We start from the raw sequence: 57,509 nt of genomic DNA on the forward strand, positions 1-57,509 counted from the left end.
CGGTCAATTGCGCGGCCATTCCCGAAAACCTATTGGAAAGTGAATTATTCGGTTATGAAAAAGGGGCATTCACCGGCGCCGTCAAACAAACCAAAGGCAAAATAGAATATGCCGACGGAGGCACTTTTTTTCTCGACGAAATAGGCGATCTCCCATTCAATCTACAATCGAAATTATTACGCTTCATTCAGGAGCGAACCATTGAGCGCTTGGGCGGGCGCGGCGAGATACCGGTCGATGTTCGCATTATCTGCGCAACCCACCAAAATATTCAAAACCTGATTCAACAAAATGCATTTCGAGAAGACTTGTATTATCGTATCAGTGAAATGACCATCAATATTCCTCCGCTCAGAGAACGCGAAGGAGATGCTCTCATCATCGCAACCGCCTTATTGAGAAAATTTAACGACCAACATAAAAAATCGATTAAGGGATTTACCAAAGAAGCCGCTCAAGCCATCGAAACTTATGAATGGCCGGGAAATATTCGCCAATTGGAAAATAAAATTAAACGCGCGGTCATCATGGCGGAGGAATCGCTGATAACGTTAAACGACCTCGAAATGGACGGCGAAAACCATGACGCACTGCCGCTTAACTTAAAAGAAGTTCGGGAAGCTGCCGAAACGCTTGCGATAAAAAGAGCACTGAATTTCTCGAACCATAACGTTTCTAATGCGGCAAAACTATTAGGCATTACACGCCCTACGCTTTATTCCCTGCTCGGTAAATACAACATCGTTTTGGGCGATTAATGGCATTGAAAAACGATACGCCGCCGGTAGTGGAGCGTTTGCGTTCTTGCACGTTCTTCCTTATGCTTACCGATAATATTTACAACATAAACAATTAAATCATGAGTGCAAAAATCATCGATGGTAAAGCGGTCGCATTAGAGGTCCGCAAAAAATGGAAACAACGCGTAGCTCAACTCAAAGAAAAAGGCGTGCTCCCGGGCCTAGCCGTCATCATTGTCGGTGACAATCCTGCCTCGCAAGTCTATGTGCGCAATAAAATCAAAGCCTGTCACGAAGTCGGCATTTATTCCGAATTGATCGACCTACCCGAAGATATCAGCGAAGCCTTATTGCTATCGGCTATCGAACGCCTTAATGACAACTCTTCGATCCACGGCATACTTGTACAATTGCCGCTACCCGATCATATCGACGTCAACAAAGTTCTCGAAACCATCAACGCCGATAAGGACGTGGACGGCTTTCATTTGTATAACCTAGGCGCATTGATGGCCGGCAATACGATATTTCCACCCTGCACACCCTATGGAGTGCAATGCCTGCTTGAATATTGCGACATCCCGATCGAAGGCCAAAATGCCGTTATCGTCGGGCGCAGCAACATCGTCGGCAAACCGATGGCGCTGATGTTGCTGCAAAAAAATGCGACGGTCAGTATTTGTACCTCGAAAACTCGTGATCTGAAGCAATTCACCTCGTTAGCCGACATTCTGGTCGTCGCAACCGGCAAACCTAATTTGATTACCGCCGACATGGTCAAACCCGGCGCGGCTGTCATCGATGTCGGCATCAACAGGCTCGAGGACGGTAAATTGGTCGGCGATGTGGATTTCGAAAGCGTTAAGGAAGTCGCCGGTTACATCACGCCGGTGCCGGGCGGCGTCGGTCCGATGACGATCACGATGCTGGTCGCCAATACCGTCATTGCCGCCGAACAGGCGCATAGCTAACTCTTTTGATCTCGCACGGAGACGCTCTGGAGCGCAGAGATGATATACCCATCGTAGATACCATCTTAGCTAATGTGACCTCGATACCGTTTGTTGTCACCTAACGCTCCCGGTTTCGAAATCGCGATCAGGGGATCGCTCCCACAAAAGGTTACAAGCGCTGTGGGAGCGACGCCTACGTCGCGACTATCGAAGCCGCTCCACTCAAACACCAATAGCCTTTCCGGACGACACTGCAATCTATACCCATCGTAGATCAAAATTCGGCGCCGGGGTGCACTTCAAAGGACGCCGTAAATACGTCCCTGTAGGCTCTATGCCAGCTCCATGCTGGCAAAGCCTTTGCCGAGCACCCCGGCGCCTCCTCAGGCACTGCCGAAATTTGAAGTGCGAAAGGTATAGCGCCGTAGGGTACGCTATGCGTACTATTGCAACCCCACCAATGCTAAAACTTAGCCCTTATTGTTTGATCTGGGCAGGAATTCGGGGCTCAACGGCATGGAGGTACGCGGAGCGTACCCTACCATTTATGTATAACGATGAGCGGTTCTGCGTGGGAACGATGAAAAACGAATAAACTCCTCGCACCCCTGCGCCTCCGCGCGATAATAAACTTACTCGACTACAAAACCGTCGACTTTTTGAAAGCCGCGCGGTAAATGTAATCCTCGCTTCGCTCGGGCTCCTCTGTAATGCTCGATATCGGCTGCTTTTAGCGTCAGCGTGCGTTTTCCGGAAATGAGCTTCAATTCGCTTTGCTCGGAAATCACAGCCAATGCCATAACAGCATCACTGCCGTCGGCCAAATCGCTCGTCGGAATTTGAATTAGTTTATTGCCTTTACCCCGCGTCAAATCCGGCAACTCATTGACCGGAAAAATCAACAACCTACCCTGAAGTGTCGCAATCGCTAGCAAGTCGCTATCGCAATGCACTCTAACCGGCAACAAAGCCTTCGCGCCCACCGGTAAGGTAACAACCGTTTTACCGGCTTTATTCTTGCTGAACAAATCCTTCAATTGCACCCTGAAGCCGTAACCGGTAGATCCGGCCAGCACATACCAATCATCCGGATCTCCGGCTAGTAAACCAATAAATAAGGAACCTGCAGGCGGATTGAATCGACCGGTCAGCGGTTCGCCCTGACTGCGCGCCGAAGGCAAGTCATGGCTCGCGGTTACATAAACGCGCCCAGTCGAATCCAATACATAAACCGGCTGAGTCGTGCGGGTCTTGACCGCATGTAGGAAACCGTCTCCGGAACGGTAACTCAAGCCTTCAACATCGATATCATGACCTTTCGCGGCACGAATCCAGCCTTTTTCAGACAATATCACCGTAACCGGCTCATTCGCGATCAGTTCCGTGCTGTTTAGCGCCTTTGCCGATCCTCTCTCAATAATCGGCGAACGCCGCTCGTCACCAAACTTTTCGGCATCGACTTGAATTTCTTTTTTGATCAAACGATTAAGCAAAGCTTTCGAACCCAAGGTTTTTTCCAAAGCTTGCCGCTCTTTTTCGAGCTCTGCTTGCTCGCCTTTAATTTTCATTTCCTCCAATTTAGCCAAATGCCGCAGTTTCAATTCCAAGATCGCTTCGGCCTGAAGATCGCTGATACCGAAGCGCTCCATCAGCACCGGTTTCGGTTTATCCTCGTACCGAATAATCGCAATGACTTCGTCGATATTGAGATAAGCGATCAATAATCCCTCAAGGATATGCAAACGAGCCAAGACCTTGTCTAACCGGTATTGCAACCTGCGCCTAACCGTTTCGGTTCGGAAGATCAGCCATTCAGTCAATATCGTTCTAAGATTTTTGACTTGAGGCCTACCGTCTAGGCCGATCATATTTAAATTTACGCGAAAATTTTTCTCCAAATCGGTCGTCGCGAACAAATGCGACATCACCGCCTCGACATCGATGCGTTTGGATTTCGGCATCACGACCAAGCGCGTCGGATTTTCATGATCGGATTCGTCTCGCAAATCATCGATCATCGGCAATTTTTTCGCATTCATTTGCGCTGCGATTTGTTCGAGCAATTTGGCCCCTGACACTTGATGCGGCAGGGCGGTAATAACGATATTACCGTCTTCCAGTTCATAACGGGCACGCATTTTGACCGAACCGTTGCCGGATGCATACATCTTTCGTAGCTCTTCGACGGGTGTAATGATCTCGGCGTGAGTGGGATAATCAGGACCCTTGATATGGTCGAACAATCTTTCCAACGGCGTATCGGGATCGTCCAGCAATTGCACGCATGCCGCCGCCACTTCTCTAAGATTATGCGGCGGAATATCGGTCGCCATGCCTACCGCGATACCCATTGTGCCGTTCAACAATACATTCGGTAAACGCGCCGGTAACAATACCGGTTCCTTCATCGTACCGTCAAAGTTGTCGGTCCAATCGACGGTCCCCTGCCCCAGTTCGCTTAGCAAGGTTTGTGCGTAAGGCGTCAAACGCGATTCGGTATAGCGCATCGCGGCAAACGATTTCGGATCGTCCGGCGAACCCCAGTTCCCCTGACCATCGATCAACGGATAACGATAGGAAAAATCCTGAGCCATCAACACCATCGCTTCATAACAGGCCGAGTCGCCATGCGGATGGTATTTACCGAGCACGTCACCGACCGTTCGTGCCGATTTTTTATATTTTGCCGCCGCAGTCAGCCCCAACTCCGACATTGCATAAACGATGCGTCGCTGCACCGGCTTGAGGCCATCGCCAATATGCGGCAAGGCGCGATCCAAAATCACATACATCGAATAATCGAGATATGCCTTTTCGGTAAATTCCTTTAACGGAAGTTGTTCGAAGTTTTCCTGAATACCCATAAATTAAAGATCGTCCTTTGGTAAGTCGACATGTAGTGCCATATGTTTTTCCATGATTTCCTGGCGCATTTTTTTGCGCATCAACGCAGCATCGTATAGTTTCTGCTCCAATTCGCTTTCTATGGTCAATGGCGGAACAGGCACCGGTTTGCCATTCTCATCGACCGCCACCATCGTAAAATAAGAAGAATTGGTATGTCTTTTTTCTTGCGTGCGTAAATTCTCGGCAACCACTTTGATGCCGATTTCCATTGAAGACCGCCCGACATAATTGACATGTGCAGATAAAGTCACCAACTCGCCGACCTGAATTTTTTCCTTAAAAAAAACTTGATCTAACGATGCCGTTACAACGTAGTTTTTACTATAACGTGCCGCACAAGCATAAGCGGCCTGATCGAGCAATTTTAATAACGAACCGCCATGCACGACGCCGGAAAAATTGGCCATGTCCGGCGTCATCAAAACAGCCATCTGCAATGTTTTCTCTTGTTGTTTTTTCGATTGATTCACAGGTTTTCCGGAGTGGTTTTATAACGCCCTTTCGACTTAACAAATCTTTTCGATTCGTATTCCAGTTCGAATGAACGGCTAATAAACGGCCTATTTTAACCGGTTTCAAGAATGATTGCGCCACGAGACGGATGAAAGACCGCAGATTCAAGTAAAATTCATGGAAGGAAGTGAGACCGGCAGTTTATAACTTTCGCACTGCAAATTCCGGCGATGCCTAAGGAGGCGCAGGGGGGCTCGGCAAAGATTGCCGAATCCTCAACAAAACAAAGCTGATAGTTCTAGGATGTTATTTATTGCGAAATCCTAAATTGCATGAAAATTTTCATGAAGCATCTATTTGTTGGGAATGTTCACCTGGAATAGGATGTGTTCTATTAGGATATTTCTTAAGTATCGTTTTAACGTAATTTTGCGTTTCTCGATAAGGAGGTACACCTTTATAGCGTTCGACAGCACCCTCGCCGGCATTGTAAGCCGCCAAAACCCACTCCACATTGCCGTTAAAATGCCGCATCAGCCAATGCAGATAAGCCGTACCGCCCTTGATGTTCTCAATAGGATTGAAAGTATCTTTGACACCGAATCTTTCAGCGGTTGCCGGAATCAATTGCATCAAGCCTTGAGCATTTTTGTTCGACAATGCGCCGGGATTAAAGGCCGATTCGGCCTGAATAACCGCCATTACCAGCTCAGGATCGATACCGTAATTCGGAGCAATTTTTTCGACCCACGATTTAACGATTTGGCGGTTGGGGTTTGCATGCTGCTCGGTAGTTATCGTTAACTCGGGTTCAGGGCGACGACAACCGGAATCTTTCGTCGGCTTGATATCTTTAAATTTGATCACCATGCGCCTGGCATAAGGATCCCCCCCTTTTGCCGCCAACCTGAACCAATAAAGCGCTACCGATAAATTTCTCGACACTCCTCGGCCATTGAAATAAATAAAACCCAAATGGTAAGCCGATTCGACATCCGACATTAATGCCGCCTTACAATACAGTTCGTAAGCTTTCCGATAATTTTTTTTCACGCCGCGGCCGTGCTCGTAAACCATCGCCATTTTACGAATTCCGCTAGGATGATCGTCCGCAACTTCGGCTGCAAATAACGGCGAGGAAAAAAATAGAATTACGGCAAGTAGCCTTAATAGCCAACTCATGTCAATCTCTCGTCTTTGATAAAATCATGAAAAGCAATTTTAAAGCCATAAAATAATATCCGTTATTTTTCTATTACCTATAATCGTCATGCAACTTGTTTAGCTGAATAACTGTAAAAAATCCCGACATAACTCTTAGTGCCAATGCCGAAAATTGAGTTGAAACAAATATAACACCGGGAACACTCCAAAAACTTAGAACCGCTTCATGAACAACTCGAAAGTTGACCGAATTATAAATTTGCAGCTAGACTTCAAAAGTAATCAGTGTATAGCGCCTACCTAGGCTTGAATCGTCAATACAAAACCATGAATAAAAACAATCGAATTGATCTCTCACGCCTAAAAACGCAATGGCGGACTCTATTATTAAGCGCATTGCTACTCAACACTGCGGCATGCTCTACCAAGGAGGAAGTGATTGCACCGACACCGGACCCTACAATACTCGAGCTAAAACTACAAGCAGGCAAACTTCTAAATCCCGATATTGAAGGCCGCGCATCGCCCTTGGTTGTTAGAATATACCAATTCGAGGCAATCGATAAATTCAATACCAGCGACTTTTTCGCTATTTACGACAATGACACAGCCCTGCTGGGCCAAGACATTATCTTTCGGAAGGAACTGGAACTTCAACCTGATACAATCCGGAATTTAAGTTTGGAAAGCAAACCTGAAGCTCGTTATTTGGCTATCTTCGCGGCATTTCGCAACCTCGATACCGCACAATGGAAAGCATCGATGAAGATCGCCCCCAATCAGACTAATAAGGTCAGTATTAATTTCGATCAATATACTGTGACACTGAATACAAAAAATGCCGATTAAAAGAGAAATTGATAGAACCCTTCATCACCTTGTTTAACAGAGGCGAAAAACATGTCAGGCAACAAGCCAAAACCACCGACACAGTATAAACAGCTCAGCACAAAAAAAACTCTGTTTGTTGCGACATTGACATCATTGACATTATCCCTCGGCTGCCAAACAACCGACCCAACCAGCCCAGAAGGCCTAAAAGCCCTAAAAGGCTTTAATCCTCAAGACACAGACAAGCTATTCATCGTCGATTGCCTGCTACCCGGACAAGTCAGAAAGCTAGGCACGCAAATGACCTACTTAACAGCCAGGCGCGCAATTAAAACGACCGCGGGCGAATGCGAAATTCGCGGAGGCGAATATGTCGCTTATGACCGAGCCAATTTAGCCAGCGCTTTAAAAATATGGCTACCGCTTGCACAACAAGGCGATCCCGAAGCGCAAATCAACGTCGGCGAAATCTACGAAAAAGGACTAGGCGCAGAGGCAGATCCTCGCTTAGCCGCCGAATGGTACCGAAAAGCCGCCGAAACGGGTCATTCGAGAGCGCAAATTAATCTCGGTTATTTATATGAAAAAGGACTCGGCGTTGAAAAAGACCTGACTACCGCATTAAATTGGTATCGTAAGGCATCAGGCTTAGAAAATACCGACTTGCAATTTGCTTCGGTTGTCGAGGCACAATTTTCCAGCGCTCATGAACAAGAATTGGAAGCTTTACGGCAAGATGCCGCTCGACGTAAATTCGAGGCGGATCAATTACGAAGCCAACTAGCCGACACACAACGTCAACTCAGACAACAGCAAGATGATCTACGCTCGATACAAAGAAACTTAGACCAAAAAAAACAACAGCTCGAACAGGAAAAAAACAAATCCACCCGGAACGAATCACTACTAAAAGCGCTGGATCAGGAATTAAAAGCCGGTCAAACCGAATTCGAAGCGCGACAAAATCAAATTTCAAAATTAGAACGCTCCCTGGAAACCAAAGAGAAATCCATCAAACATAGAACTCAAGCCGCCCTAGCCCAGGAACAAAAAATCGTCGCTAGCGCCCCACAACAACCTATCATCGACGCCCAAGCAGGCAAAACACTGGCCAACGCCCGTAGCGAACTGCAAAAAAACGAAACCTTACTTCAAGAAAAAGAAAGTCATTACATAAAGATCTCCAATGAAATCAAACGATCTTTAGAAGCGGTAGGTTCATCGGCCGAACAAAGCGGTTCGCCGAGAGAACAACTAAGAGCGAAGGAAATTAGGGCTAATTTGGACTTACAAAAACAATCGTTGCAAACGGTTGCACAGGAAGTCAAAACCTTAAAAACCCGAATTAACGAACAACGCAAAGCCGTAACAAAATTGGAAAGCGGTCAATTGATACAATTAGCCTCTGCCGCACCAACAATAGAAATTATCGATCCGCCGATGGTATTGACTCGAGGCGTTCCAAGCTTATTGTTAAGATCGATAGCCCCATCAAGAACCATAACCGGCAAAGTCGAAGCGCCGGCCGGACTTAAATCATTAGTGGTCAATGATAAACCTGAAAATATCGATACGCAGGGCTTCTTTAAGATAAATATCACTGCCACAGAAGCCACGACACCAATCAAAATCGTCGCCGTCGATAAAAAAGACAAAAGAACCAGTCTGAATTTCAACATCGTAACCCAAGAGGAAAGCGCCACTTCAAGCATCGACAGCCGACCGACGACACCCAGCAAACCAGGCCGATTTTATGATGTCGACTTCGGGCGTTATCATGCGCTCATCATCGGCAATAACGATTATACGGAACTACCGACACTGAAAACCGCGATCAACGATGCCAAAGCGGTCGAGTCGATTCTGCGCCAACGCTATGGATTCAAAACCACATTGCTGCAAAATGCCAATCGCCACCAAATCATGACGGCGCTGAATACTATTCGCAATTCTTTGAAAGAAAACGATAACTTATTGATTTACTATGCGGGTCACGGAGAACGAGATAAAACCAGCCTGGCGGCTTACTGGCTACCTACCGATGCCGAAATCGACAATACCGCAAACTGGATTTCCAGCGACGATATCACCCGTTATCTGAATATCATCGCCGCACGGCACATCCTGGTTGTGGCGGATTCTTGCTACTCGGGCGCGATGACCGGAACGGCGATCGCTAGACTGCCGGACGGTATGCCCGAAGATAAACGCGAAAAATGGCTGAAATTCATGGCAACACGGAAAGCACGAACCGTCTTGACATCAGGAGGCGTGGCTCCGGTTCTCGACGAAGGGGACGGCCAGCATTCAATATTTGCCCGAGCCTTTATCGATGCACTACAAAGCAATCGGGGTTTAATCGAAGATTATGATATTTTTCGTTCGGTATCGAAACAAGTCCGAACTTCGGCATCCCGTGTGGGCTTTACTCAAGCGCCGCAATACGCGCCGCTTCAACATGCCGGTCACGAGGGTAGCCCGTTCTTTTTCCTGCCCGGTGCTTAACGACAACACCGTTAAGCTGTAAGAATGGGTTTACTTCGCTTCTCGACAAACAGCCCAGACGCCCTAAAAACGACAACAATACTCAAGCCGGGGATTGCCGGCTTAATCTTGTTGCTCTTACAGCTTAGCGGCTGCGCGACACCTTCAGAACGTTTTGAATCTAGCGCCAAAAACTTAGGGCTTACCAGCATTGAAATAATCGGCGAACCATTTCGCCATCGAGTCTATTTAAACCAAACTGCGGCGCAATCCGACACCATCCCGGTAGTCCATGTTTATTTAGATGGCGACGGCACGCCATGGGAAATGAACCGCTGGATTGCCGAAGATCCGACACCGAGAAACCCGCTGATATTGCGTTTAATGGCAGCAGATAAAGAACCTGCAATATTACTGGGCCGGCCCTGCTACTACGGGTTGCATACGACGGCCAACTGCCATTATGCACACTGGACGTCACATCGGTATTCGGCCGAGGTCGTCGAAAGCATGGCGACCGCCTTGCAGAAATGGCTAAGAAACGCAAAAACAACAAGCGTAGTTTTGATCGGTTATAGCGGTGGCGGAACACTCGCCACGCTGCTCGCGCCTTACTTTGAAAACACAAGCATCGTTGTTACAGTCGCAGCCAACCTGAACACAAGTGCCTGGAGCCGACATCACGCTTATTTACCACTAGACGCATCTTTAAACCCGATTGACGCTCAACCTTTACCTGCCAAAATAAAACAAATTCATCTGGCCGGAGTAAACGACAGCAATGTTCCCGCTTCGATCATCGAATCTTTTAGCCGGCGGCAAGCCAATGCCGTTTACCTGCCAATCGATGGATTCGATCATGTGTGCTGTTGGGCAGACTTATGGCCCGATATTCTTAAAAGATATATCGCCCTTTCACTTGAGCGCCCCGATTGACTATCAGCCTGGCCGTTAAAAACGATTAATCTAAAATATACCCATCATAGATCAAAATTCGGCCCCGGGGTGCCCGTCAAAGGACGCCGTAAATACGTCCATATAGGCTCTATGCCAGCTCCATGCTGGCAAAGCCTTTGCCGAACACCCCGGCGCCTCCTTAGCAGCAATTCCCAATTTGGAGATCAAATAACTTACTAGAGCTGTGATGGGATCGATCTTTGACGAACGACCTCATACAGCATCGCACCGGTCGCGACCGACAAATTGAGACTGGAAACACTACCCTCCATCGGTAATTTGACCAACCAATCGCATTGTTCACGAGTCAAACGCCGCATACCTTTACCCTCGGCACCGATCACCAAGGCCATCGGCAGCTTAAAGTCGCACTGATAAAGCGTTTGCTCGGCTTCGCCGGCGGCGCCGAAAATCCAAATCCCCTGATCTTTTAGCCAACGCAATGTTCGGGCCAGATTCGTGACTTGATAGACCGGCACGGTCTCCGCAGCACCGCTCGCAACCTTACAAACCGTCGGTGTAATACCTACCGAATTATCCTTTGTGATGATGACGCCTTGCACGCCGGTAGCATCGGCCGTCCTTAAGCATGCTCCGAGGTTATGCGGGTCCTGAACATTATCCAAAACCAAAAACAACGGCATGCCGGTAAGACTGGAGACCGCCTGCTTCAATGCATCTTCCGATTGCGCCGAAGGCAATTCGATTTCAAGCACGATACTTTGATGATTATTACCGTCGGCGAGACGATCCAGTTTTTTCCGGTCGACTTTTTCGGGGTTAATACCGAGCTTTTTCAAGTCTTCGAGTAATTGACTTAAACGTCGGTCCTGACGGTGCGAGTCAACCCAAGCCTGATGAATATGCTGAGGCGAATAATCGAGTGCCGCCTGAACCGAATGAATGCCGTAAATTTTGACTCGGCTCATTTTTTACGCCGTCTTTTTTTCGGGCGCTTTGCCAAGGCAGTAACCTTGACCAGTTCGAAATCGATTTTTTTATCGTCGAGATCGACACGTACGACTTTCACTTGCACGGTATCGCCAAGACGATAACGAATGCCCGTACGTTCGCCGATTAATTGATGACTGGCAGCATCGAAATGAAAATAATCTTGGGCCAGATTACTGATATGCACGAGGCCCTCGACATAAATATCGGCGAGTTCGACAAAAAAGCCAAACGACGTCACTGCCGAAATAATACCCGGAAACTCTTCGCCGACCTTGTCCATCATGTATTCGCACTTGAGCCAACTAACGACATCGCGTGTCGCATCATCGGCTCGGCGCTCATTCGTCGAGCATTGCTCGCCTAGCGTGACCATGTCGGGAAATCCGTAATGATAACTTTCCGGCTTTTTGTCTTGTAAACAATGTCGGATGGCCCGATGCACCAACAAGTCGGGATAACGGCGAATCGGCGACGTAAAATGAGCATAGGCGTCGAGCGCCAAGCCGAAATGACCTTTCAAATCGGGACTGTAAACGGCTTGCGACATCGAACGCAACAAAACCGTTTGAATCAAGTGGGCATCCGGGCGCCCTTTAATACTATCGACTAGATGCATGTAATCGAGCGGCGTCGGCTTCTCACCACCACCCAAACTCAGACCCAATTCACCTAAGAAGGTCTTCAGCGCCAATAATTTTTCCGGTCCGGGCCCGTCATGAATTCTCAGTAACTTGGGCATTTTTCGGCGATTGAGAAATTTAGCCGCCGCCATGTTCGCGGTGATCATAAACTCTTCAATCAGCTTATGTGCATCGTTACGCACAACCGGAACGATCTTTTCGATCTTACGCTCGGAACCGAAAATAATCCGCGTTTCCTGAGTATCGAAATCCATTGCACCGCGTTTTTCTCGGCTCAAACGCATGGCTTTGTACAAAGCATACAGTTCCTGCAAATGCGGCATTAAAGGCTTATATTTTTTAATTAAAGCTTTATTGCCATCGACCAGCATGCTAGCGACTTCGGTATAAGTCAGGCGAGCATGAGAACGCATCACGGCCTCGAAGAAACGCGAACGCGTCATCTGCCCTTCCGCATTGATCGTCATCTCGCAGACCATACATAAACGGTCGACTTCGGGATTGAGCGAACAGAGTCCATTCGAAAGAATTTCCGGCAACATCGGAATCACCTGTTCCGGAAAATAAACCGAAGTACTGCGGTTTTTGGCCTCAAGATCCAACGAGCTATTGATCGCGACATAATGAGACACATCGGCGATCGCGACAAAAAGCTTCCAGCCCTTTCCAGTCTTACGACAATACACCGCATCGTCGAAATCGCGCGCATCCTCGCCGTCTATCGTCACCAGCGGAACATCACGCAAATCGACACGTCCTTCCTTAGCGGCTTCCGGCACTTCATCGCTGAATGACTGAATTTCCTGTTCAACCTCTTCCGGCCAAACATGCGGCAGTCCATGACTGCGAATCGCCATCTCGATTTCCATGCCCGGAGCCAAATGCTTACCCAGAACCTCGGCAACACGTCCGATGGGCTGATTGGTCTTACTCGGTTGTTCCAAGATTTCGGCGACAACAATATCGCCTTTTTTTGCTTTGCCGGTTTCATCGGCCGGAATCAATACGTCTTGAGCCAGGTTTTTATTATCCGGAACGACGTAATTGACACCTTTTTCGGTAAAAAATCGGCCGACAATTTGCTTAGTATTGCGCTCCAAAACCTCGACAATAGCACCTTCGCGGCGCCCTTTCCGGTCGAGACCAGCGATTCTCGCGACGGCCCTGTCATTGTGCAGAACCAAACGCATTTCACGGGGAGACAAAAATAAATCGTCGGAACCGTCATCCGGCTTTAAAAATCCAAAGCCATCGGCATGACCGAGGATGCGCCCGGCAATCAAATCCTTGCTGTTAACCCGGCAGTATTTTTGGCGCCGATTGAATAATAATTGACCGTCGCGCTCCATTGCACGAAGCCGTCTGCGCAACGCTTCTAGTTGATCGGGAGACTCAAGCTGAAATTCCTGCGAAATTTGTTCGCGCGACAACGGTTTACCGACGTGAGCGAGCAGATCGAGGATCAACTCCCGACTCGGTATCGGATTCTCGTATTTTGCCGCCTCGCGCTCCGCATAAGGATCTCGGGTCGGAATAAAATTTGGTTTTTTATCTTTAGACTTCAATGTCGTCGTTTCCTAAATTAGAATGAATGCCATAGCTTAACTGTATACGCGTATTTTAACAATTCCCTATGCAAATCAAAATTCAACGTGATGTATCAAGCGGTTGATGGACAGCCAGCGGGCAGACCTCAGCGATTTTAGGCATCGATAGTATTGACAGCATATCAAGCAATCGGTATAGTGCGCGCTCACTTCGCTGATACAGCACACCTTTGCCGAGGTGGTGAAATTGGTAGACACGCTAGCTTCAGGTGCTAGTGCTCGCAAGGGCGTGGAGGTTCAAGTCCTCTCCTCGGCACCATTTCTTGATTACCCCCGTTAAATTTTTGCAATTCCCTACACTTAGTTATTTTACCCCAGGACATTGCGATTATTAACATTGGACAGCTAACCGAACGAATTTTAGACTGCAGATGATAACCTTGCCCCGCCCAAACTTTTGATCTAACGCATACCTACTGGCAAGGAAGCTCTTGAACATGAAAATTTTTTTAGCCTCCGATATTCATACAGAATTCGCACATCAGCGGTTTGATCCGTCTGCCAAATATTCATGTTTACGTTTCGATCATCCCAATACCGCGGATGTCGTCATTCTGGCCGGCGATATTGGCGAAGGGTGCAATGGCCTGGAATGGGGCCGGAGGCGGTTTGCCAACCATGAAATCATTTATGTCGCCGGCAATCACGAGTTTTATGATAACGACCTGGGCATCATCGACGAATTGCGGGCTACCGCTACGGCATTGGACATACATTTTCTGGAGAATGACAGCGTCGTCATTGACGGGGTGCGGTTTTTAGGTTGCACATTGTGGTCGGACTTTAACCGCTATTCGCCATCATCGGTTTATGAAGCACAATCGACCATGAACGACTATCGCTATATCACTTGCCAAACATGGTGGCAAAACCCCGATCACTACGATCGCGCGACCGCGCTGATGAGACGAACCACCGATTCGCTGTTCGGGTTTGAGCCGCACTATTTTTCCCCGGCCGTCGCCTATTGTCTGCATCAGGATTCGCTGCGCTGGCTGGACCGGCAATTAGCCGAGCAACATGACGGAAAAACGGTGGTGGTAACCCATCATGCTCCCTCGCTGCGTTCCATGGAAATCGTCGATTACGCCTATGCCTCTTCGCTGGATGAATTTATCGCCGACCGATCGCACCGCATTGACCTGTGGTGCCACGGCCATATCCATAATGCGGTGGATTATGAGATCGCCGGCGTTCGGATCGTGTCGAATCCGCGAGGATATCCAAGATCACCGGCGCCCGGCTTTGATGAGGAGCGTTTGATAGAGGTGTAGAAACCATAAACCGACCTCTTCTATCGAATTCTTTCTACAGTCTCATAAACCTCAGACACCATCTCAGTTAAAGCGGCTTACCATCATCCTCCGGCGAATGCATAAGAGGCTGACTGACCTGCATGAGTCCGCCCAATGTCGCCCCCGCGACGCGCGCATCCACTTCCTGCATGAACACCTCCGCTGAAGGCAAATAATAGCCGTCGCGCGGCCATTTTTCGCCAATCATCGGCGGATTGCCGAAGGTCGTTACTTTGTCGAGATAAGCCTGATACGCCGTTTTAAAAGCTTCACGCGCCGCCGCCAAGGTTTCGATCAGTTCGCCGGGCGTGGCCATCTCATCGGGATACAGCCAAGTTGTCGCGCCCATCATATCCTGTAAGTGCCAGTCTTTTTTGGGGCTGTTCGGATGTTCGTTGTGGCAGTCGACGCAGGCTGCCGAGACGGCGTAATCGGGATACATCGCGGTATAGCGCCGAATATCGGCGGCATAGAAATATTCCGGCCGAAGCGTTTGCTTGATTCGGTTGAATTTCTCAATTTGTATGCCTTTGAAGGCATTCGACGACGCAATCGGAAAATCCGACCCCAAGAACAGGCTCAACGGTGTCGCATTTTTTTCCAGGCTTCTCGACGCTTCCCGTAAAAACAGCGCCGGCAACGGTCCGGCTTCGACAGAGGCTTCTTGCCAGTCTTCGCTGAACTGAAGGCCGGCCTTCTCGCCTTCCCCGACGATTTCTTGCGTATAGAGCGCGCGAACCGCATTGTTTTCGTTGGCGACGATATCCAACAAGCGATTGACGGGAATCGCCCGATCTTCGCCGGCTTTACCGTCCGGTAGCGCTTGCGGGGCTTCGACGAATAAATAGACGATCGACCCTATTAAGGTTAAAAACATCAACAAAAAAGTCTTATGACTCATCCGGTTTCTCCTTTGCTTTTTGGATGACGGGTCCGGGATACGGCGATGCCGCTCCGTTGAAATAGTCGCCGATAATAGCCGGCGCGATGGCATTGTCGACCTCGGTCGGCACATCCATTCGATGATTGCCGTGATAGTCGTGACAGCCCAGGCAAGTCTCCCAGCGTTGCTGTTGCGCCAAAGTTTGATGCGGAATGCTGATCGGGTCTTCTTTCAGCGAAAAATCCTCATGGCAACTTTGGCAAAATTCGGCGTTCTGCAGGGTGATGCGAACGCCCCGGTGTTCGACATGACAGGAGGCGCAGGTTTCGGGGTGAAGTTTTTCCCGCGTTTCGGCAAAACGCGGCTCATTGAAACGATGCACCAAATGCGGGTCATTCGGGCGATCATGACAGGCCAGGCATTGCGCGTTGCTCACCGGCCGGAATTGAAAATAAGCCTCATGCTTTCTCAAGCCCAGTTGGTGTTTGAGATTGGCTTGAATTTGCTGGCGCGCACTGCCTTCGGCCTCACGATGACAATCCGAGCACGGCAGTTGTTCATGACCGTGATTGGCGGGACCGGGACTGTGCCAAGCGGCTTGATTGTCGGACATCAGTAGCGCCAAACCTGCGATACTTAGAAACAGGCCTGCGGCATAGCCCAAACGATATTTAAAGCGAAAGGCAAGGTAACGAAATAGCATCTATTAAGCTCCCGTTACTTATAGGCAAGCGCGATATAAACGTGGTAAGCGCTTAAAAACAACAGACTGGTAGACAGGCCGACATGCAAGATCGTCCAGCCGTATACATAGGCTTTTCTAAACGCGGCGGTTACAAACTCGCCGCTGCCGTAGCCCAGAAGGTTATTGGCCAAATAAACGCTGCTCAACACCGCCAAATAAGCGTAGCCGATACTCGTGGCGTGCAGATAAAACAGCAGGGGCGCGACTGCGCCGATGGTTTTATGGCGGTTTTTTTGTGCCTTCAGACGGTCGTTTTCGCGCTTTAGCCAGCGCGCGACCGGCAAACGCCACTGCAACAAGACATAAAACAAGAGTAATAAGCCGCTGCAAATCTTATACATTTGATCGCTTTGCCATTGCTCGAGCAACGGCCACTTCAAATCGATCGCATCTTGCAGACCGTAAGCCGCCAACAGGCACAAGCCGACGGCCCGGTAGCCCCAGGCCTCTCGATCGGCTTCGCTGTTTTCGCCTGTCTGTTGCGGCGCTTCCAGGTCGATGATTTGCCGACCGACGGCCCCGCTCTTGCGAAGCAGCTCCATCGTCGCGGCTTTATAACTGGCGGAGCCGCAAATGTAATAGGATTCGCCGGGATAACGTTTCACCAGCGCATCGGCATCGGCCTGTCGCATGCGTCCGCGAGTCGAGGTAGGCCGAAATTCGACCGTTATGTCACAAATCCGCGCAATTCGGGATAATTCGTCGCGGCAGAAAAAGTCGTCTATTGAGCTTGCGGAATAGTCGATATGAATTTTCGTTTTTCCGTGGTGCTTGACGAGCATCCGGCACAAGGCCAGAACCGGCGTGATGCCGACGCCGCCGATCAGGCAGATGATGGGCCGGGAGCCGTTCGGGTCGAAAACAGCGCCGCCGACGCTGGCCGAAATCCTGAAAGGCGCGCTGGACGAATCGTCGAGATGATCGAACAACCAATTCGAAAAGAAACCGCCTTTTTTACGTTTGACGATGATCTCGCGCAATCCGCTGTCCGCACCATCGTCGGTGATCGCGTAGGGCCGCCCGACCCAAGCGCCGTCGATGAAGGCATGGACTATGATATAGGCGCCGGGCGGCTCCCGTTGCCAAGGCTCTCCATCGGCTCTGGCGAAGCGAAAAGCGCAGTAATTTTCCGAATAGCGATGCGCCGACGCCAAAAGCACCGGCAGCCATGAATTTTCACCGAGCAGTTCCTTAATGTAAACCCGACAACAACCGCACTCGCTGCCGGCGCCCGTGGCTCTGGAGATTTCAGAAAGGCTTGTCATGCCTTGTTCGATCGATCGTTCTATGGTGTTCCTGTCGATTTGCCGGCAATGACAGATGATTTCAGGTGGCGTGCGTGCAATGACGCGTTGCGTGTTGGTTTCCATGAGTCGGTTCTCAATTTATCGTTTTTTGTAGGCCTATTAAGGCTGATTGCAGCGCTTGAGTTTGGAGGCATTACCCCTTAAAGGCGGCTTATTCGCTAACATCGACGCTGAATCGGCAAACGCAATCCATTTTGGCGACACAAGCAGTCTGCTCGATCGGCCTACTCAGGACTGTCGTGATGAGCGCCTGGTCGAAACGGCACAGCTCGGGATGTTGTTGGGCCAGTTCATGATAAACACAGTGACTGACCTTGATACTGATTTGTCCATGTTGCCGTTCGAGCTCCGGGTGGTAGCCCAAATTTTCCATGACCTCGATCAGGGCCGGCAATGTCTGTTCTAAATCCTTACCGGCAAACTGCGCCTTCAACAATCGAGCTTGTTCGACGCCTAACTTCCAAATGACTTTTTGCAAAGCCTCCGAACCGAGTTCGACTGCCAGTTCGCTGAGCAATAAATCGCTAAACCAGGCATATTGCTTAGGTAATCCCTTGCGAGTCTGCTCGGTCAACCGATAACTACGCGACGGCCGCCCGCCCGTGTTATTGAACAGAGAGGTTTCACAAATCATTTGATTGCGCTCCAGCGACAGGATGTGCTGCGTGACCGCATTTCTGGAAATGCTCAATTCGGCGGCTAATTCATTGATGCTGAGGCCCGTTTCGGCAGTAAGGAGGAGTTTTAAGATTTGTTCTTGCCGTGAGCCGATTTGTTTATCCATGCTGTAAGAGGATTATTAAAAAATGAATACTGTATGTAATTGAAAGAAAACTGTTGTGTCATTGAATATTGCTGGAAACTCGGCTTGAAATAAAAATCAAGGAGTCCATACAAGTCCGACATTTACAATAGTCTCGCTTTGAAGGCGGATGATGGGGCTTGACTTCTCCAAACCCTGCAATGATTTTTTGATCAAGTATCTAGTGAGCTTGTTTATCACACTCATTCATTAATGCATTGACCCCGGTCGCCACGCACTTCGCGTGCCATCCGGTCATCGCAACTTTGTTCCCCGTTTTTTTATATAAGTGAATGAGCTTAGGCATCAATTGGGGCGGCTCCCCTAAGACCTGGTTGGCCGATAACGCAGACTTCAATCCTTCATCGGCGGATTTTTTTTCGGCTATGGCGATCAATTCCATGTGTTGAGGCAATAAAGAATCCGGGGATAATTCATCCTTCTTCAAAACCGCAATAGCTTCTGCGTTCAACCCGACGGATTTATACGCTTTGAAAGCGCTGTAATGAAGATAAGGAACATTGCCTGCTTGAGTCGTCATCATCTTATCAACCAGTTTTGTCACCGTGGGTGCATTGAGCTTAACCAGCGATCTATTGAGATCGCGCATTAAAGCCAAGCCATCAAGAAAACTTTTGACAGAGGGACTGTTTTTCACACCCACCCATTGCGTTATTCTCTTTTCCGGTCTCGGGGCTCCTGAATGAACGGTCTTAATGTAATCACGAATCGTGTCCTGACGCTCTTTGGTATCGTAATGTTTTTTGCGTAACCAATCTCGAGCCTCGAGAATACTCTCGGAAACACCGGTTATCATAGGAGTAAAATCGACCTCCATCCTTTTGGAATCGATTTTGAAAGAATCGGAAGCCATTTCTAAAAGAGATTCCCTGGATTTTTTTTGTTCCTCATTCAATTCGTCCCAGCGTTTCATTCGCCCCAACAACTCATACATGCCGATGCTGTTATAACCGGCGGCAATGAGAAGATCCGTGCCGAGTTTATCCGCATCGTCTTCTTGAGAACGGTCCAAGACAGGAATGGCCGCACTTTGAATCATTTCCAAAGCCGCCTCATTGGCCAGCAAAGGCAAAGTCTTTTGAGCAATAAGCTGGGTTCTCAATGCAAGATTTGTCAGCCCGTGGATATAATTCCATATTTCTTCGGCATTTCCGGTAATGTGATGTCCCAGCAAGACATGACTATATTCATGCGCCAACAAAGCCGCTAGCTCATCCTCGCTTTCGATGTCCAGTAATATGCCAAAGGGTACGAATATGGCGCCGTCTTCGGTGGCGTTAGCCGAATATGAAGAGTCCGGGACCACGAACACATGCGCGGGCTCCGGAATATCCGTATAAGCTTTTTGAAGGCGCGCCAGAATTTCATTCAAGTAAGCATCAAGCTCAGCCTGCCGGGCGATACCGAAATACGCGCGGCGAAAATTCAATCCCTTCTCGGGATTGGGCGCGTCCCTAGACAAACCTTTTACTGTGCCGGGAGGCAATAGCGGGGATTGATCGGCATCGCTCAGTCTCGCGGTGAATGTCGAACAGCCTGAGGACAATAGCGCAATGCCTATGACAAAAGACTTAATCGCTCTTTTGAGTGGCGAATTAGTATTAACACGCGCCATTATTTACATCCGTCATTATTACCAGGAACAGATGTATTTATATAGTCTATCGAATAACTGCTGGCTCTATCGCAGGTAGCCGTTACCAACGGTTTTTCCGTGGTCCCTATATCGAATTGGTCCAACCATACCATCCCGCGATCCCCATTGATTAAAACATAGCCAGCTGATGAACTCTCCACTATCGGTATTGGCAATGTCGGCAGGTCGTTTATGGTAGCTTCACCGATGCGATTAAAACTCGTTCCATCGCGATGATATAAAGTGAGTGAATCACTATTGAACCTGACTATCATTTGACGTGCCTCGTCAGAATTATCCTTGGATTCATCGGCTTGCGCGAACGAACCGAGATTCAATGAAAATATAGCTATGTAAAACAATATCGTACTGGACTTAAATTTCATTTTTTGTGGCCTTTTCAAGATGAATAGAATGGGTTAGGTTAATGGCGTTCCTGTTGAATCACGCGAATGATCAATTCATAAAGCAATAAAAAACTGAGCCAGTGGACTGCCGGGTAGTGATACTGCGTATAAAGAACAAATGACAGGGCTACAATCAGCAATACCGCGAACAGCCTTAGGCCGAACTGGTAAAAACGCGGCTTCGCGCGAAGCACGACTGCGATCGACCAGGAAACAACCATTGCCATACTTATCAATATAAAATCGAACACTCTTCCTTTATTATGGCTGTAGTAATCCCGACCGTAAGTCATTAAATTATCGAGCGCCATCGCGTGCAGATAAACGCCTGGAAGTTGACCATGGACCGGCGTGAGCACCAGATCATGCATTGCGGACAACCCCGAACCAATCAATACGATTTTGCCCTTGAGTACATCATGAACTTTATCGAAGTTGGTTAGGTCATGAGCCAAAACAGTCACTGTATAGGCGCAAGGCTGACGCGTCTTCTCCATGATGTCGTCGTCAAATCCGGAAATGAAAGTATGAAATATGGACTTAACAAAAGACTGAAAACGATCGGCTTCCGTTGGGTTAATCAGATCGCATTCGCTCAAACGCACCAGCTTTTTGGTCTCCATGATTTTTGAAACAGCACGCCCCCAATGCGGGGTCAACGGTCTGCATAATGCTTTACCCGATAAAAGGTTTGTCGGTTCCACGCATCCGATAGAGCTGTCGGCAGAACACGCCTCTCTGTAAAGCCGTAGCGCCGGCGTTGCAATACTTTGATCAGGATTACAGCTATCATTTTGCGCCTCGCCGGATTTGCTTGCCGGAAGCAGCAGCGGATAACCGCGACCAAAATTCGACCATTCCACGGGAGCTAATTCCACACCCTTTATATGCCCGAATACATTTTTTCGTGAAGTATCGGCTCCTTGAGCCAGAATGAGCGGTACTTTAAATCTGGCTAGGTCTTCCTCTAATTCCTTGCGCGCCTTGTCTAAGGTCTTGTCGTCCGCGCGGTAATTATTAAACTGAACATCGAAAAAGACAGCCTTAGGCTGATTTTTCAATACCCGATGGAGTAAACGGGAGTACCAATCATAATGCGGCGGCCAGGCCTGTCCTTCCTTGATTAAGGTATTGTCATTGATTAAAACCACCACTATTTCATTTTGTGCTTCCGAGCCATAAAATGGCGCCGCTATACGATCGATTATGAATTCCGAATAATCATCGGCCGCCTTCTTTATGCCAAAAGGTGATGCTTTATCCAATAGAAAATTAGTCAGCATCCATGACAAAAAAATCACTGCGGCAACGGAAAACGTTCTTCCCTGAAAAATGACTTCTCGAACCTTATTAATATCACCCTTCAAATCGGAAATTGAAAATAAATTTAAAGCATTTTTAATTCCTTCACGAATGCGCCCTCGAACCTCAACCCTAAATTCACCATCGCTACAAAAACTAACCGTAGGTTTAAAACATTTGACATATAAATCCTCTACGCTTTTTAAATTATCCTGACTTTGGCGAGACGATGAATCCTTGTTATTTGTCTCATTCAAACCGGTATTTGTAATGGTTTTGTTATCCAAGATTATCAGCCTCTTTCAAAATCGATTCCTGCAATGCCTTAAGTTGCTATTATTCAATCCCCAACAGCGAATACAAGTTGGGTGAGTATCAGCCCCACGGCCATTCTCGTTCCCACGCTGGAGCGTGGGAACGATAGGGTGTGTGAATAATTACTTGCCGAAGGGTTATTCAACACATACATTAAAAACGGCTAATAACCTAGCATCCCTCATCTTCAAAAAGAAAAGACTGATTACTTTGCTTTCATATATTGAGCATTTGTTACTAGGCTTAATCGCTCAAACCTTACGTTTGGTTCAATAGTGCAATAATTTTTTTAAGAAATCGCTCCAATAATCCTTACCGGACGGACTTTGTGTATCTTGAAACATCAGAACGACTCTAACGCACAATCAACCATGTCTTTGAAAAGAATATTTTCAAAGACGGATACTTAGGATCAGGCATCAAATAAATCACGCAACGCCATGATTTTTTCGTATACACGGCGCGCAAGCGGGCGTTAAGCGAAGCTATATAACTGTTTGTGCAACGAAGAAGACGGACAAAAAGTCCTATCGGTCGCCTAAGTTATAAAAAGCTCGCTTAGCTAGATTGATGAAATTCCGTGCTACTGCGGACAGTTATTGGGCGGATACAGGGATAGATAATATGTACGCGCCTTGATAAGACGATGCCTGACGGCTTGACGCGGTAGAGAATGGATGATAGATAAAGCGGAGTACAGCAATTGTATATTGTTGTTATTATTCATAGCCGATATTTTTTAATGCTCTATCTCTTCCGGATAGATTTTGTTTTTGAGTTGAAATGTGGCAAAAAAACCGCCACCACTACAATAAGTATTTAGTACACAATCTTAAAAAACATCTGACTGCATGGATTCCCCCCCCCAACTCATCCAAAACATGACGAACGAGCCTCATGACTAATGAGCAATCATATTAAATTGTGCATAGGGTTTATGCCTTTTGCTTTACAGTGCGCAAAAAAAAGCTAACCTACGCCGTAGTCATAAACCTTAAGCGAAGATTAACGTTGTTTCCATATTTTTTCAATCAAAAATTACCATTCTTTTATTAGGAATTTTTTCGCGCATTTACTCAAAAACGTCCAACCCCTTTATTTTTTTGATGCGCCGCGCGCTTCTTGTCTTTTACGAGACGATCTTGTTTAATAGCAGCCATACGACGATAGCCTGACAATTCTTAAGGTTGATTTGATCGTCAACAACCTTTTCAACCCAACTTTTCAAACGCCTGCTTAGGATCCTCACGTTTATGGGCGAACTGATTTCAACTCAAATCGACACGCTTTTAAACCAAATTGCCGCCGGCAACGATAAAGCCATTGAAACGCTGTACCGACATTACCATCGCCCTCTATTCGCCTTTGTTCGACATCTCATTAATGCCGATGAAGCTGCCGACGACATCGTTCACGATACGTTTATGGCGGTATGGAAAAACCCCTTAAATTTCAACGGCCGCAGCAAGTTTTTTACCTGGTTGTGCGCAATTGCAAAAAACAAAACATTGGACCATCAGCGTAAAATCCGACGACATCAGCGATTACCCATTGATGAATGGGATGATGACTTAGCAGATACCGCTGCCGATGCATCATGGGATGTACAGGGGCATTTTGAGGACATTGAGTTGAATGAAATTATGCAAGGCTGTATCGATGCACTGCCTTTGCCGCAACGCGAAGCAACTTATTGGGTTTATTATCAGGATCTGCGACTGGAAGAGGTTGCTCGATTACAAAACAGCCCGGCAAACACTATTAAAACCCGTCTTCTTCATGCACGCTCGAAATTGCGGGATTGCTTGGAAAAGGTTTTTAGTCTCGCGGATACGGAGAAAGGATAATGACCGATTCAGACTTGCATCATTTTCGCGAACTGCTTCCTTTTTGGGTTAACGGCACCTTGGACGAAGATCAGCAACGGTTCATGCGGGAATTCTTGCAACATCACCCTGAGCTACAAGACGAAGTTGATTTCAATCATGCCATACGTCATGCGGTTAAAGCCGTTAGCAATAGATGCTCGACCGATGCCGGTTTACAGCGCTTATTGCAAGCAAGCCGTACTGATCGCCGTCATCGCTTAATCGGCTGGCAGCGGCAGTTAAAAAGCATCTGTCATGACTGGGGATTAACCCCTGCTTTTGCGGTAATGACCTTAATCGTAGCCGTTCAAAGTATGCTGCTTTGGGGACCCTACCGAATCGACGACACGAAGACAGCACTGAAGTCATACCGTAGTATGCCGGAAGCTACCGGCACTGCGGACATCAAGATCACTGTCGACCCCGGCACCGATTTTGGGGAGTTGGTAATTTTGCTCCGGCAAAACGGTGCGCGCATCGTAAACGGCCCTTCGGAAAGCGGCGAATTGTGGCTTTCATTGGATGAGCGCAATCAACTGGATCATGTCGTTCAACAATTACTCGGCGCGACGGGCATTATGGATGTCATGCCGATTGAACCCGGCGATGGCTAGAAGCCACATCAACGATGCAATTCAATCATTTGTTCGGTTCATGGATACTCGGCTGCGCATTCGGTTTGATCGGTGTTTGTTGGGCTGATGAAGCCGCTCATCTACCGCAGCGTCATGCATTGATACTTGCTAATAGCGCCTATACCAACAGTCCATTACTCAACCCGCGAAACGATGCGGAATTAATGGCTTCCACATTGCGGCAGCTCGGGTTTGAGGTCGGCATTGAACACAATCTCAATCGCGAGCAACTGTTCGCATCAACGCGTAAATTCAGCGAGCGCTTGCCATCGGGCGCCATCGGTCTGGTCTTTTATGCCGGCCACGGCATACAAGTCAATGGCAGCAATTATCTAGTGCCCGTCGACATGCAGCCGACGGGAGAGCAAAGCGTCCCCCTCAAGGCGTTTCCGCTGCAAAGTCTCATCGACCGCCTACATGCTGCCTCGTCCGCGGTCAATATCGTCATTCTGGATGCATGCCGCAATAATCCGTTTCGCCCTTCCTCCCGCAATCGTTACCGGGATTTTGCCAATCTCGGTCTGGCCAAAACCGTCATTCCCAAGGGCACGGTCATCGCCTATTCAACCGCGCCGGGCCAGTTGGCCGAGGATGGAGCCGGCCGCAATAACAGTCTGTACACGAAAACGCTGACGGAACAAATGCGGCAAACAGGCCTAACGATTGAGGAAGCACTAAAAAATGTTGCCGCCATCGTTCGCAAGCAAACACTGGATGATCAACAGCCGTGGTTTGAGACCTCGTTGGTCGATGAGTTTTATTTTCTTCCTCCGCCCGGCGTCACCCTGTTGACCCACTCAAAAACCGTATCGACGCGTTCGGGTTCAACGAGCAGTCAAAATAGAAACCTTGAACCTTCAACGTGGTACACCTCTTTACCAGCTGGAGAATGGGCTGCAGTCGAATCCCAATTAGAAAAACGGATGAAAAATCTGACCGAAGATGAAGTTCCTTTGCTTGAACATCGTGCCGAGAATAGTAATGTGATTGCGATGACAACGCTAGGATTTGCTTATCGCAATGGCTTTTTTCAGGGAAGAGGCAACAATGGGCGTGACATTATTAGAGGCGGAGCCAACAATACAAAAAGCGTATATTGGCTACAACAAGCAGCGCTTGCAGGGTTTCCTATCGCTCAACTCGAATTGGGCGAAATGATTCTGCAAGGCATTGGAGTTGATAGCGATGAAAGTGTTGGCATGAATTGGCTGGAGCGCGCCAGCCATTCGAATTACCCTGCCGCCAAAATCATCTATGCGCAACGGACGGCCGGCATCGACCCGTCCGTTGCATTAACGGCGGAAGGACAGTTAAAGACACTGCAAATTCTTATGGATGTCGCTAAAAAATTAAGAGAATAACCGTTTTTTTCTTAATCTAGACCTATTCACACTTCGAATTTCTCCACACTGAATAAACAATATAGGGCCAGATTATCGCGAATAGGACCGATTGCAGCTCCTCGGCACGTTATTCAATGAAGCGACAATCACAAATTCATCCCCGCATGCCTAAGCCGCACTGCCATTAAGTTAAGCCGTTCGTGGTGAGCTTGTCGAACCATGGACGGCTTAACTTATCGACCCAGGCTTTTCCATTCACCCTTCGACAGGCTCAGGGCGAACGGAAAAATCCTTAACTTAATGGCAGTGATGCCTAAGCCGGGCAAAACCGAGTAAGGATTTGGTCATAAATAACTTACCTATTTAATGGAGGGTTAGGTTGCTCGATTGGCAAGTGTCGGCGGCAGGGCAGAATTTTGCTCCTCGGCAATTGCTGAGTTACATGGATGTAATGAATGCAGAAAATGCAGGAGCATTTTTCTGCCCTGCATCGCCTAAAGCGCCTACTGTTGATGCCCTAATACACGCCATCCATGGCGTAATGCAAAATCTGCATTCATGCCATGCATGGCAATCAGTCACCGCCGTCAAGCCTACACGGACGTATTCACGGCGTCTTGCCAAGCGAGTTCCCGAACCCTCAACAAAGGCCATCGTTCCAGGACGTTATTTATCACGAAATCCTAAATAGCGCCTGCAAATCAAGGCCGATCAATTAGATCCTTGGCGTTTCCATGCTTCATAATGTCGTAAACGAGGTCGAAAAATGCGCCCATGGTTTGCTTATCTTTCAACAGCACCCTGGCCAAATCATTATGCGATTTCATCGCGTCGACCGTTGCCGCCCGAACAACCCGAGGCAAATCGCCTTGCAATGCCTGCTCTTTGGTGTTGTTTTCCACCTGCTCCGTCACGCGATTATTTCTCATAGCAATATCGACAATCTGGGAAGTAAAGTGCCGTTGCCCCACATCGCCGGAAATATCGCCGAACAGCTCATTCATCCTCGCAATGATTTGACTGATAAACTCTTTTTCCCTGTCGCTTGGTTCCGCTTCATTCGGCTTGATCGGTTTTAGCAGATATTTTTCGCCTTCCTCATCGACTTTTTGTTCGGCACGGATTTGATAGTTTGCCAGCACCAGCCCGGTCAGATCGATCTGTTCGGGGGAGATGCCCGCCAGGCGTTTACTGTAAATCTTCGCGAACGCGGCGAAATTTTCCAGTTCCGCATCGCCGAGTTCGACCAACTGCGCAATGTAGTTGTATATTCGCACAAAGCGCCCGAGATCGGTTTTAAACCGCATCAAACCTTCCCGCGCCTTCGCGAATTCGCTGCGCTGAGATTCCGCGTATTCCCGCGCTTTTTTGTCGTCTTCCACTACCGCCTTGTCGATCGCGGCATCCCATTTTTCGATGGCGCCCGACAATATTTTCAATTTGCTGTTGAAGACGTCCGTGGGACGCTGGGTCGCGCTATAGAGCTTTTTATGCAGGCTTTCGTCCGTTTCCTTACCCGGAACCGCTTTGCCTCTGGCCTTTTTGAAGGCTTCAAGGTCTTCGAATTGGTAAATGCCCGCATTGTCCAATAGCGCCTTCGCGTCATAGACGACATTGCAATCTTGAACGGACTCCAATTCCGCGCCGTCGTCGTATTGCTTGAAGGCATCCAGAATGGTTTTCGGGTCATTGACGAAATCGATGATATAAGTCACGTCCTTGCCCGGATAGGTCCGGTTGAGGCGATTCAGCGTTTGCACCGCTTCGACGCCGCTGACTTTCTTATCCAAATACATGCCCACCAGCTTCGGCTGATTGAAACCGGTCTGAAATTTATTCGCGACGATCATCACTTGATATTCGGAACGCTCGAATTCCTGACGCAAGTCTCCCGTGGCATCGGGATTGAGATTGTATTCGGTGTACTCTTTTTCGATATCGAGGGAGTCCTTCTCGTCGTCTTTGCCGAGCGATTTGCCTTCCACCTTGCCGGAGAATGCGACCAAGGCTTTGATATGTTGGAGATTGTGTTTTTTAATGTATCGATCGAAAGCCAATTTATATTTGACCGCCTGCGCTCGCCCGCCGGTGACCACCATGGCTTTTGCCTCGCCGTTCAAAAGCCCTGCAATATTCCGGGTGAAATGATCGATGATGAACTCCACTTTCTGAGAAACGATCGTCGGATGCAGCGACTTCCAGCGCGCCAGCGATCGGCGGGCGAATTTTTTGTCCACGCGTTTATCGTTTAGCCCCTGATCGCCCAAACGAACGGCTTGCGAATACGGCGTATAGTTTCTAAGCACATCGAGAATAAAGCCCTCCTCTATCGCTTGCCGCTGGGTATAGCGATGAAAGGCTACCGGCTTGTTGTCGTCCGATACCGGCATGTCCGGGTTTTCCGGTCTACCGAACAGCGTAAACGTGCTGTGTTTCGGCGTTGCGGTAAACGCAAAATGGCTGACATTGGCGGGGCGCACACGGGATTTCTGAATCTCCAACAACACTTCTTCCAGAGTCATCTCTTCGAGCTTCGTCTTAGAATCCAAGGACAGCGCCGCCCTCAAACCTTGGGCGGTAGAACCGGTTTGCGAGGTATGCGCCTCGTCGATGATCACCGCGAAATGACGGTTTTTCAGCGATTGCTCGGTCAAAATGGCTTCCATCGCAAACGGGAAGGTTTGAATAGTCACGACGATGATCGGCACGCCCTGCTTGAGGGCTTCAGCCAGCCGATGACTTTTGGACCGGCCTCCGCGCAGATTGGCATCGATGGTTTCGACCACGCCGAACTGGTGATCCAATTGTTTGACGGCATCCTGCAACTGCGCATCGAGCACGGTGCGGTCGGTCACTATGATCACCGAGTTGAAATAGGCTCTGCCGTCGGGATAGCGCAGCTTGATCAGATCGTGAGCCGTCCAGGCGATGGTGCTGGTTTTGCCGGACCCGGCAGAATGTTCGCACAAATACTGCCGACCCGGACCCAGCGCCTTGGCGTCCGCGATCATCGCATTCACGGCTTCGAACTGGTGATACCGGGGAAAGATCAAGGTCTCGGCCTTGTAAGGCATGCCGAACTTGTCGACCGTATCCTTGGTTTCCACATACACGAAGCTGTGAAAAATGCGCAGCCAGGCATCGCGCTGACAAATTTCCTCCCAAAAGTAGGCCACCGGATATTCGCCGTCGTCGCGGGCCTTATTGCCCGCATGACCGTCATTGCCTTTGTTGAAGGGCAAAAAGAAGGTTTTCTCGCCGTCCAGCTTCGTGGTCATTGCAATCTCGCTGTCACTCATCGCAAAATGCACGACGGCGCCGCGTCTGAAGGTCAACAAGGGCTCTTTACGTCGGGTTATCGGATCTTGCGGCAAGCGGTCGCGCTTGTATTGCCAAATCGCATCCTCGATGGCCTGGGTAAAATCGGTTTTTAGTTCCACCGTTGCCACAGGAATACCATTGATGAAAAAGCCCAAATCAATCGCCCACTCTCGCGTGGGGCAGTATTTCAACTGCCGCACCACGCGCAGAATAGTGTTTTGGTATTTCGCGACCTCCTTGCTGTTGCGGTCATCTTCCGGGGCGGCCTGGCTCATCGCGACATTGCCCGCGCCCGCGATATCGAAACCTTGGCGAAGCACCTTGATGGTGCCGCCGGTTTTGGCCGCCAGCGCTTTCTCCAACCTATCCAACACCGCTTTATCGGCATCGCCGCCGTTCAATCGGGTGAGTTTTTCCCAGGTTTGCGGCTGAGAGGTTTTAATCCAGCTCACCACATCTTCGGGATACAACGCCCGCACCGGGTCGTAATGGCTATTGGCGCCCTCCACCCAGCCGTTATCGACCAGCTTTTTGACGATGTAGGTTTCTAAGTGAACTTCGTGATGGGCTGCCATGCTCTGATCCGGATTGTTGTTTAATACCTTGCCAAATTACCATTCGGTGGAATATCGGTTAGCCTCGCCCCCTAAATGGACTGGGAGTCTCCGATCGTGCTTCGGTGAGGTCATCGGGGTCGTTCGCTTTTCACGTCAACATTGAATCACTGACCCGCTAAATTAAAGAAAAGCCGTTTCCGTTAACTTAGCCTGCCCTTTAGGAATATGCACAAAATAACTTCTACAAGTAGTAGGCTTTGCGGAGGTTCGGTGACTCGCTTGACAGGACGCCGTGAATACATCCCTGTAGGCTTGACGGCGGCTATCCCTGCCGCCGACACCTGTCAATCGAGCCACCGAACCCCCTTCCAACAGTTGTCTATGTTATTTCATGCTCGTTCCTTAGTTAAACAAAACCCGGTTTCGTTAACTTAAAATTGCGTCGAGGCACGAATCCCCCTGTCGCATGGCTTCAGCCTGCCGCCGATGCTTCAAATCGATGAATGCGCGTCAACGCCTCGCCCAAGGCATCCTTGGCTTTTGCCGTGTCGTAATCGGTTTGCAAACCCACCCAAAAACCCTCACTCATACCGAAAAAACGCGACAAACGCAGTCCTGTATCAGCGGTGATGGCGCGTTTACCGGCAACGATTTCACCGATACGCCGCTGCGGCACGTTAATTCCTTTGGCAAGCCGGTACTGAGTGATACCTAGCGGCTTGAGAAACTCTTCCAGCAAGACTTCACCGGGGTGAACGGGCGGCAGCTTGCCACCGCTGATGTCAGTTACATCAGAAAAATCCACGGAATCAATCTCATCAATAGAAATGCTCATGGTCTACCTCTTTCAATGGTAATCAACGATTTCAACGTCAAAGGCATCGCCGTTTTCAAACCGAAAACAAAGACGCCATTGGCCGTTGATACGGATGCTGTACTGATCGGCACGGTCGCCGGATAATTTTTCCAGGCGGTTGCCGGGCGGGATGCGCAGATCATTCACATCCGCCGCTCGATGCAACAACGTCAACTTAATTAAGGCCATACGCTGCAAATCCGCACCGAACCGATGCACGGGTTTACGAGCAAACACGGCAGCGGTTTCTTTATTGGCGAAGGTCTTAATCATGGCATCATAGTAACGAGAGGCGTTAGTATCGTCAACACTTAGAACAAATCTCGACCCATCCGGCGACGAGTTGATGTAGCTCCGATTTACCCTGAGGCTATAAAAGCTTAGCGTAATCGGAGGAACGAAGGTTATCCATAACATGCGTCCGATTACGCTATCGCTAATCGGACCTACGCAGACTGAATTCAATGTAGGGGCGATTTTAATCGCCCTGGCCGAATGAATTCGCCCCTACACGGCTTCGCGGTTCGGGTTTGTTTTCTAATTGACTCACGCGGCTTCCTCCTTGTAATTGCGAACGTCGATTTTGCCGGTCACGGCGGCGCTGATTAGGGCTGTGCGGTGTTCTTTGAGCAAATCAATTGACGTATTGGTTTCTTCAATGATTTTTTCCAAACGCAAGGTGTGTTCGTGAATAAAACTAAGCGCTGATAGTTGCTCGTTAATGGGTGGGACGGGAAACTTTATTTTTGCCAGAGATTCACGATTAATTTTTGGCATAGCAACGCGATCAGATTCAAGAATTGCATTACGCGTGAATTCATTACTCAAAATCAACCACAGTAGATATTCATTCAGCATTCTCGAGTCACAATTCAACGGATACATATCCGCACTGCAAATTGTTTCCTCATCTTCGCAAATACAAGCCTTGGCAAGCCCCGGGCGAATTTTGCTGTAAATGACTTCGCCTTTTTTACACAAATATTTCCCACTATCAGCGCCTTGCTCTCTAGCTGTTTCCTTTTTAATAATACGGCCAGAAGAAGACTCAACGTGGTTTGGCGCAATTAAAATAAAGTTACTCCAAGGTTCTTCAGTTGGATCAACTTGCCCATTTCTGATGCTGACAAAATGTGAAAATTTGATGAGTCCCCAATGCACCGGCACTTCAGCTATCCACTCGATGCCGGAATCTTTCATTTTGACGTTGGGATCAAGGCCTTTGGTGACGACGTGGCTGATCAGTGCTTGGCGCTTTTCTTTCAGCAGCTTGATAAAGTTTTGCTTTTCGGCAATCAGCTTGTCGATGCGTGACGTTTCCCGGTCTAGGAAGTTGGCGATGGCTTTTTGCTCAATGTCTGAAGGTGTTGGACTCTTGAAATATTCAACATAATTTGTTGATACACGTTTTAATCCGCCGGCACCCAACATATGCGAAGCCCCAGGAAGCCTAAAGATATAACTGGAAATCAAATAAAAGAGAAACTTTGTGCGAACCATTTTAGGTCTGAGAACATATAGTTCAGTAGTCCCAAAACCATAACCATTGCACAGATTTCTAGCTATTGCTGATTTTCCGTTTTCAAAGCAGGGGGTAACTTTTGCAAAAATCACATCACCTTCTGCAAAGAAGCTATAACCCTGCCTTACTTCTGATGCGTGCTTTTGTATAGATGTGTCTAGATCACCGTTTGTACCTAAATTTTCCATTGGAATGAATGAAACGAGTCTGTCCAAGTCAGCATTAAGATCTTTAGGTACTGACGGCCCAATTTCAGCAATATGTTTTAGTGGTTTTATTGTCCATTCACTTGGTATTTGACCTAGGTATTCAACTCCAGAATCTTTATATTCAGGATAAGCCTTCATCACTCCGCCACCTCATCCAACAACGCCTGAATCCTAGCCTCGCAGGCTTTCAAATCCGCGTCGATCTCATGCAACGGTCTGGGCGGCACGTATTGATAGAAGTAGCGGTTGAAGTTGATTTCGTAGCCGACGATACCGACCTCGCCGTCTTTGGCGTCGCGCACGCTGTAATCGATGAAGGCATCGGGCACATGCGGCAGCACTTCGGATTTGAAATAGTCTTCTACCGGCGTGCCGAAGGGAATGCTTTCGCTGTCGTTGAGCGAAGTGTCGGGAATGACTTGGCCTTTGTCGTCCCGCACCGGCTCGGCGGTTTCGTCGCGCTCGATAAAGGCGGCAATGAAGGCATTGGCGAGCGCCTTGCTTGTTTTACCGAAGCCTTCGGTTTTGTTTTTGGCGTTGACGATCTCGAAGGCCCATTGATATTCCTGTTCGCCAAGATGTTCCCTGAAGAAATCGATCCAGGCGGTTTGCTGCGCTTCGTCGAGCTTTTCGAAGGCCTTTTGCTCGAACAGAGTTTGGATCCTTTCTTTGCTGATCGCCAGCTTGGCTTTGAGCGGACGCTTGATCGCGACCTTGCGGTAGGCGAAGTCGGTGGTGTTGAAAATTTTGCTGCGCCCGGTTTCCGCGAAGGCGGCGTATTCGCGCACGACCTCGTCGATCTGTTCGTCGCTCAGATAGCGGCGCTTGGTGCCTTCGGATTTACGCATCGCGGTCCAGGTATCGCTCAGGTTGATCAACTGCACCTTGCCTTTGCGTTGTTTTTCTTTGTGGTTGGAGAGTATCCACACATAGGTGCCGATGCCGGTGTTGAAGAACATATCGGTCGGCAGCGCGACGATGGCTTCGACCAGATCCCGCTCCAGCAACCAGCGGCGTATTTCGCTCTCGCCGGAACCGGCGTCTCCGGTAAACAGCGGCGATCCGGACAGCACAATGCCGACCCGGCCGCCGCCGTGTTCCGGACGTTCCATTTTGCTGACCAAATTCAGCAAAAACAACATGGAGCCGTCGCTGACGCGCGGCAGGCCCGGGCCGAAGCGTCCTGCGTAGCCCAGTTCCTTGTGTTCTTTCTCGACCGCTTCTTTGTCTTTGTCCCATTTGATACCGAACGGCGGATTGGCCAAACCGTAGTGGAAGCGTTTGTCTCGGTGCCGGTCGTTGGATAGCGTGCTGCCTTGGGCGATGTTTTCGGACTTGTAGCCGCGAATCAGCATGGCGGTGAGCGCCATGGCATGGGTTTTCGGGTCCAGCTCCTGGCCGTAAGGCACGATGGTGGCGGTGGAGCCCAGTTGCTTGATCTGGTCGACGGCATCGCTGATGAAACCTAGCAGGCCGCAGGCAGGATCGTACACGGTGCGAATGACGCCTTTTTCCGAGAACACGGCTTCATCCGGAACCAGTACCAGTTTGGTGGCCAGGCGCACGACGTCTTTCGGGGTCATGAATTCCCCGGCCTTTTCGTTGATACTGGCGGCAAACTGTCGGATCAGGTCTTCATAGGCATTGGACATCACCCGGTCGGAGACCATTTCCGGATGCAGGTCGATAGCCGCGAACTGACGCGTCATGCGGTACAGCAGGCGGGCTTTGTCCAATTCGTGTATCGTGTTGATGAAGCCGAATTCTTCGAAGATCACCCGCACATTGGCGCTGAACTTACTGATGTAGTCTTCCAGATTGGCGCGGGTGTTAGTCCCGCCGAGCGTATCCAGCGTGTACCGGCTGATGTTGTAAAACGGCAAGCCGGAGAAGGACGGCAGGATCAGATCGAGATCGATGCCGGAGTCTTTTTCGTTGTCGTATTCTTTGAGCACGACGTCCTTGGTCGGCTCCAGCACGCATTCGAGGCGGCGCAGCAGCAGTAAGGGAATGATGATGCGGGCAAAGTCGGTGTGTTTGAAGTCGCCCCACAGGTCGTCGGCTATTTTCCAGATGAAGTTGGAAAGGGTCGTGCTGTCGCTAGTTTTGATACTATCCATTAGATCGTTATTTTTCTTAATCGCTTGATGTCGGTCGAATGCCGTTCACTATTTCCGGCACGCACAAAAAATGCTATCCCACCGAATTGCCGGTTTTTTAACGGACTGTCAAAAATGAGGATTCCCACTTAAGGCGGGACAAAAGCACTAAGGATTAACCGTTCGCCCTGAGCCCTTCGGCTGCGCTCAGGAGAGCCCTATCGAAGGGCGAACGGTAGTTTGAGGCTTCACCAAGCCGGTGAAAGTGTTGTAGACCCTTCATGCTTCGACTTGGCTCAGCACGAACGGTCTACAACACATGCCAACTGCTCTTTTTAGGTTAAACTGCCCCGCGTTAAGTGAGTAGCCAAAAATGAACCGGCTGTTCCAACCATGATGGCCGCAGTCTGCCGCTAGCGGCAGGCCTTCAAACCGGGTCGTCATTCTAACATCGCCGCACTTAATCGTTACGGACTATCTTATACGCTGTTCAGATCTTCAAGAATAAAGCGCTCACCGGTCGCACGTGACCGCCGAAATTTCATGTGCGATTATTGCCGCCGACAAGCCATTTACCGCTTGGGTTAGAGCGCGCCGCCGCAACTCGAACCTTGGCCCGCGGTACAGCCGAAACAATGTTCGGCCACTTGAATCGGCGCCGAATCCAGATCTTCAGACAACAAATCGCCGATATGAACCGGCTGTTTACCGCCCAGCGGCAAGTCCAACATTTGATTGAAATCGCAGTCATAGACGTAACCTTGCCAATCGATGCTCAACAGGCTTTTGCACATGACCTTGCTCAGGTTTTCCGGTCGATAGGCATTCTTGAGCAATCGCAGATAATCGTCAAAGACTTGTCGGCTATCGGTTTCATGCTTGCCGCCCGCCATCAGTACCGCGCCGAAACGTTGTATCGGCATGTTGGTAATGGCCAACAAGCGGTTAAATACAATACCGAATTCACCGCCCAAATGGTCGCGATATTGCTGTTCGAGCGCTTGCTGCGGCGGCGGGAGCACCGGGCCCTGAGGATTAAATACCAAATTCAGCTCCAAGCCGCTATCCGGCCGCCCGTAACCGAGTTCATTGAGTCGCTTTAGTGCGGCAATCGAGGACGAAAACACTCCTTTGCCGCGCTGCGCATCGACGTTATCGCCGATATAGCACGGCAAGGACGCGATAATTTCGACCTGCTGTCCGGCCAGGAATTCGGCGGCCCATTCGTAACCCGGCTCGACCAAAATGGTCGGATTGCAGCGGTCGATGACGTGGAGACCTTGCCGCCTCGCGGTCTCGACCAGCCAGCGAAAATCCGGATTCATTTCCGGCGATCCGCCGGTCAGATCCAAGGTCTGTATGCTTTGTTTTTCGGCGAATTGCAACGCATTTGCCATGACTTCGCGCGCCATCAACTCGGTGCGCTTAGGTCCCGCGTTCACATGACAGTGGACGCAGCTCAGATTACAGAGATAGCCCAGGTTCATCTGCAGCGTCGTCAACTGCGCTCTGCGCAGAGCGGGGAATTCGCTTTTGAGCAATAACGGCTTACTGTTATACATAAGGCCCCTCATCGAATGTCGTAAACTCAGGCGTCAACCCATATAAAAAACGCATCAGGTGAACCTGTTCCGGTACCGGCGACGCCAGTGCTTGCAGTGCTTTATGTAAGACAAGTAAATCGGACGGCTCGTCAACATCTTGCAGCACTCGTAGCGTTTGCACTTCGCCCCATTGCTTGACGGCATTGAGAAACTGCGTGCCGGTATCGGCGGTGCTATATTCGACATCGGTCCACCAAGGCCCGAGCAGAGAACAATTGCCCCCAAACAGCCAAAACCCGCCGTCGAGACTCGGCCCGAAAGCAAAACGAGCTTGCTCTTCGTGCGCCAGCCAGCTTGAAGCTTGCTGCAAATCGGCAACGGTCATTTGCGGAATATCGGCTCCTACCAACATAACAAAATCATGATTTTGTATTAAATGCTCATAAACATGACGCATGCGCTCACCCAAACCGCCCTCGCCTTGCCACAGACACGACATGCCTCGCCAAATTTCGTTAGTCGCCGCGATTTCTTCGGCCACGGCATAATAGCCTTGAAGCTCACATGATTGTTCTGCCTGTTTGATGACGGCTGCCGTTGACCGTGCTGCCTGCCAATGAAATTGCTCGGCCCTGTCGGTTCCAAGCTTCACCGCCAAGCGTGTTTTGATCGGCGAGAGCCCCGGGGTTTTGACGAATAAGGCAATCGCGCCGCGTGCGGCCATCAGCAACACGCCGCGCCAGAAGTTAGATTCGTGCTGCTGTTCGGCGGCGCGCAGTCGAACAGACCGAAATGCACGTTTTTGTCGCCTAATAGCTCGAAATGACGGCCGTAGCGGCTGCCGCCGAGCATGTCGGCGGTATTGCCGCACACGCGCAAGGGCCTTCCGCTTTCGAAATGATGATGATCGTCAAGATCGAAAAAATGCGGATGACCTGCGATCGTGCCTCGGTAAGTCGCGACTTGCCCGAAATCTTCGCAGCGGTCTTCTAGCGGCAGTTTGAATACCCGTATCGTGACCGAACGAAACCCGATCATGCCGATTTTGGCATGCACTTCGTCATCATCGATATCGATCGGGCTTTCGCTGACGATACGCACATCGGGACAGCCAAGATCCTGCAAGGCGCGGCGAAAATCCTCCCAATAAAACGCCCCGGCCAGACACTCGCCGAGCAATACCGGTTCCAACTTAAGTTGTTCGGGGATGCGCCGGTCGGCATAGACATCGGAAAAATACAATTCGCCGCCGGGTTTGAGTACTCGGAAAATTTCCGACAGCACGCGCCGCTTGTCCGGCGACAAGTTGACGACGCAATTCGACACGACCACGTCGATCGAATTGTCGGCGATACCGAGCGAGGCCAAATCCTCGATATAACCCTGTCTGAACTCGACATTCGAACGCGCATAACCGTAACGTTCGGCATGCCAATCGCGATAGGTTCGCGCGATATCGAGCTGTTCATCGGTCATATCGACGCCGATAACCCGCCCGTTTTCGCCAACCAGCCGGGACAACAAATAACAGTCGCGCCCCGTCCCGCAGCCCAAATCCAAAACCGTGCTGCCTTCGAGCGCCGGCGGCAGCGGCGAACCGCAGCCGTAAAAGCGCTCGACGACTTCGGGATGGACATCCTTGAGTAAAGCGCGCAAATGCTTTGGAAAGGCATCGGCCGTGCAACACGCGCTGGTTTTCAAATCCTGGCTCGAGTTGAGCACTTTGCCGTAGTAGTTTTTTATCGAATCGGTTATCGCGGTTTCGTTCATGACTATACCTATCAAACTTCAAATATCGGCATTAACCTATGAAGGTGCCGGGTTATTCAGCAAAGGCTTTGCTAGCAGGTCCGATTTTTGCTTCCGGAAAAATCACTATTAGCAACCTCCGTGACGTTCAGATGCTATCACAAAGCTTATTTGGATGTATTCACGACGCCCTTTGACCAGCAATTCCCAATTTGGAGATCAAAAAGGGTGTGGGGTATGCTTGGCGAGGATGTCGGCAGCGGGACAGATTTTTGCTCCTCGGCAATTGCTGAGTTACATGAATGTAATGAATGCAGAAAATGCAGGAGCATTTTTCTGCCCTGCATTGCCCTACTACACGCCATCCTTGGCGCTTAGCTGCCGCCAAGCCCCCATGGATGGGTTTACGGCGTTCCTCGACAGGCATACCCCACACCCTAAAATCGGCGAAACTGCTCAAACTGGGAATTGCTGCCCTTTGACGCCCCGCCCGACACCGAATCTCGCAGAGCAATAGTTATTAACCGTTCCTACGCCAAGCATGATAACGACTCAAAAAACGCAACGTCCGCTGCGGAGCATGCGCGCGCTTCCAAACGCCGGCCGCGTATTTGTTGGCTTCGGCCAGGGTCGGGTAGATATGGATCGTGCCGAGAATTTTGTTCAGACCGATGCCGTGTTTCATCGCCAAAACGAATTCGGCGATCAAATCGCCCGCATGCTCGCCGACTATCGTTACGCCCAAGATTTTGTCCTTGCCGGGCTCGGTCAGCACTTTGACGAAGCCGTGCGCCTCGCCGTCGGCGATCGCTCGGTCCAGTTCGTCGATGCCGTAAGTCGCGACTTCATAGGGAATATTTTGCTGTTCGGCTTCTTGCTCGTTGAGGCCGACCCGAGCAACTTCGGGGTCGGTGAAGGTCGACCACGGAATCACTGAATAATCGGTGCGGAATTTCTTGAACGTTCCGAACAAGGCATTGACGGCGGCATACCAAGCCTGATGCGCGGCGGTATGCGTGAATTGATAAGGGCCTGTCACATCCCCGACCGCATAGATGTTCGGATAATTGGTGGCCTGGAACGGGTCGGTTGCGATGGTTTTGCGCGGCGACAGCGTAATGCCCAGCGCCTCGACGCCGTAGCCTTCGATATTCGCGGCCCGTCCGATCGCGATCAGCACTTGATCGAACGGGATGTTGACCGTGTTTCCTTCGTGTTCGGCGATCAGGATTTTTTCGCCGTTGTCGATGATGAATTCCTTCGCGGTATGTTCCAATCTCAAATCGACGCCATCCCGCCTAAAACTTGCCATCACCGCTTCCGACGCTTCCGGATCTTCACGCACTAACAGGCGCGGCGCCATTTCCACCAGCGTCACCCGGCTTCCGAAACGGGCGAAGCATTGCGCCAATTCGCAGCCGATCGGACCGCCGCCGAGTACCAATAAGCGTTTCGGCAATTCGCGCAAGTTCCACAAATTGTCGGACGTCAGCGGTTCGATACTGTCTATGCCGGGTATCGGCGGCACGAACGGGCGGGCGCCCGCGGCTATGACGATCGCTTTGGTCGTCAGGGTTTCAGTGCCTTCGGCCGTTTCGACCCGAACTTCCCAGGGCGAGATGATTTTCGCCTCGCCGATCACGACCTCGACGCCGAGTTCGGTATAGCGTTCGATCGAATCGTGCGGCTCGACCTTTTTGACGACCGACTGCACACGCGCCATCACATCGGCGAAATCGAAATCGGCGCTGCTGTGCTTGATGCCGAATTCGTTCGCGCGCCGGTGCTGCGCCAACCATTTCGCCGAACGGATCAGCGCTTTCGATGGCACGCAGCCGGTATTCAGGCAATCGCCGCCCATTTTGTGCTTTTCGACCAGCGTGACCTTGGCCTTGACCGCCGCGGCAATGTAGGCGGTCACCAATCCGCCGGAACCAGCGCCGATCACGACGATATTGTTATCGAAACGCGCCGGCTTCGGCCAGTCGGCGAAGACTTTCCGGGCTTGTATGTGCTCGACGATTTTCTTGGTCAGTAACGGAAAAAGGCCTAATAACGCGAACGAACCGAGCAAGCCCGGCGACAAAATATCCGACAACGATACGATCCCCGCAAGCTGAGTGCCGGCGTTGACATAAACCAACGTGCCGGCCAACATGCCGACTTGGCTGACCCAATAAAATGTCGATAGGCGAATGGCGGTCAGCCCCATCGCCAGATTGATCATGAAGAACGGAAACAATGGGATCAAACGCAGCGTGAACAAATAAAACGGACCGTCCCGATCGATTCCGGCATCGATCGTTCGTATCGCCGAACCGAAGCGGTCTTTGACGACATCGCGAAACAAAAAGCGCGCAGCCAGAAAAGCCAATGCCGCGCCGATCGTAGAGGCAAACGAGACTATCACGGTGCCCCAGAGTAAACCGAACAGTGCGCCTCCGGCCAGGGTCATCACCGCCGCGCCGGGCAGAGACAGCGCCGTGACCAGAACATAAATCAGCGCATAAACAAAGGCCGCGCTAACCGGTTGCGCGGCGATGCGGGCTTCGATCGCGGCCTGGTGGGTTTTCAGCTCATGCAGGGTCAAAAAATCGGAATATCCGAAATAAAAAAAGGCGCCGATCAACATCGTGATCACAGCAATCAATATCAGCTTCGGGGCTTTCATCGTATTATCCTTGTCGTTATCATGGTTTGAGCCTCAAGGGCGAGTGTGTCTATGCTTCAGTCGCTGGCAGGACGCCGTGAATACGTCCATGTAGGTAACGCAGCTACCGGACAAAATAGCGCGCCAGCTTGCCAGCAAATGTGACCGTGCGAAGTATAACCACTGAGAATTTTTTAAGGATTAACAGAACCCAATGCGCTCGGATAAGGCGAAAAATAATACGACGACTGAATATAGGGATCCGGCGATTTTCGAAAATGATGCTTCAACAAGATGATCGGTGCGATGAGAGGTACTTCGTAGTTGCGGTAGCTGTCGATCAGTTCGCACAGTTCGGCTTTATCGTCGCGGCTGATGTCTTTTTTTAAATGTCCTTGAATATGTTGCAAAACATTGACGTGATTGGCCCGGGTCGGCATCGTCAACAACATGCTCATCAGCTGTAAAATATATTGATCGGCAATCTCGGTTAAATTGTCTTTGTTCAGCCCAGCCAATAACTGCCCAAGATCCCGATAGTCGCCATGACTCATGATGATTAATTTATGACGAGCATGAAACTCAATCAAAGCACGGGCACTAAGACCTTCTTTCAACAGCATTTGCCAGCGATGCATAACATAAACCCGCTTGAAAAAAAGATCGCGTAAACAAGGATCTTGTAACCGGATAGCTTCTTCGATGGGTACCAATGGAAATCGATGCATGATTCTCAATGTTTCGATCGCCAAACCCTCAAATGCGCCCCCCGTTTTTGTAGCTGCTTGCTCCGGTCTTTTCATAATATAACCGCAGATTCCAGCCATCTTATCCGCGCCGGAATCGGAAATTCCTGAAGCCTCCTGAACAAGCAAGGACTTTTCTTCTTCGACCGAAAACGGCTTCCATTCAAAAAAACTCTCGAGCACTTCGCTAATCACACTATCGCGATTAGCCACTGCTTTTTCTCCGGGTTGGTCAAGCAAACAACCACTGATGCCCAATGGGATTTTATTCATAGCAGTCGATACCTAATTGAATCATGTGGGAAATTTTCGGTTTTAGCGAGAATATAATGAGTATGCTTCCTTGAGCCACTGGGTCGGGACCTGGGGTGATGAAAATTGCCTACTATTTACCGATTCATCATCAATAAAGTGTTTTTCTATTCCATTTAGAGATGAATAAACCACCTCCTGCGGGACGAGTTATACCTATCGCACTTCAAATTTCGGCATTAGCGTATGGAGGCGTCGGGGTGTTCGGCAAAGGCTTTGGCAGCATGGATGCTGTCACAGAGCCTACATGGACGTATTCACGGCTTCCTTTGACGAGCCCCCGGCGCCGAAATTTGACCAGCAAAGGGTATATTTAACCCGTTCCCAACACGTCTCGGAAGGGGTTACAAACCCATACGCATCAAGCTAAAAATGGCCAGCCCGCATCACGCTCTTCCCCAAGCTCCAGCGCTCATCGTTATAGATAAGTCAAAAATTACCCTTTTGCAACCTTAACCAATGAGACCTCAATACCATTTATTGTTACCTAACACTTTCGACCTCGAGATCGCGATCAGGGGATCGCTCCCCATAGACGCCAACTTAAGGCATAAAACGTTGATTTGTAGTTGAAAAATAAAAGTGTGGCCACAACATAGAGTATTTTTACCGACGAAAGTGAAAATCCCTATGAAGCAGCCACAGCTAACAGATACCCTTTTTGATGACTTTTTGCAAGAGCTCCCAGCAGATTTCCAGGAGCAGGCCTATGAATTACAGGCGTTTGCACGGGCACGGAAAATCCGATCACCGTTGCAGTTATTGCAGTTAGTCCTGTTGTATTGCGGACAGGACTTGTCGTTGCGCAGCTGCGCCGGCGAAGTCGCCAAGCTTCAGGGTTATTTGAGCGATACGGCGGTGATCAAGCGATTGGCGGCCTGCGTGGCGTGGATCAAGTCATTACTGAAAAGTGTGTTCGGGTTGGATAAAGTGTTCAACAACGGCGCACTGAATTTCATTGTGATTGACGGTTCGACCGTGCAAGAACCCGGTGCGAAAGAAACAACGTATCGCTTGCATGTGGCCATCGACCTGTTGAGTTTGACACTCCGCGAGGTCCAAGCGCGCCAAGATTTTTCGCGAAAGCTGAAATGGGGTCCGTCCGATTTCAGCAGCGAAAAATGACTTGGCGATTATTGCCTTCGGCGGCCCCGATTCGCCCTGCGTCCGTGCCACTACGCCACATCATCGTATACTCGATGCGACTCCGTAGCACTCCCACAAATGGCTTTACGCCGTGTCGCGATGCCTTGTATTTTGCCTCCGCCTGCGCTATTCGCGCAGACTCCGGCAAAACACCCGGCGCTACGGCTATCGGGGACTAAAAATCTTCACTTCGCTAACGCTCCGTTTCCAAGATTTTCAGCGAGCGTCACGACCGATAAAGTCGGCGAGAGCTTGGATCATTATCAGTTGACTGCAGGTGATGTCGCGTTGCTTGATTGAGGCTACAACCAACCGAAGTCTTTAGTCCCGGTCATTGATCGCGGCGGCCACGTCGTACTGCGCTACAATCCACACAGCATGACGCTTTACGAACGGTGCAACGAACCGAAAGGTGTTAAAATCGATTGGGAACAGCGCATACGCGATTTGAATGGTCAGCCGGGTGCGATACCCGTTTATCTGTGCCATCAAGACAAACGTATTGAAGGCGTGGTGCATGCGATGCCGTTACCGCCGGAACAGGCCGCGCAAGCACGCCGCAAAGCGAAACAACGCGCGCGTGATAAAGGTCGCACGGCGAGCCAAAAGACCTTGATGCTGAGCGGCTGGGTGTTGATTTTTACTTCGCTCCCCGAAGCGCTGCTCGACACGAAATCAATCGCTGAGCTCTACCGGGTTCGCTGGCAAGTGGAGCTGGTCATAAAGCGGCTAAAGAGCTTGCTTGATATCGACCGGCTACGCGCCCGAAAAGACAGCAAGCTGGCGGATTTATATTTGCACGGCAAGTTACTGTTTGCTGCAGTGACTCAAAAAATAGCGCAGCGCCGATTCGGCCGGGCGGCCACCACAATGGACGGTGATCGTTCGATTACCCATTGGCGTTTATGGCGCACGATCGCCAATGAGATCAAGGCAGGACTTACGGCTTNTTTTCCAAAAAATAAGCGCTTTATTGATGACCACGTAAAAAGCCTTTGTGAACGTCCGCGCAAGAGAAAGCTTCAGGGTTTGCCGGATCGTGTTTTGGAACTCATTATTGAAGGTCGGGGAGGTGGCGTTAGTCTTGCTTAATCAAATACTTAGATTCTTAAGTTGGCGCTTATGGGATCGCTCCCACAGGGCGTCCGCCGCTCTCTGTGGGAGCGACGCCTTCGTCGCGACTATCGAAGACAGTAACGCTCAAACACCAATAGCCTTTCCGGACAACACAACAATTTACCTGATTAGTAAGATGCTTCAGCTTGCTGAAGCCAATTGTCCGAGCAGTGGCCAGTCAGCCACTTCTGCGGGACGGGTTATTTAACCCGTCCCCAACGTTTCGGTTTGCCCTAAACATTTCGGCTAACTTCGGCCAAAGTCAAAACGTTTAGGACGGGGTTACAAACCCCGTCCTGCTAGGGATATGCTGGTTTTTTGGGCTTTAGCTGAAGAAACTTGCTAATCAGGACAATTTATACCTATCGCACTTCAAATTTCGGCAGTGCCCGAGGTGGTGCCGGGGTATCCGACAAAGGCTTTGCCAGCATGGAGCTGGCATAGAGCCTAAATGGACGTATTCACGGCGTCCTTTGACGGACACCCCGGTGCCGAATTTTGATCTACGATGGGTATATTCATCGCTAAAACTTAAAAAAATCCTGAAACCAATCCTTCGCTTTTTCCACCTCGGTTTGAACGCATGGCGAGCTGCTAGTCGGTGCCGATCCGCGAATGAATGGAAATTGCCTGACATTCTCGCAGTCCTTATTAGCCAATAGCCCTGTATATGGGTCGATCCAAACCGTATCGACATTATCCGGCGGTGTCAAAACGACCGGGATACTGGAAATCTGTTTCATCACGTCGGACCAAATTTTCAACGCACCGGTCGAACCGGTTAATCCCGAAGGTTTATTGTCGTCGCGTCCTACCCATACGACCGACAGATAATCGCCGCTAAAACCGGCGAACCAGCTATCTCGCAATTCATTGGTCGTTCCGGTTTTGCCGGCCAACCCGAAATCTCCCGGCAAATAATTATAGGCCGATCTGCCGGTACCGTCAGTCATCACTTCCTGCAAAATAGTATTGGTAATATAAGTCGCCGCCGGATCGACCGATTGACGCACGTTAAACGGGTAACTTTGTAAACGCTTGCCATTGCCGTCGACCACGCCGCGTATCGCTCTAAGCGGCGTGACGAAACCGTCTCCCGCTAGGGTTTGATACATTTGCGTGACGTCTAAAGGCGACAACGGCGAGGCCCCCAATAACAGAGAAGGGTATAAATCGACAGAACGATCCACGCCCAGATCCTTTAAGGTCTTTGCCACCCTCGCGATACCGACATCCATGCCGATTCGGACGGTCGCGAGATTGTAAGAATTCGTCAATGCCTTATGCAGCGGCACTTCGCCATGTTCGGTATTATCATAATTTTTCGGCGTCCAATTACCTTTGCCGCTTTTGACGGTAATCCGAGTGTCGCTGACCGGAGTCGTTACCGTGTATTTGGCCGGATATTCCAGCGCGGTTAGATACACCACCGGCTTTATCAATGACCCAATCGGGCGCACCGCATCGAGAGCCCGATTGAAACCGGCCGAGGTTTTATCCCTGCCGCCCGCCATCGCAACAATTTCCGCGCCTTCCCGACGCGTCACGATAACTGCCGATTCCAGTTCTTTAGCACGAGGATTTTTTTCGAGTTCAAGCATTTTTTCGGCCAAGGATTTTTCCACGGCGTTTTGCACTCGAGGCTCCAACGTGGTAAATATTCTCAAGCCTTCGGAAGTCAGATCGTCGTCTTTGTATTCTTGCTGCAATTGACGCTTGACCAAATCCATGAAAGCCGGATATCGATTGACCGAACGATGGGTTTGCGGCATCACTTCCAGCGGCTGTTTTTTCGCTTCTTCAGCCTGTTTTAACGTGATAAAGCCTTGCTCATGCATCTTATCGAGCACTAACTCCCGCCTACTTAGTGCACGTTCCGTATGCCGACGAGGATCGTAATAAGAGGGGCCTCTAACCAATGCGACCAGAGTCGCCATTTGCGCTAAGGGTAAATCTTTAAGTGTTCTGCCGAAATAAAACTCGCTTGCCAAGCCGAAACCATGCACAGCACTAGCTCCATCCTGCCCTAGATAGACTTCATTAAGATAAGCTTCAAGAATTTCGTCTTTGCTATAGCGATATTCGATGATCAACGACATAAATACTTCGTTGATCTTTCGCCAAAAACTACGCTCGGACGTCAAATAAAAATTCTTGATCAATTGTTGGGTTATCGTGCTGCCGCCTTGCACAATGCCGCCCGCCCTGACATTCGCCAGCATCGCCCGCAGTATCGCCTTGACCGAAATACCGTAATGATTATAAAAATCATGATCTTCTGTCGCGAGCAAGCCTTGAATCAGCGTATCCGGAGTTTCCGATAGTTTGATCAAAACCCGGTCTTCCTTACGAGTCGGATAAAAGCTGCCTATCTGAATGGGATCTAAACGGGCAACAGCAACCGGTCCCCTACCCGATAAATCGGCGATATCGGTAATTTCACCCGGGGAGAATCGAATCTGTAATGCGCGACTATCTTGAGACTGGTCCCAAAAATCAAATGCTCGGGTTTTAACATTGATAAACAATCCCGACCGGTAATAGGTCCCTTCGGAAGATAACTGCGAATCCTGGCGATATCGCAATTGCTGTAGAAGCACCTCAAAATCGGCGATGCTCATTCTATAGCCGGCATAAAGCTCTTCCGGATTAGCATAGACACGCGCAGGAATCGCCCAACGCTTGCCTTCGAATTGCCTACGAACGTTATAATCCAGATAACCGATGTAACTAGATAATAAAAAAACGGCAAATACAAAGCTTAATATCAGGATTTTTTTAAACCACCCGAAACGGCGTCTTTCCGGACTCTTTTTGGTGCGAGACACGCGGCTACGCGGCTTTCTGGTCGTTTTCTTGGGCGTTACAGATTTTCTGGGTTGTCTTGCCATGATGTTGCGGTTTTAATTACCAAGTAGTCATTTAAATATTGCGCCCACACAAATAGTAAGCCTATGATTGACAAGTCTTTTTTGAAGCAAAGGAACTATCGAATATTCAGAAGACGCGAGTATGATGACTATAGTAGCGATGATTGCTTAAAGAAGCGTTATCCTGGAGCCTCTGCCGAACCTTTGTATGACTCAACGAGGGATTATCTTAGAAAAAGCATTTCACCATGAAGATCATGAAGAATAAGAAGTTAATTCAATAACTTGTTATACGTTTGTATCGAACATTCGCTCACCCAAAAGGTTATCGAGTATGTTTGGGCAATTTTTTGAAATCCTTCGTGAACTTCATGTGCTTCATGGTTAAACTGCTGAATTTAGGATTATTTGAACTTAAGATGAGCCTTAATTATATAGAAAACGAGTGCTTTTATCGCCTTCTATTAATAGTTGCTGCAGCGGAACATAACCTTGCTCGATCAATAGCTGGCTGGGCTTACCGAAAATATAACCTTGTCCATAATCGATACCAAGATCAATCAAAATTTTTATCACCCGAGGACACTCGATAAATTCGGCAATCGTTTTTTTTCCCAGTTGCTTCGCAATTTCGCTCATTGACCGAACCAGCACTTGATCCGTATCGTCATTGACTAAATTTCGAATAAATTGCCCATCGATTTTTACAAAATCGACCGGAAACTTCTTTAAATAATTGAACGAACAAAATCCCGCGCCAAAATCGTCCAATGCAAAATGACAACCCAAAGCTCTAATCTGATTAATCATCTGCCGAGTTTGCTCGAAGTTATCGACCGCCGAGGTCTCGGTGATCTCAAAGGTGATCCGCTCGGCATTGACCCAGGACAATTCCAGTTTTCTTTTGATGGTCGGCAATAAAGCATCGTCTTGGAAAGCGACTCCGGATAAATTGATCGACAACGATACATTGGACAATTCGGGAGGAAGCGCAGCTAAAAAATCAATCGCATTCTCAACTACCCATAAGTCGATGCTGTGTATTAAACCCATTCGTTCAGCAACCGGAATAAACTCGGAAGGGCTGATGACCTTGTTTTCATGTCCCCGCATTCGAATCAATACCTCATAATGCGAGACCTCACCGGTTCTAAGATTCACCACCGGTTGAAACATCAGAAAGAAATTACGCATTAACAAAGCGTCCCTGATCAAAGGGACCCAATAAACATCGCGATGCCGTTCTTTGATAGCTTTATCTTCTTCATTATAAAACCAGACCATATTTCGGCCGTTTTGTTTCGCCAAGGAACAAGCTTGGTGCGCTCTGGATATCAACTCTTCAGGATGTTGGATAACTTTAGCCGATTGCAACGTAGCGATACCGATAGAGGCGGTAATGCTGTAACAAACATTGCCTGTTTGAAACCGGCTTTCATTGAGCCCTTTGCGGATATCTTCGGCCACTTCGCGGGCTTGAAGACCGGATATATTATCGAAATATAGGCAAAACTCATCCGAGTCGATGCGGGCAAACCAAGCCTCGAGCCTCACCAGCTTTCGAATCGTTGCCACGACATCGATAATCAATTTATCGGCCATATCAAAGCCTTCCAAATCGTTAATCAAGCCGAACCGATCCAAATCAATCAACAACAACGCACCGTTTTGCTGCAGCTTTTGATTCCGCGTCAAACTCAAACGAATATAGTTTTCTAATTGCGTTCTATTCATAAGGCCGGTCAATTCATCATGAGCGACCAGATATTTTAATTTAGCATCGAGCAATTTCCGCGTCGCCAACTCGTTGATAAGCATTTCTTGCTGCTGATAACGCATAGACCGCTCGACTTTAAGTAGTAACAGCATTTCTACTAGAATAACGAGCTCCGACTCACGAAGCGGCTTACTTAGCTCGTAGATCAGCGACGGCGAGGCGGAAGCATCGAACGCTTCACTAGGTCGTTCGTTTTTAAGAATAATAAAAGGCAAAAAAACGCCCGCTTGTTCCCCCGAAAGTGAATGACACATGTCTCTAATGTGTCCTCCGGGCAAGTCTTCATCGACAATAATCAAGCCTAACTCTTCGGCGTTGTCTACATAGGGCCGAATGATGCGATAAATATCGCCGCATTCAGCGGCAATCGCAAAATTAGAAAACCCTTTATCTATCAAAATCGTTTCTATCTGTGCGACAGTTTTCCGATCCATTCCGGCAATAATGATTTTACTTTGTCGCTGAGAGTTACTTAACATCGTATTCACTGGTTGATGTGTTAAATGCTTGACGGCTTCCTATTCGGACTATTTCTCGATGAAGCCCTTGATTTATTGCAAGCCTCACCTAAGCTTGACTGCAATACACTATAAAATGTCAAAACTCCAACAAGTATAATGAAGAAATCTGTTTTGCCAATGCCGCATTCCGACTCGCCCAATTTAACCGCAGCCGATTTATTGAAAGGCGATCTTCAATTAACATCGCCGCCGGCGATTTATTTCGAGCTAAAAAAAACGATTGAAGATCCTTATAAATCGATCATCGATGCCGGCGAAATCATCAATAAGGATCCTGCCTTATCGATACGATTATTGAAATTGGTCAACAGCGCTTTCTTCGGCTTTCCATCCCGTATTGTGACGATCAGCCATGCCATCACGTTGATCGGTACGCAAGAACTGCAAAACCTAGTCTTAAGCACATTGATCATCGACCGTTTTTCGATGCTGCCGAACGGTATGCTTTCGATGCATGATTTTTGGGCGATGAGTCTAAGAAGCGCATTAACCGCAAAAGAATTAGCGGCCCATTGGGATACCAACGAAAACGACGAAGCTATTTTTATTTGCGGATTACTACATGAAATCGGCAAACTGGTATTTTATCGCCGCATTCCCGAATTAGCCCGAGAAGTCGGACTACTTGTCGAATCGACCAATGCCGACGAAATCGAAACCGAACGAAGCATAATCGGTTTCGATCACTATGAAACCGGAGCGGAACTCGCCAAATTATGGAAACTGCCTGAAATCATTAGCGAAACGATTGCCTTGCATGCCCATCCCGACAGCACCGGCCGCTATCAAACCGCAGCCGCTATTGTCAGATCGGCCAACCGGATCGCTAAAATGGCCTTTTTCGATACTGAAACCGACCTATCGGAAGCCGGCATTTCCGATGAGCAACTAAGCAACATCATCGACAAAGTCCACGATCAATTCGAGGAGATTTTCAACATATTTTACCCGCACCGATAACACGTCATTCCGCCGGTTAAATTATTTCTAATACTATCTTGCCCTGCGTATGCCCTTCTCCGATCAAGCGATGCGCTTCTGCGGCTTGATCTAACGATAAGCAATGCCCGACAACCCCTCGTAAATTTCCGGATTCGATAAATTCGGCGCAACGATTGAGGATTCCGACATGCTTATCGCGCGCCGAATCCAAATTTCGCAACATCGGTGTCAACATCAATTCGAAACCGATTTTGAGATTGCGCATCCGCGCTTCCGACCAATTCAAGGCTCCGGGGTCGAGCAGCGTGACCAAACTTCCGAAATGCGCAGTGGCTTCGATGCTGTCCTTGAACACTTCGGGTCCGACCGTATCCAAAACGACCTCGGCCCCTCGCCCGCCGGTTAATTCATTGACTCTTTCGGCGAAGTTGCATTGACGATAATCAATTGCTTGATCCGCTCCCAGGCTTAAGACAAAATCGGCTTTCGATTCGGAACTTACCGTCGTTAGAACTTCGGCTCCTTTTAATTTAGCTAATTGTATCGCGACATGACCGACGCCGCCGGCCCCGGCATGAACCAGGACGGTTTGGCCGTCCTGCAAACCGCCGCGATCGAACAACGCTCCCCACGCAGTAATCAACACCAACGGCAAAGCCGCCGCCTCGACGAATGACAAGGACTTAGGCTTCGGCGCGACCCAACGGCTATCGAGCACGGTAAATTCGGCATAATTACCGGGCTCCCGCCCCAACCCTCCGTTACAAAACCAAACTTCATCGCCGGGCTTGAAATTTTGTACTTCGGCGCCCACTTCGACAACCACGCCGGCGCCGTCGCAACCCAGTACTGCCGGCAAGGCGTCGGGATAAAACAAACCGTTACTTCTGACCTTGGTATCGACCGGATTAATGCCGGCCGCCTTGAGCCTGACTTTCAACTCGGTCGGTTGAACGATATTCGGCTCCGCGATATCCGTCCATTGCAACACCTCGGGGCCGCCGGTTTCGGTCATTAAAACTGCCTTCATCTGATTTTTCTCCTGTCGATAGTTCAAGCCGGCGCAAGTCCCGACCACTGATCGTAGTAATGTTGATAGGTATGGCGCTTCAGCAAAAATGCATTTCCCGAAGTCATGCCGTATATATCCGGTAGATTATAGCCGTTGAAACGATGCGCTTTGACCAAGGCATAGGCGCCGGCATCCGAAAACACCAATCGATCGCCCTCTTGCAACGGCCGATCGAAACGGTATTCGCCGAAAATATCCCCGGCCAAGCATGTGGATCCCGCCAGAATCGCCGAATACCGCCCATTAGGGCAATGCTCAAGCAACGGCGGATGCCATTGGTATTCGAAGACTTCGGGATGATGATTGACCGAGGTATCCAATACCGCGATGGATTTGCCGTCGCTGACGAAACAATCGACGACCGAAGTCGCCAAATAGCCGGCCCTTCCAACCAGGGCCTTGCCCGGCTCGATCAACACTTCGAGCCCGAAATCCTCGCGTAATTGCTTAACCGAATCGATAAAAATATCGAACTGCCCGATTTGATCGTATAAATAGCCTCCGCCGAGATTCAACCATTCCAATCCGGTAAAACCGTTACCGAGCCGGCTTCTTATCGCCGCCAAGGTTTGAATCAGCGGCTCGAAGTCCGATGCCGAAAAAATGTTATGGAAATGCAATCCCTTAATCCGGCCATTCAAGGCATTCATATCCAAAGCCTCCAAATCGATGCCGAGCTTCGAATAAGGCCGGCATGGATCGTAGCGCCGATCGTCCAAAAACGACAGCTTGGGATTTAAACGCAAACCGACCGAAGCGCCTTGTTCCCAATGCTTTGTAAACAAATCCAGCTGACGATAGGAATTGCAACTGACATGCGAGCAAATCCGCGCCAACTCTTCGACTTCGTCCGCTCGTACACCGGGCGTGGTCAAATGCACCGAGCCTTGTCCGGCCAATACTTCAGAAGCCAACCTCGCTTCGAACAAAGAGCTTACCGAAAAGCCGTCAAGATAAGGCTGCATCATATGCAAAATCGGTAAAAATGGTAAAGACTTGATTGAATATAAAACTTTACAACCTGACCGATCGCGAATATTGCTCAAGGTCTGCAATGTTGTTTCAATCGCATCGAGGTCGTAAACAAAGGCAGGCGTTTCTGCAAGCTGCTCCTTTAATTGCGTCCATGGCATCGTCAAAATCGACCCCTACCCTTATAAATTGCAGTTTCTGTTATTACATAATCCATATAAATATCATGCGCCTCCATGACGACTTCAGGCATTATCTGAGCTTCGAAACAAACCCCGATTAGCACCGTATCTTTTCCGACACTTTTCAATAGACGATCGTAATAACCGGCGCCATTGCCTAAACGCCCTCCTCTTCTATCGAAAGCAACACCAGGAACCATGACTAAATCCAAATCTTCGGGCGTTATTTCCTTTCCAGGCTCCCCCCACCGTTCTTTCGGCGGCTCGAGTATGCCCCACGTCCCAGGCTGCAATTCTTGCAAGTCCTCGAGCTTCCAAAGACCCAATCGGTTTTGACCGTCGGCATCCTTGGTGCAATAAGGAACAACTACCTGCTTATCGCCCGACAACTGTTCGCGAACCCTATCGCGCGTCCTAACTTCGGAGCGACAATGTAAATAAAACATGACCGTCATGGCCCGCCGGTAAGCCGCATGCTCTAGGAATTTATCGATTATCTCCCGGCTCACCGCATCCTTATCTCGCTGAGCGTTCCGGGCATCATAAGCTTTTCGCCGCTGTTGGGCTTTTGCTGTTTGCATCTTGGCTCATCTAATTAACCTTCGAATCGGCATCGATTATACCGGCTGCAACGTTAAGAAACACAGCCATTATCAAACCAATCACAGCAAATCACCTAATGATCCAAAATATACCAAGCTTAAATGCTCAGCAATTCCCAATTTGGAGATCAAAAAGGGTGTGGGGTATGCTTAGCGAGGATGTCGGCAGCAGGACAGATTTTTGCTCCATGCAAAATCTGCATTCACGCCATCCTTGGCGCTTAGCTGCCGCCAAGCCCCCATGGATGGGTTTACGGCGTTCCTCGACAGGCATACCCCACACCCTAAAATCGGCGAAACTGCTCAAACTAGGAATTGCTGTTAAATGCTCGCTAGCAATTCAACACTCACAAAAAGCGCTAGGCATTTTTAAATTACTTTAATTTCTTTTATACTGAGGTGCTAAATTTTAAGGAGGGGGGAACCCGTGGAAAAACCATTTATTTTACATATGCTCACAACCGCTAAAAACCTAAGCCCGTTCGACGTCAACATGGCGCTCGATGCGGGTTGGGTTTCGGCAATACCCTATATCAATGTAGAACCCAGCGAAGTACGCGGCTTAGTGCAAGATGCTATTTTTTCACGCAGTCCTAAAAGCTTGAAAAAAACCGGAATTTTTATCGGCGGCAGGGATACCAAACAAGCGCTCGACATGCTTAAAACCGCCAAAAACTCGATGGTCCCGCCTTTTGAAGTCTCCGTTTTCGCCGACCCAAGCGGCGCATTTACGACGGCAGCCGGCATGGTCGCGGCAGTCGAACACGAATTGCAAAAAACCTTCAACACTACTCTTGAAGGCAAAAACGTGCTTGCCTTGGGCGGTACCGGACCGGTGGGACAAGCAGCCGCCGTTATCGCCGCTCAGGCCGGCGCAAACGTAAGAATCATCGGACGCCAACTCGATAAAGCCGAGCGCATTGCCGAGCTTTGCAGCAATGAATTCGGCGAAGGTACTATCCAAATCATGGCCGGCGCGGATGCGGACAAAGCCGAATTCATGAAAACTGCCGATGTCGTCTTCGCGACAGGTGCTGCCGGCATCGAACTCTTAAGTGCCGAGCTGATCGCTTCGGCGCCGCAATTAAAAGTCGCGGCCGATGTCAACGCCGTTCCGCCATCAGGAATCGCCGGACTCGACGCATTCCATAACGGTGCGCCTCTGCCCGGATCGAAAAGCGGCGCAGTCGGCATTGGCGCACTGGCTATCGGCAATGTGAAATACCAAGCACAAAACAAACTGCTCAAGATCATGATCGACGCCGAAAAACCGGTCTACTTGCATTTTACCCATGCATTCGAAGTTGCCCGGGACTTCATCAAAGCCAACGCTTAACGACTTAAATTAAGAGGAAATTCAATGGAGAAGCGCAGTATCCTGCATATGCTGGACCCGATGCCCAATAACAGCCCTTTCGATGTCAATATGGCTTTGGACGCGGGATTCGATGTTTTAATACCTTACAGCAATGTCAAACTGGACGGCGTTCACGGATTGACGCAAGATGCCGTTTTCTCCAGGGGGCCCGCCGGTGTGAAACGCACCGGTTTGTTTATCGGAGGAAGGGATATCGGCTTGGCGATAGACATGCTGAACGCCGCGGAACAAGCGATGGTGCCGCCGTTTGAAATCTCGGTATTCGCCGATCCCAGCGGCGCATTCACAACCGCTGCAGCATTAGTCGGCTGCGTCGAAAAAGAACTGAAAACCAAGCATAACCTTGACTTGAAAAACGCCAAAGCACTGGTGTTCGGCGGCACCGGTCCGGTCGGCATAGCCACAGGCGTCATCGCTTCGCTGGAAGGTGCCGAAACAATTTTGATAGATCATCTTTCAGCCGAAACCGCCAACGATTTGGCCAAAGAATATAATAGACGCTTCAAATCTAATCTAAAAGGTGCCAGCGCTTCGTCTGACGAACAAAAAGCCGAACTGATCGCCGATGCCGATATCATTTTCTGTACCGCGAAAGCCGGAATACAAGTCATCAACGGCAAAGTACTGAGCCATGCCAAAGCACTTAAAGTGGCCGGCGATGTCAATGCAGTCCCTCCGGCCGGTATCGAAGGCATAAAATTAAACGATTTCGGCCAACCCATAGCACATGCGCCAAACGCGGTCGGTATCGGCGCGTTAGCCGTAGGTAACGTCAAATATCAACTACAACATCTACTGCTCGCATCAATGCTGACAACTGATAAACCATTATTTCTAGATTTCAGAAATGCTTTTGCTAAAGCCAGGGAAATTTTATAAACAACCTTTGTAACTATTCAGCGCATGCGGTAGGTTGGTGTCAGGCATTGATTTCTAAAGACGCGTGAATACATCCCTGTAAGCTCTGACTGCAACGTCCTGTTGCAGACAGCCTTATAAATCAATGCCTGACACCTTCTCATACATAACTTAGGCTGAATAATTACCAACCTTTCTCTAGCCCATGATTCCGTATCGCTCAAATCGATGCGGAATCGATATAATCGAATTTGATGGCGAGCCGCGTTAATTCGACATCGTTCTTCACTTTTAATTTATCGTAAAGCCGATAGCGATAAGTGTTAATCGTTTTATCGCTAAGCGTCAGCATACCCGACATTTCTTTTATCGTTTTGCCTTGCAAGATTAATGAGACTACTTCCGACTCCCTTTGGGAGAGCTTTGAGAAAGGAGAATCATTACCGGGCAACTTCATGAATGCTAAATTGTTGGCTACCTCCGCGCACAAATAACGCTGCCCGGCCATAATTTTTCGAATCGCGGCGACCATTTCATCGACCGGCGAACTTTTGGAAATAAAGCCTAACACCCCCATTTTCAAAAGCTGCAACGGTATCGGTCCATCATTACAAACAGAGAGCACAATAATCTTCATGTCCGGATTATCCTGCAGAATTCGCCGACAAGCTTCAACGCCGCCAATACCGGGCATGCTAATATCCATGACCACCACATCGGGATGCAGTGTTGTTACCGCCTCGACGCTCTCTTCACCGGTTTTTGCCACCGCCACAACCTGAATATCACCGGCTTTATTTAAAAGCGCTTCAACTCCGGAACGAACAATTTCATGATCATCAACAAGCAAAACTTTTATCATATTAATAATTCGTTAAAAGGTAATTGTTCAGTCCCCTGCATTTAAAACAAGCAGGAACTTTCTCCCCACTTTGAAAAAGAGAAATTGAGGGGCTGAATACTTACGTTAAAAGCAATATAAAATCAATAGGATCGAAACCCTGATTTTACCTTGGCTCGTTCGATAGACATGTAAAAAAAATCTCCGATTTCTTTTTACTCTAGTGTGCCAAAATCGATATTATATTTCAATTCATATGACAATTGTCTTTACTGATTGCTTGGATAATCCACCTCACCTAATCTAAAGGAATATTTCCTAACCAAGCGCTGCCAAAATTTCATAACTTAATGAACGAGTGTTTGTATACCCGTCGTAGATCAAAACTCGGCGCCGGGGTGTCCGCCAAAGGACGCCGTGAATACGTCCATGTAGGCTCTATGCCAGCTCCATGCTGGTAAAGCCTTTGCGAGCAGCAATTCCCAATTTGGAAATCAACAAGGGCGAGAAGCGTGCTTGGCGAGGATATCGGCAGCAGGGCAGATTTTTGCTCCTGCAAAATCTGCATTCACGCCATCCTTGGCGCTTGCAGATTTTTGCTCCTGCAAAATCTGCATTCACGCCATCCTTGGCGCTCGAGCTGCCGCCAAGCCCCCATGGATGGGTTTACGGCGTTCCTCGACAGGCATACCCCACACCCTAAAATCGGCGAAACTGCTCAAACTGGGAATTGCTGCAACGATTCCGGGCGGGTAATGATTATCTAGAGGGACGTATTCACCCAGCAACTAAATTCCATAGTTGATTGGCTATGTTTAACTATCTTGGATAATTTTAGGTGCTGGGTTCACGGCGCTCTTTGATGGGCCCCATACGCCGAATTTTGATCTACGAAGATGGGTATACATGGAGGTGTGCGGGTTTTTGAGGAAAAATCCGCCAAATACTTCGCAGCCTTTATTTATTGCTGAAAGATGGGTCGTGATAGGTAGATGGTCAAGAGAAACAATTCGCATCAGAGTTGACAGTTCCACGTTATAAGCTAATTTTTATTTGATAACAGTAGATTGATCTTTTCTTTTCTGGGCGTCATCGGAAGTCATGGGACATTAAAGGACTCACATAACATCGTAGGTGCGTGCCTATTTGATTGTCGAAGGTATAAATTTATGAGCATATATTTGAGAGATGATAGCGACAACATTGTTCATCAGGTCATGGCGCAACAGCAAGCGAGTTCATGCGCCGTTGCCAGTATTTGGATGGCGCGAAATCAAGCCAAACAGATGACAATTGATGAATCGGAATGGGCGTTGGCATGGAGTATGTATCACCGAGTGGTTCAGGATGCGGGTTTTATCCCGGAAGCGCCTGCACCTATGTCTTTAGATCCAAGCGCGCATAGCAATGACCAGAA

General features: G+C 49.2%; 44 protein-coding genes and 1 tRNA gene (1 of these 45 cut by a window edge). 17 read left to right on the top strand and 28 right to left on the bottom strand.

All coding sequences use genetic code 11. The annotated features are described in order from the left end of the window. Together prsR and folD are read left to right on the top strand one after the other, a co-directional pair. Positions 1–758 carry the 3' portion of a PEP-CTERM-box response regulator transcription factor gene (gene prsR, locus METBU_RS0108915; protein WP_017840289.1) on the top strand. 598 nt of this gene lie to the left of the window's left edge, so 758 of the gene's 1,356 nt are visible here — the last part of the coding sequence; the start codon falls outside the window, past its left edge; its stop codon occupies positions 756–758. Positions 759–859: 101 nt separating this feature from the next. Next, positions 860–1,711: a bifunctional methylenetetrahydrofolate dehydrogenase/methenyltetrahydrofolate cyclohydrolase FolD gene (gene folD, locus METBU_RS0108920; RefSeq protein ID WP_017840290.1), complete on the top strand. Its 852-nt coding sequence runs from the start codon at positions 860–862 to the stop codon at positions 1,709–1,711. 614 nt (positions 1,712–2,325) lie between these two features. Here the strand turns inward: folD and parC are convergent. From parC to METBU_RS0108935, 3 genes are all read right to left on the bottom strand, one after another. Then, positions 2,326–4,557 carry a DNA topoisomerase IV subunit A gene (gene parC, locus METBU_RS0108925; RefSeq protein WP_017840291.1) on the bottom strand — a complete coding sequence of 744 codons (2,232 nt, stop codon included), beginning with the start codon at positions 4,555–4,557 and terminating at the stop codon, positions 2,326–2,328. A gap of 3 nt (positions 4,558–4,560) precedes the next feature. Further along, on the bottom strand, positions 4,561–5,070 hold the full coding sequence (locus METBU_RS0108930; protein ID WP_014147899.1) for an acyl-CoA thioesterase: 510 nt from the start codon (positions 5,068–5,070) through the stop codon (positions 4,561–4,563). A 325-nt stretch (positions 5,071–5,395) separates the two neighbouring features. Then, on the bottom strand, positions 5,396–6,235 hold the full coding sequence (locus tag METBU_RS0108935) for a transglycosylase SLT domain-containing protein (RefSeq protein ID WP_017840292.1): 840 nt from the start codon (positions 6,233–6,235) through the stop codon (positions 5,396–5,398). Positions 6,236–6,544: 309 nt separating this feature from the next. Here METBU_RS0108935 and tssJ point away from each other — a divergent pair, with 309 nt between their 5' ends. From tssJ to METBU_RS0108950, 3 genes are read left to right on the top strand one after another with little or no spacing between them, the layout of a single operon-like run. Then, positions 6,545–7,066 carry a type VI secretion system lipoprotein TssJ gene (gene tssJ / locus METBU_RS23785; protein WP_017840293.1) on the top strand — a complete coding sequence of 174 codons (522 nt, stop codon included), beginning with the start codon at positions 6,545–6,547 and terminating at the stop codon, positions 7,064–7,066. Between the two features lie 51 nt (positions 7,067–7,117). Further along, complete coding sequence (locus METBU_RS0108945; protein ID WP_017840294.1) at positions 7,118–9,553, top strand: caspase family protein; 2,436 nt, start codon at positions 7,118–7,120, stop codon at positions 9,551–9,553. Positions 9,554–9,577: 24 nt separating this feature from the next. Beyond that, entirely contained in the window at positions 9,578–10,468 is an 891-nt protein-coding gene (locus METBU_RS0108950; protein WP_017840295.1) for an alpha/beta fold hydrolase, read from the top strand. A 197-nt stretch (positions 10,469–10,665) separates the two neighbouring features. Here METBU_RS0108950 and rlmB read toward each other — a convergent pair whose 3' ends face one another. After that, positions 10,666–11,418, bottom strand: coding sequence for a 23S rRNA (guanosine(2251)-2'-O)-methyltransferase RlmB (gene rlmB, locus METBU_RS0108955; protein ID WP_017840296.1), 753 nt, complete (start codon positions 11,416–11,418; stop codon positions 10,666–10,668). Continuing rightward, positions 11,415–13,649, bottom strand: coding sequence for a ribonuclease R (gene rnr / locus METBU_RS0108960; RefSeq protein WP_017840297.1), 2,235 nt, complete (start codon positions 13,647–13,649; stop codon positions 11,415–11,417). Before rnr ends, rlmB begins: the two co-directional genes overlap by 4 nt. A 214-nt stretch (positions 13,650–13,863) precedes the next feature. On the opposite strand from rnr, the gene METBU_RS0108965 reads away from it, so the two are divergent. Together METBU_RS0108965 and METBU_RS0108970 are read left to right on the top strand one after the other, a co-directional pair. Continuing rightward, positions 13,864–13,950 (top strand) — tRNA-Leu (locus METBU_RS0108965). A 178-nt stretch (positions 13,951–14,128) separates the two neighbouring features. Further along, positions 14,129–14,965 (top strand): metallophosphoesterase, encoded by an 837-nt coding sequence (locus METBU_RS0108970; RefSeq protein ID WP_017840298.1) that lies wholly within the window; start codon positions 14,129–14,131, stop codon positions 14,963–14,965. A gap of 67 nt (positions 14,966–15,032) precedes the next feature. On the opposite strand, the gene METBU_RS0108975 is transcribed toward METBU_RS0108970, so the two are convergent. From METBU_RS0108975 to METBU_RS0109005, 6 genes are all read right to left on the bottom strand, one after another. Further along, positions 15,033–15,887 (bottom strand): c-type heme family protein, encoded by an 855-nt coding sequence (locus METBU_RS0108975; RefSeq protein WP_017840299.1) that lies wholly within the window; start codon positions 15,885–15,887, stop codon positions 15,033–15,035. Then, on the bottom strand, positions 15,877–16,572 hold the full coding sequence (locus METBU_RS23790; RefSeq protein WP_017840300.1) for a cytochrome c3 family protein: 696 nt from the start codon (positions 16,570–16,572) through the stop codon (positions 15,877–15,879). Before METBU_RS23790 ends, METBU_RS0108975 begins: the two co-directional genes overlap by 11 nt. A 14-nt stretch (positions 16,573–16,586) precedes the next feature. Beyond that, the gene (locus METBU_RS0108985) at positions 16,587–17,984 is read right to left on the bottom strand and encodes a (2Fe-2S)-binding protein (protein ID WP_026130117.1); all 1,398 of its coding nucleotides are present in this window, start codon (positions 17,982–17,984) and stop codon (positions 16,587–16,589) included. 88 nt (positions 17,985–18,072) lie between these two features. Further along, a complete protein-coding gene (locus METBU_RS0108990) occupies positions 18,073–18,705 on the bottom strand; it encodes a helix-turn-helix transcriptional regulator (RefSeq protein WP_017840301.1) in 633 nt (210 codons plus the stop codon). Positions 18,706–18,904: 199 nt separating this feature from the next. Continuing rightward, positions 18,905–20,359 (bottom strand): M48 family metallopeptidase, encoded by a 1,455-nt coding sequence (locus METBU_RS0108995; RefSeq protein ID WP_017840302.1) that lies wholly within the window; start codon positions 20,357–20,359, stop codon positions 18,905–18,907. Positions 20,360–20,804: 445 nt separating this feature from the next. After that, positions 20,805–22,376 (bottom strand): CHASE2 domain-containing protein, encoded by a 1,572-nt coding sequence (locus METBU_RS0109005; RefSeq protein ID WP_017840303.1) that lies wholly within the window; start codon positions 22,374–22,376, stop codon positions 20,805–20,807. Positions 22,377–23,657: 1,281 nt separating this feature from the next. Here METBU_RS0109005 and METBU_RS0109010 point away from each other — a divergent pair. The 3 genes from METBU_RS0109010 to METBU_RS25255 are packed head-to-tail and all read left to right on the top strand — an operon-like array spanning position 23,658 to position 26,268. Then, complete coding sequence (locus METBU_RS0109010) at positions 23,658–24,251, top strand: RNA polymerase sigma factor (RefSeq protein ID WP_017840304.1); 594 nt, start codon at positions 23,658–23,660, stop codon at positions 24,249–24,251. Continuing rightward, positions 24,251–24,886, top strand: a complete 636-nt coding sequence (locus tag METBU_RS0109015; RefSeq protein ID WP_017840305.1) for a hypothetical protein — start codon at positions 24,251–24,253, stop codon at positions 24,884–24,886. The genes METBU_RS0109010 and METBU_RS0109015 overlap by 1 nt, the downstream gene beginning before the upstream one ends. A 14-nt stretch (positions 24,887–24,900) precedes the next feature. Continuing rightward, a complete protein-coding gene (locus tag METBU_RS25255) occupies positions 24,901–26,268 on the top strand; it encodes a caspase family protein (RefSeq protein WP_017840306.1) in 1,368 nt (455 codons plus the stop codon). 683 nt (positions 26,269–26,951) lie between these two features. On the opposite strand, the gene METBU_RS0109025 is transcribed toward METBU_RS25255, so the two are convergent. The 10 genes from METBU_RS0109025 to METBU_RS0109070 form a co-directional block, all read right to left on the bottom strand. Further along, positions 26,952–30,146 (bottom strand): type I restriction endonuclease subunit R, encoded by a 3,195-nt coding sequence (locus METBU_RS0109025; RefSeq protein WP_017840307.1) that lies wholly within the window; start codon positions 30,144–30,146, stop codon positions 26,952–26,954. Positions 30,147–30,600: 454 nt separating this feature from the next. After that, positions 30,601–30,963 carry a HigA family addiction module antitoxin gene (locus tag METBU_RS0109030; protein ID WP_017840308.1) on the bottom strand — a complete coding sequence of 121 codons (363 nt, stop codon included), beginning with the start codon at positions 30,961–30,963 and terminating at the stop codon, positions 30,601–30,603. Positions 30,964–30,975: 12 nt separating this feature from the next. After that, on the bottom strand, positions 30,976–31,257 hold the full coding sequence (locus METBU_RS0109035; RefSeq protein ID WP_017840309.1) for a type II toxin-antitoxin system RelE/ParE family toxin: 282 nt from the start codon (positions 31,255–31,257) through the stop codon (positions 30,976–30,978). Positions 31,258–31,530: 273 nt separating this feature from the next. Then, positions 31,531–32,853 (bottom strand): restriction endonuclease subunit S, encoded by a 1,323-nt coding sequence (locus tag METBU_RS23800; RefSeq protein WP_017840310.1) that lies wholly within the window; start codon positions 32,851–32,853, stop codon positions 31,531–31,533. Further along, positions 32,853–34,835 carry a class I SAM-dependent DNA methyltransferase gene (locus tag METBU_RS0109045; protein ID WP_017840311.1) on the bottom strand — a complete coding sequence of 661 codons (1,983 nt, stop codon included), beginning with the start codon at positions 34,833–34,835 and terminating at the stop codon, positions 32,853–32,855. The genes METBU_RS23800 and METBU_RS0109045 overlap by 1 nt, the downstream gene beginning before the upstream one ends. Before the next feature lie 563 nt (positions 34,836–35,398). After that, positions 35,399–36,376: an arsenosugar biosynthesis radical SAM (seleno)protein ArsS gene (gene arsS, locus METBU_RS0109050; protein ID WP_017840312.1), complete on the bottom strand. Its 978-nt coding sequence runs from the start codon at positions 36,374–36,376 to the stop codon at positions 35,399–35,401. After that, the gene (locus METBU_RS23805; RefSeq protein ID WP_017840313.1) at positions 36,369–37,082 is read right to left on the bottom strand and encodes a TIGR04282 family arsenosugar biosynthesis glycosyltransferase; all 714 of its coding nucleotides are present in this window, start codon (positions 37,080–37,082) and stop codon (positions 36,369–36,371) included. Before METBU_RS23805 ends, arsS begins: the two co-directional genes overlap by 8 nt. Next, positions 37,082–38,128, bottom strand: a complete 1,047-nt coding sequence (locus tag METBU_RS0109060; protein ID WP_017840314.1) for a methyltransferase domain-containing protein — start codon at positions 38,126–38,128, stop codon at positions 37,082–37,084. The genes METBU_RS23805 and METBU_RS0109060 overlap by 1 nt, the downstream gene beginning before the upstream one ends. Positions 38,129–38,627: 499 nt before the next feature. Continuing rightward, positions 38,628–40,778 carry a dihydrolipoyl dehydrogenase gene (gene lpdA / locus METBU_RS0109065; protein ID WP_017840315.1) on the bottom strand — a complete coding sequence of 717 codons (2,151 nt, stop codon included), beginning with the start codon at positions 40,776–40,778 and terminating at the stop codon, positions 38,628–38,630. Positions 40,779–40,951: 173 nt separating this feature from the next. Then, on the bottom strand, positions 40,952–41,776 hold the full coding sequence (locus METBU_RS0109070) for a YbgA family protein (RefSeq protein WP_017840316.1): 825 nt from the start codon (positions 41,774–41,776) through the stop codon (positions 40,952–40,954). Positions 41,777–42,445: 669 nt separating this feature from the next. Here METBU_RS0109070 and METBU_RS27450 point away from each other — a divergent pair. The 3 genes from METBU_RS27450 to METBU_RS25260 all read left to right on the top strand — a co-directional run bounded on the left by METBU_RS27450 (position 42,446) and on the right by METBU_RS25260 (position 44,053). Continuing rightward, positions 42,446–42,940, top strand: coding sequence for a hypothetical protein (locus tag METBU_RS27450; protein WP_017840317.1), 495 nt, complete (start codon positions 42,446–42,448; stop codon positions 42,938–42,940). A gap of 99 nt (positions 42,941–43,039) precedes the next feature. Beyond that, positions 43,040–43,261 carry a hypothetical protein gene (locus METBU_RS28730; RefSeq protein WP_017840318.1) on the top strand — a complete coding sequence of 74 codons (222 nt, stop codon included), beginning with the start codon at positions 43,040–43,042 and terminating at the stop codon, positions 43,259–43,261. Positions 43,262–43,339: 78 nt separating this feature from the next. Beyond that, positions 43,340–44,053 carry a transposase gene (locus METBU_RS25260; RefSeq protein ID WP_017840319.1) on the top strand — a complete coding sequence of 238 codons (714 nt, stop codon included), beginning with the start codon at positions 43,340–43,342 and terminating at the stop codon, positions 44,051–44,053. 548 nt (positions 44,054–44,601) lie between these two features. Here METBU_RS25260 and mrcB read toward each other — a convergent pair. Together mrcB and METBU_RS0109095 are read right to left on the bottom strand one after the other, a co-directional pair. Then, positions 44,602–46,968: a penicillin-binding protein 1B gene (gene mrcB / locus METBU_RS0109090; RefSeq protein WP_017840320.1), complete on the bottom strand. Its 2,367-nt coding sequence runs from the start codon at positions 46,966–46,968 to the stop codon at positions 44,602–44,604. A gap of 405 nt (positions 46,969–47,373) precedes the next feature. Then, the gene (locus METBU_RS0109095) at positions 47,374–49,203 is read right to left on the bottom strand and encodes a bifunctional diguanylate cyclase/phosphodiesterase (protein WP_017840321.1); all 1,830 of its coding nucleotides are present in this window, start codon (positions 49,201–49,203) and stop codon (positions 47,374–47,376) included. Between the two features lie 138 nt (positions 49,204–49,341). Between METBU_RS0109095 and METBU_RS0109100 the strand changes: the two genes are divergently transcribed. Beyond that, on the top strand, positions 49,342–50,205 hold the full coding sequence (locus METBU_RS0109100; protein ID WP_235726397.1) for an HDOD domain-containing protein: 864 nt from the start codon (positions 49,342–49,344) through the stop codon (positions 50,203–50,205). Between the two features lie 16 nt (positions 50,206–50,221). Here the strand turns inward: METBU_RS0109100 and METBU_RS0109105 are convergent, their stop codons facing one another. Genes METBU_RS0109105 through METBU_RS0109115 form a run of 3 tightly spaced genes read right to left on the bottom strand, consistent with a single transcriptional unit; the run spans position 50,222 to position 52,994 of the window. After that, complete coding sequence (locus tag METBU_RS0109105) at positions 50,222–51,217, bottom strand: zinc-dependent alcohol dehydrogenase family protein (RefSeq protein ID WP_017840323.1); 996 nt, start codon at positions 51,215–51,217, stop codon at positions 50,222–50,224. Positions 51,218–51,240: 23 nt separating this feature from the next. Then, positions 51,241–52,392, bottom strand: coding sequence for a type III PLP-dependent enzyme domain-containing protein (locus tag METBU_RS0109110; protein WP_017840324.1), 1,152 nt, complete (start codon positions 52,390–52,392; stop codon positions 51,241–51,243). Positions 52,393–52,394: 2 nt separating this feature from the next. After that, a complete protein-coding gene (locus tag METBU_RS0109115; RefSeq protein ID WP_017840325.1) occupies positions 52,395–52,994 on the bottom strand; it encodes a 5-formyltetrahydrofolate cyclo-ligase in 600 nt (199 codons plus the stop codon). A gap of 448 nt (positions 52,995–53,442) precedes the next feature. On the opposite strand from METBU_RS0109115, the gene METBU_RS0109120 reads away from it, so the two are divergent. Further along, positions 53,443–54,351 (top strand): NAD(P)-dependent methylenetetrahydromethanopterin dehydrogenase, encoded by a 909-nt coding sequence (locus METBU_RS0109120; RefSeq protein WP_017840326.1) that lies wholly within the window; start codon positions 53,443–53,445, stop codon positions 54,349–54,351. Between the two features lie 24 nt (positions 54,352–54,375). Continuing rightward, positions 54,376–55,272: an NAD(P)-dependent methylenetetrahydromethanopterin dehydrogenase gene (locus tag METBU_RS0109125; RefSeq protein ID WP_017840327.1), complete on the top strand. Its 897-nt coding sequence runs from the start codon at positions 54,376–54,378 to the stop codon at positions 55,270–55,272. 199 nt (positions 55,273–55,471) lie between these two features. On the opposite strand, the gene METBU_RS0109130 is transcribed toward METBU_RS0109125, so the two are convergent. Together METBU_RS0109130 and METBU_RS28995 are read right to left on the bottom strand one after the other, a co-directional pair. After that, positions 55,472–56,113, bottom strand: a complete 642-nt coding sequence (locus METBU_RS0109130) for a response regulator (RefSeq protein WP_017840328.1) — start codon at positions 56,111–56,113, stop codon at positions 55,472–55,474. Positions 56,114–56,586: 473 nt separating this feature from the next. Next, positions 56,587–56,709 (bottom strand): hypothetical protein, encoded by a 123-nt coding sequence (locus METBU_RS28995; RefSeq protein ID WP_017840329.1) that lies wholly within the window; start codon positions 56,707–56,709, stop codon positions 56,587–56,589. 552 nt (positions 56,710–57,261) lie between these two features. Between METBU_RS28995 and METBU_RS28040 the strand changes: the two genes are divergently transcribed. Further along, on the top strand, positions 57,262–57,509 hold a 248-nt coding region (locus METBU_RS28040; protein ID WP_040575310.1), incomplete at its 3' end, for a hypothetical protein.

The organism is Methylotuvimicrobium buryatense 5G (assembly GCF_000341735.1).
Taxonomy (GTDB): Bacteria; Pseudomonadota; Gammaproteobacteria; order Methylococcales; family Methylomonadaceae; genus Methylotuvimicrobium; species Methylotuvimicrobium buryatense.

Coding starts and splice junctions, on each gene's coding strand:
- folD (WP_017840290.1), top strand. CDS start 860: ATGAGTGCAAAAATCATCGATGGTAAAGCGGTCGCATTAGAGGTCCGC.
- parC (WP_017840291.1), bottom strand. CDS start 4,557: ATGGGTATTCAGGAAAACTTCGAACAACTTCCGTTAAAGGAATTTACC.
- METBU_RS0108935 (WP_017840292.1), bottom strand. CDS start 6,235: ATGAGTTGGCTATTAAGGCTACTTGCCGTAATTCTATTTTTTTCCTCG.
- tssJ (WP_017840293.1), top strand. CDS start 6,545: ATGAATAAAAACAATCGAATTGATCTCTCACGCCTAAAAACGCAATGG.
- METBU_RS0108945 (WP_017840294.1), top strand. CDS start 7,118: ATGTCAGGCAACAAGCCAAAACCACCGACACAGTATAAACAGCTCAGC.
- METBU_RS0108950 (WP_017840295.1), top strand. CDS start 9,578: ATGGGTTTACTTCGCTTCTCGACAAACAGCCCAGACGCCCTAAAAACG.
- rlmB (WP_017840296.1), bottom strand. CDS start 11,418: ATGAGCCGAGTCAAAATTTACGGCATTCATTCGGTTCAGGCGGCACTC.
- METBU_RS0108970 (WP_017840298.1), top strand. CDS start 14,129: ATGAAAATTTTTTTAGCCTCCGATATTCATACAGAATTCGCACATCAG.
- METBU_RS0108975 (WP_017840299.1), bottom strand. CDS start 15,887: ATGAGTCATAAGACTTTTTTGTTGATGTTTTTAACCTTAATAGGGTCG.
- METBU_RS23790 (WP_017840300.1), bottom strand. CDS start 16,572: ATGCTATTTCGTTACCTTGCCTTTCGCTTTAAATATCGTTTGGGCTAT.
- METBU_RS0108985 (WP_026130117.1), bottom strand. CDS start 17,984: ATGGAAACCAACACGCAACGCGTCATTGCACGCACGCCACCTGAAATC.
- METBU_RS0108990 (WP_017840301.1), bottom strand. CDS start 18,705: ATGGATAAACAAATCGGCTCACGGCAAGAACAAATCTTAAAACTCCTC.
- METBU_RS0108995 (WP_017840302.1), bottom strand. CDS start 20,359: ATGGCGCGTGTTAATACTAATTCGCCACTCAAAAGAGCGATTAAGTCT.
- METBU_RS0109010 (WP_017840304.1), top strand. CDS start 23,658: ATGGGCGAACTGATTTCAACTCAAATCGACACGCTTTTAAACCAAATT.
- METBU_RS0109015 (WP_017840305.1), top strand. CDS start 24,251: ATGACCGATTCAGACTTGCATCATTTTCGCGAACTGCTTCCTTTTTGG.
- METBU_RS25255 (WP_017840306.1), top strand. CDS start 24,901: ATGCAATTCAATCATTTGTTCGGTTCATGGATACTCGGCTGCGCATTC.
- METBU_RS0109025 (WP_017840307.1), bottom strand. CDS start 30,146: ATGGCAGCCCATCACGAAGTTCACTTAGAAACCTACATCGTCAAAAAG.
- METBU_RS0109030 (WP_017840308.1), bottom strand. CDS start 30,963: ATGAGCATTTCTATTGATGAGATTGATTCCGTGGATTTTTCTGATGTA.
- METBU_RS0109035 (WP_017840309.1), bottom strand. CDS start 31,257: ATGATTAAGACCTTCGCCAATAAAGAAACCGCTGCCGTGTTTGCTCGT.
- METBU_RS23800 (WP_017840310.1), bottom strand. CDS start 32,853: ATGAAGGCTTATCCTGAATATAAAGATTCTGGAGTTGAATACCTAGGT.
- METBU_RS0109045 (WP_017840311.1), bottom strand. CDS start 34,835: ATGGATAGTATCAAAACTAGCGACAGCACGACCCTTTCCAACTTCATC.
- arsS (WP_017840312.1), bottom strand. CDS start 36,376: ATGTATAACAGTAAGCCGTTATTGCTCAAAAGCGAATTCCCCGCTCTG.
- METBU_RS23805 (WP_017840313.1), bottom strand. CDS start 37,082: ATGGCCGCACGCGGCGCGATTGCCTTATTCGTCAAAACCCCGGGGCTC.
- METBU_RS0109060 (WP_017840314.1), bottom strand. CDS start 38,128: ATGAACGAAACCGCGATAACCGATTCGATAAAAAACTACTACGGCAAA.
- lpdA (WP_017840315.1), bottom strand. CDS start 40,778: ATGAAAGCCCCGAAGCTGATATTGATTGCTGTGATCACGATGTTGATC.
- METBU_RS0109070 (WP_017840316.1), bottom strand. CDS start 41,776: ATGAATAAAATCCCATTGGGCATCAGTGGTTGTTTGCTTGACCAACCC.
- METBU_RS27450 (WP_017840317.1), top strand. CDS start 42,446: ATGAAGCAGCCACAGCTAACAGATACCCTTTTTGATGACTTTTTGCAA.
- METBU_RS28730 (WP_017840318.1), top strand. CDS start 43,040: ATGGCTTTACGCCGTGTCGCGATGCCTTGTATTTTGCCTCCGCCTGCG.
- mrcB (WP_017840320.1), bottom strand. CDS start 46,968: ATGGCAAGACAACCCAGAAAATCTGTAACGCCCAAGAAAACGACCAGA.
- METBU_RS0109095 (WP_017840321.1), bottom strand. CDS start 49,203: ATGTTAAGTAACTCTCAGCGACAAAGTAAAATCATTATTGCCGGAATG.
- METBU_RS0109100 (WP_235726397.1), top strand. CDS start 49,342: ATGAAGAAATCTGTTTTGCCAATGCCGCATTCCGACTCGCCCAATTTA.
- METBU_RS0109105 (WP_017840323.1), bottom strand. CDS start 51,217: ATGAAGGCAGTTTTAATGACCGAAACCGGCGGCCCCGAGGTGTTGCAA.
- METBU_RS0109110 (WP_017840324.1), bottom strand. CDS start 52,392: ATGCCATGGACGCAATTAAAGGAGCAGCTTGCAGAAACGCCTGCCTTT.
- METBU_RS0109115 (WP_017840325.1), bottom strand. CDS start 52,994: ATGCAAACAGCAAAAGCCCAACAGCGGCGAAAAGCTTATGATGCCCGG.
- METBU_RS0109125 (WP_017840327.1), top strand. CDS start 54,376: ATGGAGAAGCGCAGTATCCTGCATATGCTGGACCCGATGCCCAATAAC.
- METBU_RS0109130 (WP_017840328.1), bottom strand. CDS start 56,113: ATGATAAAAGTTTTGCTTGTTGATGATCATGAAATTGTTCGTTCCGGA.
- METBU_RS28995 (WP_017840329.1), bottom strand. CDS start 56,709: ATGCAGATTTTGCAGGAGCAAAAATCTGCAAGCGCCAAGGATGGCGTG.